We start from the raw sequence: 55,950 nt of genomic DNA, 5'->3' as shown, positions 1-55,950 counted from the left end.
GTGAACAACATTGAACTCTGTGGGAGCTGGCTTGCCAGCGATAGCCGCACCTCGGTCTACAAGACGTAAAACAGAATCGCGACAAAGTGCAGCAAACTCCCGGCAATCACGAACAGATGCCAAATCCCATGCGCATGCCGCAGCCGGTGATCGAGGGCAAAAAAGATAATCCCCACCGTGTACAACACACCGCCCGACGCCAGCCAGGCAAACCCGGTGGTGCCCAGCGCCGCCATCAAAGGCTTGACCGCCACCAACACAATCCAGCCCATCACCGCGTAAATCACGATCGACAGAATCCGCGCCTCTGAACGCGGTTTGATCTCTTGCAGGATGCCGATCAGCGCCAGCCCCCAGACAATCCCGAACAGCGTCCAGCCCCACGGCCCGCGCAGGGTCACCAGACAGAACGGCGTGTAGCTGCCGGCGATCAACAGGTAGATCGAAAAGTGATCGACCTTCTTCATGATCGCTTTCTTGCGCCCGCGCACGCTGTGATACACGGTTGATGCGCTGTAAAGCACCAGCAGGGTAAACGCGTAGATCGCCACACTGACAATCTTCCACGGGCTGCCGTCCAGACAGGCAATCACCAGCATCCAGACCCCGCCGACAAAAGCCGCCACCGCCCCGACCAAATGCGTCCAGGCGTTGAGTTTTTCTCCGTGATACATGTGTCACTTACCTCAATAATTCGTTACCGCAACGCGCAAGGCTCGGGCCTTGAGCGTAAAAGCGCAATGTTTCTGTTCAAAGCCAAGATCAAAAGATCGCAGCCTTCGGCAGCTCTTACAGGTGATCGCGTTCCAATGTAGGAGCTGCCGAAGGCTGCGATCTTTTGATCTTCAAGGCACAATCGACGCATTCCAAAAAGAGTCCGCGCCATGCTGATCGACGAAGAATTGACCCTGAAAAAACTCGAGGTGTTCCTCGCCTTCATGCGCACCGGCAACCTCGCCCGCGCCGCTGCCGAGTTGCAGACCAGCAACGTCAGCGTGCACCGCGCGATTCACTCGCTGGAAAGCGCCCTGCGCTGCCCGCTGTTCAAACACGAAGGCCGCAACCTGACACCGCTGGAAAGTGCTTACGTCCTCGAAGAGCGCGCACAAAAGCTGATCAACGACGTCGTCGAAAGCGTGCGCCTGACCCGCGAAGCAGCCGGATTCTCCGCCGAACGTTTCAAACTCGGTTCGCTGTATTCGCTGACGGTGAAAACCGTGCCGCAGCTGATCATGGGCCTGAAAATCCGCCGCAGCGAACTCAACATCGACCTGATCCTCGGTTCGAACATCGACCTGCTCTACAAGCTGAAGAACATGGAAGTCGACGCGATTCTGGTGTCGCTGGACGACAGCATCAACGACCCGGATTGCGAGCAGATTGCACTGTTTTCCGACGACATCTTTCTCGCCACCCCGGCGGATTCAAAGTTCGCCCAGCGCAGTGAAGTGGATCTGGCGGAAGTGCGCGATGAAACGTTTATCACGCTGACCCAGGGCTTCGCGACGCATCAGGACGGTAACCGGGTGTTCAAGCAGGCGGGGTTCGAGCCGAAGGTCGCGATGCAGGTGAATGACATTTTCACTCTGCTGAGCATGGTCAGCTCGGGGGTCGGATATGCGTTGCTGCCAGGAAGGATTGCGGCGGTGTATGAGAACCGGGTGAAGCTGATTCCGTTGCAGGAGAAGTACCGGTTGCAACAGCACATTGGTGTGGTGTTTCTGAAAGCCAAGGAGCGCGATCCAAACTTGTTGGCGTTGCTGGCGGAGTGTCGGATGTATGCCAATCGGCAGGCCTCCCCATGATCGTTCCCATGCTCCGCGTGGGAATGCCTCAATGGACGCTCTGCGTCCGGCTTTTTGGGACGCGGAGCGTCCCGGGCTGCATTCCCACGCGGAGCGTGGGAACGATCAAGGGCAACTTTTAGCGATTAACCCACCAACCCGCGCATCGCCAAAAACAACAGCGAAGGCCCAAGCAAACAGCCAAGCGCGGTATAGAACGCCGCCGTCAGACACCCATAAGGCACCAGCTTCGGATCCGTCGCCGCCAACCCGCCGGCCACACCACTGGACGTGCCCATCAGCCCGCCGAAAATCACCGCACTGCGTGGATTGTTCAGGCCGATCATCGGCGCCACGAACGGCGTCATGACCATCACCAGAATCGCCTTGATCAGCCCCGCCGCAATCGACAGCGCCATCACCTCGGAACTGGCACCAATCGCCGCGCCGGTCACCGGGCCGACGATGTAAGTCACCGCGCCTGCGCCAATGGTGGTCAGGCTCACCGCATCGGTATAACCGAACGCCATCGCGACACCGACCCCGGCAACAAACGACGTGCCGACACCCACAAACAGCGCCAGCACACCGACGAACCCGGCACGCTTGAGTTCATCGACACTCACGCCAAATGCCGTGGCGACAATGGCAAAGTCACGCAGCATCGCGCCGCCGAGCAGACCGATGCCGGACAGCAACGGAATATCCACCACACCCTTTTGCCCACCGGTCAGCGCGCCGCCGACATACGACAGCACCAGCCCGAGCAGAATGGCGATGGCCGAGCCGTGCAAACGGCCCTTGGTGAAGGTGTTGGACATCCAGTAGGACACCCACATGGTCAGCCCGACAATCAGGAAACCGCTGATCAAACCGTAGCCAGTGATCACTTTCATCATCGATTCGTACATGGCGATTACCCCGCAGTCTTGGCTGGAGCGATCGGGGTCTGCTCCTTGTTGCCCATGCGCGTGAGCACTGGCACCAAGGCGAAAGCGATGACCACGGCCAGCGTCCCGGCGAGGATCGCCATCGGCCCGCCCTTCAGTGCGCCGTAGACGTTTTGCTGGGCCGCCATGGCCACCACGATAGGAATGTAGACCGCGCTCCAGAACTCGACACCCTGCTCGGTCTTGCCCTTGAGCCAGCCGCTTTTATTCAGATAACTGCCCAGGCCAATCAACAGCAGCATCGCAATGCCGACACCGCCGACGTTGGCCGGCACGCCGATCAGCTTGCCGAGCAATTCACCGACCCAGATACCCACCAGCGTACAAAAGGCGAGAAACGCCACACCGTAAATAATCATTGTTGTAGTCCTCAAAGTGCATCGTCGAATGTTGTTTTTGTTGTTCGAAGCTTGAGTCGCGGCGGTTTAGAGTTGGCGGCTTCCCTCCTCACGCAGCAGCGCTTGCAAGGTGTCGAGGCGAGCACTGTCGAAGGCAGTGACCGTGCCCTGCTCGAACACCCGGCGCGCCAGCCCGGTCAGCACCGCACCGGGCGGCAGTTCGATCTGTAAACGTACGCCGCGCTCGTAGGCGCTTTGCACGGTGCCGCGCCAATCCACCACGCGGCACATGTTGAAGGCGAGGTCGTCGCGCAGCGCTTCTACTTTGGTCACAGGGCGTGCGCGACTGCCGCTCAGGTAAGCGACTTTGGGGATTTTCAGTTCAACCTTGGCGAAGGCTTCGGCGAGGGCTTGTGCCGGTGCGTCCAGCAGTGGGCAGTGCGACGGCACGCTCACCGCCAGACGTTTTGCCAGACCTGCGCCACGGCCGCGCGCCAGTTCGGCGACCGCTTGCATGGCCTCGTCACTGCCGGCGATTACCACCTGATTGTCGGCATTGATATTGGCCAGATACACCGGCGAATCCTCACCGTGCACCTGCGCCAATAGCGTTTCGACTGTGGATAATTGCAGGCCGATAATCGCGGTCATGCCGTAGCCCTGTGGATAAGCTTGTTGCATCAGCGCCCCACGCAGGCTGACCAGATGCAGCGCATCGCTGAAGCTCAGCGCCCCGGCGACCACCGCTGCCGGGTACGCACCAATGGACAGGCCGGCAACGTAATCCGCCGTCAGTCCGTCTTGCAAAAGTTGCCGCGATGCAGCGACGCCAGCAATCAGCAGGCAAAGCTGAACTGCCCTTGTCGTGCGCAACGCTTCAGCGGAATCGAGTCGCAAAACATCTTCGCCAAGTACATCGCTGGCCTCGACCACGGTCTCGCGCGGCAAGCGCTGAAGCATGCCCGCCTGTTGCGCACCCTGGCCGGGGAACACCAGCAGACTGCTCACGCTGCTTGCTCCTGCGGGTTCCACGGATCAATCACCAGGCAAGCCTGATGGGCGTTTTTCAGCAACACGCGCGTCGAAGCACTGGCCCACTCACGCAAGGCCACAGCGCCGAACGGCGTCTGCAATTGCATATCGACTCGGCACGCGGCTTGATCGAAAAGCTCAACGAACTTGCTTGCCTGATTACGCGTGATCATCTGCGGTGTCCGCAAAATCAAATCGAGATCGCTGTCCGCGTGCATCGCTTTAAAACCACTGGCCAATTCAAACCCGACACTGCCGCTGACACCCCAGACCCAACCGCAGTCATCGAGCATCGGCCGCAGTTGTTTGAGCGCGTGCACCACCGGCAGATTGCGCTCGCTATCGACCTGACACAGCGCCTCCGGACTGACCCGACAGGCAATCGAATCAACCGCCATCAACGCCGCCAGCCGCTGCTCACGCAACACGCCGCGCACGCCGACCGCGACAAATCCTTGAGAACTCAGCGCCCGCCGCACCACCACCGGTTGCCCGGCGGCCAGCGACTCGACAGCCCACTGCGGCGCATCCGCCGGCAACTGCGCCGGGGTCATGCCCCAGAGCAGATCGTGGGCCAGCGGCGTGTTCACCACTGCGCCCTCAACAGTTCGCGAACCTTGCCGGAGGCCGCACGATTTTTCGCGCCGAGACGATTGCTCAGATCAGTGCTGGCGACATCGCCAATGGCTTGCTTGAGGCACTCGTTAACCCTCGATAGATCCTCCGTCGTCGGCTGTTCGATCTGCTCAACCGACAGGGTTTCCCACAGCAATCCGAGGCTGGCGTAGCTGTCGATGTCATAAGCCATCGGCGGCACACTGGCGGCCAGCGCTTCCAGTTCTTCAACACTGCGCAAGGTCACCCGCGCCGCCGACGCCTTGCCCATCGCATGCACCATCACACCCGGATCACGCAGCGCGATCAAACGATTGGCCTGATAACCATGCGCCAGAAACGCCCCGGACATCGCTTTACCGACCAACAACGCAATCACCGCATGCCCGGCCAGACGTGCGCGGGCGTAACTGTCCGCCGCACCGGCCAGCGCCTGATGAATACCGAGCGCTTCTTCACGGCGACCATAAGCCTGGCTCGGCACATCGACGATGGCGATGATCGGGCGTTTCTGGGATTTATCACGATCAGCAGTGATCGCGTCATCCACAGCCTTGGCCAGACCCCAGCCTTCGAGCAAACCGACTTCGCCATTGCGAGCGCGAGGAAAACGATTGTCTGGGTCAGTTACCACCGCGATAAAACGCCCCAGCTCACCGTCAGCCACCTTCAATGAGGGCGGCAGCCCTTCAACAGCCACAGCGCCCGCGCTCAAGGCGTTGAACCAGTTCAAACCGCGCAGTGAATAACCGCTCATGAGCGCTCTCCTTGATACAGATCGCGAACCACCGACGGTTCGATTTGCGGGTCAGTGTTCAGACTGCTCAGGCGTTGCAGGAACCATTCGGCGCGCTGGCTGCGTGGTTTCGCTGGCAAACCCTGCTGCAGTAATTCACCCACCTGCTGACGAATCTTCGCCACGTCATCGGCGACATAACGATCCACCAGACCACTGGCGAAACGCTGCTCGCCGCCAGTCAGGCTCCAGATGAAGGGCCGGTCGCGGGAGTCGTATTCTTCAATCCCCGCTTCCTGCTCAATCACCTGCGGGCCGTTCAAACCGAGGCGTGCTTCCTGAGTCACCAGCAAATAACTGCACAGCGCAGCGGCAATCGACATGCCGCCGAAGCAACCAACGCTGCCCGCGACCACACCGACCACCGGTTGGTACTGCTGCAAATCGACAATCGCCGCATGAATATCGGCAATCGCCGCCAGCCCGAGGTTGGCTTCCTGCAAGCGCACGCCACCGGTTTCCAGCAGCAACACGGCGCGGGTCGAAATTCCTTTGCGGTTATCTTCAGCCGCCAGTTCCAGCGCGCCGGCAATCTTCGCCCCGCCGACTTCGCCAAGACTACCGCCCTGAAATGCACCTTCAATCGCGGCGATGACCACCGGCAAACCGTCGAGGCTGCCCTTGGCAATCACCACACCGTCATCGGCCTGCGGCACCACCCCTTGGCGTTCAAGCCACGGAGACATGACTCGTTGAAACGGATCGAGCAATTCGCGAAAGCTGCCGGCATCAAGCAAGGCTTTCGCCCGTTGTCGCGCACCGAGTTCGACGAAGCTGTGTTTGTTCAAAAGCGCTGCGCTGTCAGTCATGGCCGATCTCCTCGAAACCTTGTTCCAGCCGCAAGCGCACCACCCCCGGCGTCGCGCCGAAATCGTGGATATCGATGGCCATCGCCGGCGGCGTGGTGCCGTCGAACATCCGCGCAAACAGGTGCTGCCAGCGCAGTTGCGCGCCATTGACCGAGGTCTGCACATTGATCGTCAGCTTGCCGGCCAGGCCCGGTTCGATCAGCACTTCCAGATCACCCGAGCCGACACAACCGACCAGCGCGCGACCACGTGGCGGCTGCCCGGCGGGGAATTCAAACGATAGGGTTTCCATCAAAACGCTCCCTGAAGGATGCCGTCGCGCTCGATACGGTCGAGCAGCAGCGTGGCGGCGAGCAAGTCGGCGGCGCCACCGGGCGAGGCATTCAATGCGATGAGTTGTTGATCCAGTTCGTGCAGCCGGCGGCGACCGCTGAGGCTGGCGCTGCCACCGGCGTCGAGCACCGCTTGCGCGCCGAGTTGCATGGCTTGCAAGCCCTCTTCACCAGCGCGGTAAAGCACGCAGGTGTCCGCCAGATTGGTCATGATCGCGAGCAAAGCGTCGAGCCGGGCGTTCTGTTCGCCGCTGGCGTTGGCGCGGCTGCGTTTGAGTTGCGGCAGGCCGCGTTGCACCACCGACGGGAAGCCGAGTTGCGCTTCTTCACGCGCGCCGCGTGCGCCGTAACGCAGGGCGACTTGGGCGCCGTGGCTCAAGGGTTTGGGGGCATGGCGATCGTCCAGCAAGGCCAGACGTGCGGCGCGTAGGGTCACGGCATTCGCGCTGGAGGATTGCGGTTCCAGCGCAGCGGCCGTCACCAGCAATCCCAGCGCCCAAATGGCGCCGCGATGCGTGTTCACACCACTAGTGGTCGCGAGCATGGCTTGCTCGCCTTCACGACCGATGCGGCCAATCGCTTCGCGCAACGTTGAATCGACTTCGCCGATTGCGCCCGCCGCTTCAGCCATCTCCTTGAACGCCGGCCACAACGACAGCGCCGAAGCGTGCATCAGGCCCAAGTGCAGATCGGTGTGCGCGCCATTGCCGCGACGGTCGACCAGCGCCGGTTTCGGCGACAGATCGGCTTCGTCGATCAGCGCGTCCACCGCCAGGTCGGCCAATCGATCCGCCAGAGAAAGCGGTTTCGCTTGCAGGTTGAATGCGTGCATTACCAGCTCCTGAATTTCGCGGGCGGGTTGTACAAACCGCCGGACCACTCGACCAGATCGGCCACGCTTTTCGCCGCGAGCAACTCACGGGTGGCGTCGGTGCGGCGGATGCCGAGGTCTTCGGGCAAGGCGATCAGGCCTTCGCGGCGCATGCGTTCGGTGTCTTTCGGGTTGTGGCGCAGGCCGATGGCGGTGACGCCGGCGACCGCTGCGATCATTGCCTGACGCTCTTCCAGCGAACGCGCCTTGTACAGGTAGGCGATGCCTTCTTCGGTGAGCAGATGGGTGACGTCGTCGCCGTAAATCATGATCGGCGCCAGCGGCATGCCACTTTTCTTCGCCACTTCCACCGCGTCGAGGGTTTCGACGAAGGTCGGCTTACCGCCCTCCTGGAAGGTCTCGACCATTTGCACCACGAGTTTCTTGCCGCGTTCGAGCATCGGTTGCTGCGCATCGTCGTGGCGCATATCGAGCCACGCCGGAGTGCCGTGACGGCGACCGCGCGGGTCGTGGCCCATGTTCGGCGCACCGCCGAAACCAGCGAGACGGCCACGGGTCACGGTCGAGGAATGGCCGTCGCCATCGACCTGCAACGTCGCGCCGATAAACAGATCCACCGCGTATTGCCCGGCGAGTTGGCAGAACATCCGGTTGGAACGCAGCGAGCCATCGCGACCGGTGAAGAACACGTCGGGGCGTGCGGCGATGTAGTTTTCCATGCCCAGTTCAGTGCCGAAGCAATGCACACTTTCGACCCAACCGCTCTCGATCGCCGGGATCAGCGTCGGGTGCGGGTTGAGCGTCCAGTTGCGGCAGATCTTGCCTTTGAGGCCGAGGGATTCGCCGTAGGTCGGCAGGATCAATTCTATGGCGGCAGTATTGAATCCGATGCCGTGGTTGAGCGACTGCACGTTGTGTTTTTCGTAGATCCCGCGAATCGCCATCATCGCCATCAACACGTGCACAGGTTTGATGTGGCGCGGGTCGCGGGTGAACAGCGGTTCGATGTAGAACGGCTTGTCGGCGACCACGACGAAATCGACCCATGAGGCGGGGATGTCCACACGCGGGAGTTCGCTGACGTCGTCGACCAGTTGGTTGACCTGAACGATGACGATGCCGTCGCTGAACGCCGCCGGCTCGATCAATGCCGGGGTGTCTTCGGTGCTGGGGCCGGTGTAGATATTGCCGGCGCGGTCGGCCATGAAACCGGCCGAGAGCACGACGCTGGGGATCAAGTCCACCACCAGCCGGGCGTAGAGTTCGATGTAGGTGTGAATCGCGCCGATTTCCAGCAGGCCGTCTTCGAGCAACTGGCTGATGCGCAGGCTCTGCGTGCCGGCGAAGGAGAAATCGAGCTTGCGGGCGATGCCGCGTTCGAACAGGTCGAGGTGCTCGGAGCGACCGACGCTGGGCATGATCATGTGCAGGTCGTGGAGCTTTTCCGGGTCGGCCTTGGCCAGCGAGCGCGAGAGGAAATCCGCCTGCTTCTGGTTATTGCCCTCCAGCACCACACGGTCGCCGGGATGAATCAGCGCTTCGAGCGCGGCGACGATCTTGTCGGTGGGCAACACCACACCGTTGGCCAGCCCGCGCACCTTGTCGAGGCGGCGCTGCTTCTCATCGCGCCGCCGCGTCCAGCGCGAGTCGGGGGAAATTGTTGTTGTCATGCTCACTCCACGGGGTTCGCTGTCGTGGAGCTAAGGTAGGCGTGTGGGGTGGGGGCATCAATCAAGCGCAGTGGCGAATCATTACGCTGAGCGTAACGTTCGCCGACGCCTTCGCGAGTAGGAGCTGCCGAGTGAAACGAGGCTGCGATCTTTTGATTTTCAGAATCAACATCAAAAGATCGCAGCGTGCCGCAGCTCCTACAGGGGACGCATTCCAACTGTAGGAGTGAGCCTGCTCGCGATGGCGTCGCATGGCTCGACGCATTAATCAGTCAGTCGGCACCAATCTGTCCAACACACGATTTACAGCCATTTCCGCCACCATCACCACTTGCGCAATACCCTGCAGGGTCTTGCGGTGCGTGCCTTCAACCATGGCTGCGTGATTGTTGAGCATCACCGTGGCCGAGCCGAGGGTTTCGCTGGCGTCGGCCAGCAGGGATTCGGTGTCGGCATTGGGGTTGGCCATGTACAGCGTGTTGGGGGTGTAGGGCGTGGCCATCAAGTCGGCGTTGGTCGGGCCGAGGTAATGGTCGAGGGCGCGTTCGGCGGCTTCGTGGAATTTCTTGGAGTCGGGGGATTCGTAGGGGGATGCCGGGTCGGTGGCCGGCGGGTTAGGCGTTACTTTGAACATGGATGACTTTCCTCTGTTGAGGCTGCGACCATCCCGCTGCTAAACGATAGGGAGGCAGCTGTGCGCAAGTTAGCAGACCGGTAGTCACCCAAACCCGGCGCACCCGAAGGTGCCATGCGCACAGCCACCATCAAGTGCAGGCGAATGCCTGACTGGATGAGACTCGTACGACCGGACAACTAGCCGGGCTGCTAAACCCGATCACTGGGAATCAGTGACCCGATCCACGTTACGCAGCCAGCCCACGGCGCACAAGCCGGCGGATTCTGGTACATGCGTAGGCAGCGGCGCAAGGATTTGTAGGCTAGGAAGCCGTAACACCGGGTGTCTTTAAACAAGTGTGCCGGAAAGTGTTTAAGACATGACAGAGATCAGGGATTTGCCTGTAGGAATTTGGTGATGCTGCTGGCCCCATCGCTGGCAAGCCAGCTCCCACAGTGTCCGAGTTGTATTCAAATTTTGTGCACCACACAAAAACCTGTGGGAGCTGGCTTGCCAGCGATGGGGCCTGTCAGAGCACCACGAAATCTGGATCAATGGATCAGCCCAGCATCCACCAACAACTGCTCCAACCCCAACAAATCCGGCACCTTCGCCACCTGCTCCCCGACCTGCACCGCCGCCTGCTCCAGCGCACACAACGGCACATCGACATAACTCAACTGACTATCAAGCTTGTACGACCGCGGGATCCCCTGCACCAGCAGGGCAATGAACTTCAACTCCGGCAGACCGCCCAGCGCATTCAAAATCACAATCCGCGCTCTCTCGCCAATGACGATTTTCTGCCCACACGCCGATTCAAAACTGAGCAGAGGAATCTGCCGCTCGCGCCACTTCACGCGCCCCAGATACCACGGCGGCGTGTCCAGATCGAAAGCGCTGGCCTGGTAATCGATCAATTCAGCAACAGCGACGTTAGGCAGGATCAAATTGCGATCCGCCAACGGCAGCAGCAGCCCGGTGAGTTGACTGCTGCGCTGATTGTGCCGGCGCTCATGCATGTTTCTTGCTCCACTGGGCAATGCTTTCAAGCAGCACCGACTCTTGATACGGCTTGCCGAGGTAGTCGTTGACGCCAATCGCCATCGCGCGATCGCGGTGTTTCTGCCCGGTGCGGGAGGTAATCATGATGATCGGCAGGTGTTGCAGGCGTTCGTCGTTGCGCACCTGGGTGGCGACTTCGAAGCCGTCCATGCGCGGCATTTCGATGTCGAGCAGCATCAGGTCGGGCATGTGTTCTTCGAGCAGCAGCATGGCGTCGACCCCGTCCTTGGCGGTCAGCACGTTCATGCCGTGGCGTTCGAGCAAACGGCTGGTGACCTTGCGCACGGTGACCGAGTCGTCGACCACCATCACCAGCAGCGGTTTCTGCGGTTCGCTGTCGATCTCCGGCAGCGTTGGCGTCGGCGCAATGCGTGCCTGCATCGCGCGGATCGGTGCGAGCAGATCGAGAATCAGCACCACCCGGCCATCGCCAAGAATCGTCGCCCCGGACACGCCCTGTACCGTCGCGAATTGTGCGCCGAGGCTCTTGACCACGATCTCGCGCGTACCGGCCATGGTGTCGACCTGCACCGCGATGCGCCGGTCGTTGTAGTGCACCAGCAGCACCGGCAACGGCAGACTCTGGCCAAGCAGTTTCGGCCGTGGCGCAGTTTTCAACAGCTCGCCGAGGTAGCACAGTTCATAGGTCTGGCCGCCGTACTGGTAACGCGGCGGATCCTGGCGGAAGTGCCCTTCCAGATCATTCGGCAACACCCGAACAATGCCTTCGATGGTGTTCAGCGGAATCGCGTATTGATCCTCGCCACACTGCACCATCAGCGCACGGTTGACCGACACGGTGAACGGCAGGCGAATGCGGAAATGCACGCCCTGCCCCGGCACCGAATCGATACTCATGCTGCCGCCGAGCTGCCGCACCTCTTCGTGCACCACGTCCATGCCGACGCCACGCCCGGAAATCTGGGTGATCTTTTCCGCTGTGGAAAAGCCCGGCTGCAGAATGAACTGCAACACGTCGCGGTCGCTGATCTCGGCGTCCGGCGCGAGCATGCCGCGTTTGATCGCCTTCTTGCGCACCGCCTCCAGCGGCACCCCGGCGCCGTCGTCGCGAATGTCGAAAACGATGTCGCCGCCCTCGCGCGACAGGTCGAGGCTGATCTGCCCTTGCGCCGGTTTACCCGCCGCCAGCCGCACCTCGGCGGACTCCAGACCATGGTCGACGGCGTTGCGCAGCATGTGCTCCAACGGCGCGGCCATGCGCTCGAGCACATTGCGATCCATCTCGCCTTCAGCGTTGCCGACGACAAAGGCGACGTCTTTGTTCAGCTCTTCGGCAACCTGACGGACGATGCGTTTCAGGCGCGGCAACATGCGCTCGAACGGCACCATGCGCGTACGCATCAGGCCTTCCTGCAATTCGGTGTTGATGCGGCCCTGTTGCTGCAACAGGTTCTCGGCGTCGTGGTTGCGGCGATCGAGGGTTTCCTTGAGGTCGAGCAAGTCGGAGGCCGATTCGAACAGCGCCCGCGACAGTTGCTGCAACTGCGAATGGCGATCCATTTCCAGCGGGTCGAATTCTTCGTAACCGAGGCGTTCGGCATCGACTTGCTGACGGCTGAGAATTCGCCCTTGGGTTTCCGTATCGAGACGGCGCAGCTGATCGCGCATGCGTTCGATGGTGGTTTCCATCTCGTTCAGGGCGATCTGTGCGTCGTTGACCTGCTGTTCGATACGGCCACGGAAGATCGAGGTTTCGCCGGCCAGATTGACCAGCTCATCGAGCAATTCGGCGGAGACCTTGACCATGTCCGCGCCAGCCTCGGCAGCCGGCGGTGCAGGTTCGGTCTTAGCGGGCAGCGGCAACGCTGGCGGTGTTTCGACCGTGACTGGATGACTGAAATTCTGGATCGCATTGATCAGCCGATCTGCAGGCGGACACGGTTGCCCGGCGCGTACACCATCGAGCATTTGCGCCAAACGATCATGCCCACGCTGCACCAGCGCAAACAGTTCCGCCGATGGCTGCAACGCGCCGCTGGAAAGACTTTCGTAAAGATATTCCAGCTCATGGGCGAGGTCGCCAATCGGGCCGATCTCGACCATCCGCGCGCCGCCCTTGAGGGTGTGCAGATCGCGCAGCAGGGTTTCCACTTCCTGGCGATTGCCCGGCTCGGCCTGCCAGCGCAGCAGCGCGGCGCCGGAGTTTTCGATGATGTCGAAACCTTCTTCGAGGAAGATTTCCAGCAGCTCCGGGTCGTGACCGGCGCTGTCGTGTTCGGTTGTTGCTGGCGCCGTTTCGGCAACGACTGGGCCTTGGCGAACCTGACGGATCGCGTCGATCAGATCCAGCGCCGGGGTCAGCGGCTGATGGTTTTGCAACTGATCAAGCAACAGCGCCAAGCGGTCATGGCTCTTGAGCAGCAAGCGCCCCAGGCTTTCGCTGTAGTGATAACGACGATCAACCAGACCTTCGTAAAGGCTTTCCAGCTCCTCGGCCAGATCGCCGATGGCCTCGACTTCGGCCATCCGCGCGCCGCCCTTGAGCGTGTGCAAATCCCGTTGTAACGAGGACAGCGGTGCGCCGTTGTCCGGGTCACTGAGCCAGCGCTGCAGGGCTTGGCCGGAACTGTCGAGAATGTCGACCGCTTCTTCAAGGAAGATCTCGACAATCTCGTCATCGGGTTCAAGCGCCGTTGCCTTTTGCTGCAACTCAGCGGTGGCGCTGCCCAGTTCACGAATGCTCAGGGTGCGGCTGCCATCACTGCGAATCAGGCCCATCGCCGACGGGTCGAGGCTTTCATCGAGCAGGTCATGCAGGGCGCGAATCCGTTCTGGTTGCGGCGTGACTTCCTGCCCGGCCGCCAGTTCGTCGAGCATATTGATCAGCGCTTCGTGAGCGTTTTGCGCTTCCTGGAAAAACCGTTCGCTGACTGCCAGGCTGCTTTCTTCTACTGCGCCATACAGGTCGAGCAAGGCCTCACAGAGCACATCGACCGGCAGCAGATCGGCCATGTGCGCGCCTTCGCCGAGGGTGGTCAGTTCATCCAGCAAGGCGCTGAGTTCCTGACGCTCGCCGGGGTGTTGCTGCCAGCGCTGCAAGAGGTTTTCCGCGTCGAGCAAGATGTCCATGCCCTGGGCGAGGAAGTTGTTGATCAGTTGCGGTTCACGCTTGATTCGCAGGCCGGTGTTCGGCGCATTGAGGATGGTTTCCAGGCGCTCGGCGAGCAGCGCGTCGGTGCGTTTGATCAGCGACTGCGCCCCGACAATCGGCGCCAGCGGATCGTGCTTGAGCTGACGCAAGCCGATACGGAAAAGGCCTTCGGCTTCCAGCAGCAATTCGACTTCGTCGAGGTCCAGCGGCAACTGGTGCGCCTTAAACTCCCGAGCCAATTGATCGAGCGATGCGGCCAGTTCAGCAATCGGCAACACGCCGGCCATCGACGCGCTGCCCTTGAGCGTGTGCAGAGCGCGCTGCAATTCGTCGCTGGCCTGCAACGGCACATGCTCGGCGGCTTGATCGAGAAAGCGATTGAGGCTGGCGAGGTGGGTTTCGGCTTCCTTGCGGAAGATCTCCAGCAACAGCGGATCGAGTGCCGCGACATCGTCGACGTCTTCGGCGGCCAGCGGTTCATCACCCTTGGCCAAGGCGTGAGCGCGGGCGGCGAGTTGATCGACATCGCTGCGCTGACGTTGGCTGTTCGTGGCGAATTCACTGATCAGCTCGGGCAGCAACAGCACGGTGTCGGTCAGCACTTGCTGCACCACCGAGCCCGGTTCGACACTTTGTTCGAGCACGCGGTTGAGCAGGTTTTCCACCGACCACGCCAGCTCGCCAAGGATCAGCGCGCGGACCATGCGCCCGCTGCCCTTGAGGGTGTGGAAGGCGCGGCGCAGTTCAGTCAGCGCATCGCGATCCTGCGGATTGGCGCTCCAACGCGGCAGGTATTCGTGGAGGACTTCGAGGACTTCGTCGGTCTCTTCGAGGAACACTTCGCGCAGTTCATCGTCGACCGGTTCTTCATCGGCTGGCGGCGGCATCAGGCTGCCGGGCGTCATCAATGCAGGTGGATTGACCGCTGACACCGGGCTGGCCAGAACGTCGGCCAGCGACTGCACGATCTCCGGATCGTCGAGCGCCTGCATGTCCTGCATCACCAACGCTTCGCTCGGGCTGAGCACATCGTCGAGCACCGGCACATGCTGTGCACCGGGCTGCTCATCGGGAAAGAAACCCAGACTGGCGAGGGATTTCTGCGCGACATCCAGCAGTTGTTCGCCGGGTGCCTGCGGATCGTCGCTCAAGCGTTCGAGGTAATACTCGAGACTGCTGATGACATCGGCCAGCCGATCCAGTTGCTCCCAACCCGGCTCGTGCGGATCAAGCAGCAAATGCTCGCGAATAAAACCGTTGCACGCTTCGACCAGAGTCGCCGCACGACTGAGCGGAATCATCGCCAGGGCACCGCGCACCTGAGTCAGCAGCGCTGGCAAGGGTTGCAGGTGCTGGCGATCCCAATCGGCGTCGATGTAGTCGACGATCATGTCCTTGGCCTGTTGCAGGCAGATGCGCGTTTCCTTGATCACGATCTGGTGAATCTGCGTCAGGTCGGTGGTCGGCAGTCGCGCATCTTCCGGGCTTTCCGGCTCGACGGTGCCGACCATTCCGGCCAGCGTCGCTTCGACGTAGAGCAGCGCACCGGCAACGTCCATGAGGATCGCGTCGTTTGGTTCGCGCTGGCCCTGGGCAAGGCTGAGCACCACGGCCAACTGATCGATGATGACTTTGCGCGGCTGGCCGAAACCGAGCACGGCGAGGGTGTCGGCGATCTGCCGCAGCGGTGCGAGCAGGCTTTCCAGATCCGAAGTGTGCTGGCGGTCGCTGCGCACGAACAGGTCGAGGCGCTCCTTGACCCGCACCAGTTCCTCACACAGTGCCGCCAGCACCGAGCGCATCGCATCGCGGTCGGGGCCGGCCAGTCGCGCGCGTTCTTCATCGACCATCGCGCTGTCGGGCAACGCGTCGTCCAGGGAGTAGCGATCTTTCATGGTCAGCATCTGCCCGGTGGGATGTTCGGCTTTGGCAATATAGAACAACAGGCTTTTCAGCAGCTCCGCCGGCGCCGGTTGATTAAGGCCAGACAGGCCTTGTTCGAGCAGGCGTTTGAGTTCTTTGTCGGCATCCTTGAACAGGCTGCGCAACGCCGGGCTGTTGGCGATAACGCCTTCACGCATGCCTTCGACCAGCGCCGAGGCGACCTGCCACAAAGGGCTCAGTGGCGCATGACCGCTCAGTGCTTCGAGGCGGGTGAAGACTTTGGCCAGATACTCGAGGTGCGTCTGGTCATCCTGTTCGCGCAGCAAACCGACCAGAGCCATTTGCAGCGTCTGGCGCAATTTGCGCAATACGTTGGGCAGTTCGGCGGGCTCCAGCAGCGCCAGTTCGTCGGCCCGCAGCGGCGGCAGTTCGGGCAGCTGCGGGCTGAACAGACTGGTTTCCGAGAGCAGGCTTTCACCCCGTGCGCTGCGTAGATCATTGATCAGCGGCAGCACCACCAACGGCAGATCACGCCGGGCGCTCTGCACGCGGTCGAGGTAGATCGGTAATTGTCCGAGGGCTTGCAGCAACAGGTGCAGCGCTTCGTCGCGATGGCTGACGCGCTCGTGTTGCAGGGCTTCGACCAGATGCTCCATTTCTTCGGCGAGCAAGGCTGCACCGTAGAACTCGACCATCTGCAGGCTGCCGTGGACCTGATGGATGTAATCGTGGCACTCGTCCAGCCCGGGAAAGGCCTGCGGATCTTCGAGCACGGCTTCAATCGCCTGATGCGCCTGTCTCAGCGTTTCGGCAATTTCGCCTTTGACCCATTCGAGGGCCACGTAGTCGTGGCGATCACCCATAACCGCTCCGATCACACTTTATCCGTCGCCGGCGCGGACGCTGCCGGCAAGGTGAATCCGGACACCGAGCGCCGCAGCTGACTGGCCATTTTCGCCAGGTTGCCGATGCTTTCGGCGGTGGCCGTGGAGCCGGACGAGGTCTGCGAGGTGATCTGCTGGATCACGTTCATCGTCAGCGAGATCTGCCCGGCGGAAGACGTCTGCTGCTGCGCCGCGTTGGAGATGCTTTGAATCAGCGCCGCGAGGGTCTTCGACACGCCTTCGATTTCTTCCAGGGCCACCCCGGCATCCTGCGCCAGTCGCGCACCGCGCACCACTTCGGTGGTGGTTTGCTCCATCGAGATTACGGCTTCGTTGGTGTCGGTCTGGATCGCCCGCACCAGGGTTTCGATCTGCCGGGTGGCGGCAGACGAGCGCTCGGCGAGGCGCTGCACTTCGTCGGCGACCACGGCAAAACCGCGCCCGGCGTCACCGGCCATCGACGCCTGAATCGCCGCGTTGAGGGCGAGGATGTTGGTTTGGTCGGCGATGTCGTCGATCAGGCTGACGATGTCGCCGATTTCCTGCGACGACTCGCCGAGACGCTTGATGCGTTTGGCGGTGTCTTGAATCTGCTCGCGAATGTTGTCCATGCCGTGGATGGTGTTGTGCACCACCTCGTTGCCCTTGTTGGCGATTTCCACGGAACGCTCGGCCACCGCAGAAGACTCGGCGGCGTTGGCTGAAACCTGATCGATGGACTGCGCCATATCGCTGATCGCGGTCGAGGCTTCGGAAATCTGCTGGGCTTGATGCTCCGAGGCCTGGGCCAAGTGCATGGCGGTGGCCTGGGTTTCCTGCACCGCAGCGGCAACTTGGCCGGCGGTGAGGTTGATCGTCGCGACCAGATCACGCAGTTGGTCGACGGAATAGTTGATCGAGTCGGCGATGGTGCCGGTGAAGTCTTCGGTCACCGAGGCGGTCACCGTGAGGTCGCCGTCGGCGAGGTCTTCGATCTCGTCGAGCAGACGCATGATCGCGTTCTGGTTACGCTCGTTCTTCTCGGCGGTTTCGCGCAGTTGCCGGTTGGTTTCACGGACCATGACCAGACCGATGAGGATGATCGAGGCCAGCGCCAGCAAGCCAAGGACGTAGCCGCCGATGGTGTCGGTGTTGCGCCCGCCAGCAAGGTTCTCGAAACCGGTGGCCAGGTGCGAGGCTTCGTCGAGCAGGGTTTGCGAGAGGCTGAAGATGTTGCTCGCCGATTCGCGAACCTTGAACAGCTCTGGGGAGGTTTCGAGGATTTCATCGACGGAGCCGGAGACGAACTGGAACAGCTCGGAGATTTCACTCAAACGCGCACGGGCGTCGCGGTCTTCGACCTGGCTGATTTTCAGCGCCGGGTTGCCTTGCAGCATGCCGTTGAGCACTTGGCCGAAACGCGTGGCGTCGCGGCCAAAGGCGTCGGCGGCTTGTTGGGAGTTTTCGTCACCGGCGAGCACAGTGTTGACCGCACCGAGGATACGTTCGGCCAGCAGCGACTGACGCTGGGCCATCGCCACTTGGGCGGCCGGGGCACCACGCTGGAGGAGGATTTCGACGACTTTTTCGTATTCGATCTGCAACTGCGGCACGGTTTCGGCCAGGGTCGCGGCCACCTGATGCAGCGACAGCACAGTCTGTTCGCTGGAGAGAATGGCGTCGGTGTTTTTCAGCAGGCGTTCCCAGTCGAGCTGCACGGCGCGCATTTCCGGGCGCACGGTGGCGGGTGCCGGTGGCAGGCCGGTGACCGGATCGCCCTTTTTCAGGTAACCCCAGCGCTGGGCGAAATCGTTGCGTGCATCGCTGAGCAACTTGAACGCGGCGGCCTTGCCGGCGGCGGCTTCGGTGGCGTTCTTGGCGATGCGTTGCGAGAGCACACGCAGCTCACCGGCGTGGCCGATGTACTGTTTGTCGTAGTTCGCCTGGGTGTTGAGGTAAGCGAAGTTGGCGAACAGCAGCATGATGAACACGATCAGTGCGATGAACAGCACGATGATCTGCGAGCGACTGCGCGATCCTTCCGCCGGCTTGCCTGTTTTTGCTTTTATCATCGGTCCTCGCCCTTAACCCACACCTTTGAGGCCTGCTGCAATCCCTGTGGGAGCGAGCTTGCTCGCGAAAGCGCTGGGTCAGCCAATATTTATCTCGCCTGACACGCCCTCTTCGCGAGCAAGCTCGCTCCCACAGGGGACGGTGTTGAATCTGTTATATCGCCACGCTCATGAACACCGGGGACTTGGCCAGCGCAAACAGGCTGAACACCCGCCAGTTCTGCTCGCGCCGAAAATAGCCTTTGACGAACTCGGCCTTCGAGCCCTGGCGTTTGCTGATCGACAGCGGTTCAAAGCTGTTCTGCTCAAAGTGCTGCAAGCCAATAACCTCATCGACCATCAACCCGGCAAACACATCCCCATGCTCGACCACCAACACCCGCCGCTGTTTACGCAGCGGCGACAGTTCATGGCCGAAGAAGCCGCACAGATCCATGATCGGCAGCAGCCGTCCGCGCAGATTAGCCACGCCCTTGACCCACGGCTTGACCCCTGGCAACTGGGTGAAGCGCGGTTCGTGCAGCACTTCGCTGACTTCACCCATCGGCGCCACATACCAGTGCTCGCCGAGGCGAAAGCCGATGCCGCTCCAGCGATCCTGACGTGCCGGTTGCGATGGCAAGTCCGCCGCCAGCAAGCGGCAGCGCTGGTCGATTTGCCAGAGCAGTTCGAACGCGGTCAGCGATTCGCTCATGGTCGCGCGATCAGCCTTTGAGCACGTTGTTCAGGGTCTTGATCAGGGTGTCTTCGTCGACCGGTTTGGTCAGGTAGTCCTTGGCGCCCTGACGGGTGCCCCAGACCTTGTCGGTTTCCTGATCCTTGGTGGTGATGATGATCACCGGGATGTGGCTGGTGTCGGCGTCCTTGGTCAACTGGCGAGTGGCCTGAAAACCGTTGAGGCCGGGCATGACGATGTCCATCAGTACCGCGTCGGGTTTTTCCTGACGGGCCAGGGCCACACCATCGGCGCCGTTTTCGGCCTTGAGCACTTCATGGCCGTGCTTTTCGAGCATGCCGGTGAGTTTGTACATTTCAGTCGGCGAATCATCGACGATCAGGATACGTGCCATGGTTTTCCCCATTTTTCTTGTCGACGCCCGGCCCGCTGGCCGAGCGTCACTGTACGTGTCTTACTGCGGCAAAACGGCGGCGAAGCCCGGAACATGGGCCTGGATCGCGTTGAGCAGTTCTTCCTTGCTGAAAGGCTTGGTCAAAAATTGATCGGAACCGACAATCCGCCCCTTGGCCTTGTCGAACAACCCGTCGCGCGACGACAGCATGATCACCGGCGTGGCCTTGAACGCACTGTTGTTCTTGATTAAAGCGCAGGTCTGATAACCATCCAGACGCGGCATCATGATGTCGACAAAAATGATCCCTGGGTGGTTGTCGGCGATCTTCGCCAGGGCGTCGAAACCGTCGATCGCCGTGATCACTTCGCAACCGACATTCTTCAACAATGTTTCGGCGGTGCGACGAATCGTTTTCGAGTCGTCGATCACCATGACCTTCAAGGCGCTGGACTGCTGTTCCATAAGAGGGCTCTACCGTCGCCTTTGCGAATCAATTTGTCCGTTTTGCGGTTATGAATGGCTCGAAACCCTTGATGTTCAAGGGCCAGCACGCTACGCCAGCCTTTTTAGCACAGTCTCCAGATGCAATCTATCGACGGGTTTTTCCTTGACCGAAAACCCGCCCGGCGCCACTCTGGCGGCACTTTTTCAATACCGATCCGGTAGCCAATTTTCGAGGAAAACCCAATGAGCGTTCGCGTCGGGATTGTCATGGACCCTATCGCCAGCATCTCCTATAAAAAGGATAGCTCGCTGGCCATGCTGCTGGCCGCGCAGAAGCGTGGTTGGGAACTGTTTTACATGGAGCAGAGCGACCTGTACCAGGCCGAAGGCCAGGCACGGGGGCGCATGAAGCCGCTGAAAGTCTTCGCCAACCCGGAAAAATGGTTCGAGCTGGACGCCGAGCAGGACAACCTGCTGAGCGATCTGGACGTGATCCTGATGCGCAAGGATCCGCCGTTCGACATGGAGTTCGTCTACTCCACCTACCTGCTCGAGCAGGCCGAAACCGCTGGCGTGCTGGTGGTGAACAAGCCGCAGAGCCTGCGCGACTGCAATGAAAAGCTGTTCGCGACCCTGTTCCCGCAGTGCACGCCGCCAACCATCGTCAGCCGTCGCCCGGACGTGCTGCGTGAATTCGCCGACCATCACGGCGACGTGATCCTCAAGCCGCTGGACGGCATGGGCGGTTCGTCGATCTTCCGTCACACCGCCGGCCACCCGAACCTCTCGGTGATCCTCGAAACCCTGACCTTGCACGGCAAGCAGCAGATCATGATTCAGGGCTACCTGCCGGCTATCGTCGATGGCGACAAGCGCATCCTGATGATCGACGGCGAGCCAGTGGATTACTGCCTGGCGCGGATTCCGGCACTCGGCGAAACCCGTGGCAACCTCGCCGCCGGTGGCCGTGGTGAGGCGCGCCCGCTGACTGACAAGGATCGCTGGATCGCCGCACAAGTCGGCCCGACCCTGCGTGAGAAAGGCCTGCTGTTCGTTGGCCTCGATGTGATCGGCGAAAGCCTCACCGAAATCAACGTGACCAGCCCGACCTGCATCCGTGAAATCGACAATGCCTTCGGCACTGACATTGGCGGCATGCTGATGGATGCCATCGCCAAGAAGCTGCAAGCCGCCGGCAAATTGCCACAAGCTTGATGCACGTCACATGCAGTCTGTCGCTTGAAGCGTGAAGCCCAAGGCGTGAAACCAACATTGCGTTATCATGCGCAGCCTCTGAAAAGCGCGATGTTGGTTTTCTTGTCATGACCCTCCCGTCCGATCTGCCCGCAGAACTCGCCCATCGTGGCGTGCGCCCGGCCGATCGCCTCGGTTTTACCCTGTTCCTCGCGGCGCTGATTCACTTGGCGCTGCTGCTCGGCATCGGCTTCACGATGGTCGAGCCCAAGCAGATCAGCAAAACCCTGGAAATCACCCTCGCCACCTTCAAGAGCGAAAAGAAGCCGGAGAAGGCTGATTTCCTCGCGCAAGAGCATCAAGAAGGCAGCGGCACGCTGGACAAGAAGGCGATTCCGAAGACCACCGAGGTCGCGCCATTCCAGGACAATCAGGTCAAGAAAGTCACCCCGCCACCGGCCGCCAAGCCGGAAGTGCAGGAGGCCGCGCCCAAGGCTGCGGTGACCACCGTCGCGCCGAAGCCAAAAAAGGCGCCAACCAAGAAAGAAGAAACCAAGACCGAGGTCAAACCGACGGTCGATGCGCCGGAATTCGACAGCTCGCAGCTGTCCAGCGACATCGCCAGCCTCGAAGCCGAACTGGCCAAGGAACAACAGCTTTACGCCAAGCGCCCTCGCATCCATCGCTTGAGCGCCGCCTCGACCATGCGCGACAAGGGTGCCTGGTACAAGGACGACTGGCGCAAGAAGGTCGAGCGTATCGGCAACCTCAATTACCCGGAAGAAGCCCGGCGCAAGCAAATCTACGGCAATTTGCGCCTGATGGTCTCGATCAACCGCGACGGCTCGCTGTATGAAGTGCTGGTGCTGGAATCTTCCGGCCAGCCGCTACTGGATCAGGCAGCACAGCGCATCGTCCGACTGGCGGCACCGTTTGCGCCGTTTACCGGGGACTTGTCGGATATCGACCGTCTGGAAATCATTCGTACCTGGAAATTTGCCCGGGGCGACAAGCTCTCAAGCAATTAAGGGCAAGATCAAAAGATCGCAGCCTTCGGCAGCTCCTACATTGGCCTGCATTCACATGTAGGAGCTGCCGAAGGCTGCGATCTTTTGGCGGCTTCAGCTTGTCAGTTCGCCCCCCGAACGCCACACTAGCGCACATGAAAAACGTCAGCCCCAGCTACCTCAAGCATCAATTCCTGATCGCCATGCCACACATGGCCGACCCGAACTTTGCCCACACCTTGACCTACATCGTCGAGCATACGGCCAATGGCGCTATGGGGATTGTGGTCAACCGGCCGCAAGAGCTGAATCTGGCCGACATTCTTGAGCAACTGCGCCCCGACATCGACCCGCCAGCACTGTGCCAGCACGTGCCGATCTTCATCGGCGGCCCGGTACAGACCGATCGCGGTTTTGTGCTGCACCCGGCGGGAAAAACCTTCCAGGCCACCGCGCAGCTGGATGGCGATCTGGCCCTGTCGACCTCGCAGGACGTACTGTTCGCCATCGCTGACGGCGTCGGCCCGGCAAAAAGCCTGATTGCCCTCGGTTATGCCGGTTGGGAAGCCGGGCAACTGGAAGCGGAACTCGCCGACAACGCTTGGCTGACCTGCCCGTACGACGCCGACATCCTCTTCAACACCAGCAGCGAACTGCGCCTCGAAGCGGCGGCCAAGCACCTGGGGATCAACCTCAGCCTGCTGACCAGCCAGGCAGGACACGCCTGATGGCCCTGCGCCTGATTCTCGGCTTCGACTACGGCACCAAACAGATCGGCGTTGCCGTCGGTCAGGTGATCACTGGCCAGGCCCGCGAGCTGTGCACCTTGAAGGCACAGAACGGCGTGCCGGACTGGAACCAGGTCGAAGCCCTTATAAAAGAATGGAAACCCGACGCCGTGGTCGTCGGCCTGCCGCTGAACATGGACGGCACGCCGAGCGACATGTGCGTGCGCGCGGAGAAATTCGCCCGGCGCCTCAATGGCCGCTTCAACCTGCCCTTCTATACCCACGACGAGCGCCTGACCACGTTTGAAGCCAAAGGCGAGCGCCTGGCCCGTGGCGGTCAGAAAGGCAGCTACCGCGACAACCCGGTGGACGCCATCGCCGCCGCTCTGCTGTTGCAGGGCTGGCTCGATGAAAACACTGCATTGTTTGAATCCTGACAAGCGCTTCGGCGCTTTTCTTTTGAGTAAAAAACCGAGTCGCGTCCAAGGACCCGACTCGCCCCCAACAAGGAGCAACCATGAGCCTGCCAAATCCCGCCGATCTGATCAGCCAGATGGCGACCCGCCTCAAGGCGCACCTTGCCCAGCGTGACATCACTGAACCGCGTTACATCGGCATTCGCACCGGCGGCATCTGGGTCGCGCAGGCTCTGCTCAAGGAATTGGGCAGCGACGCGCCTCTGGGCACGCTCGACGTGTCCTTCTACCGCGATGACTTCAGCCAGAACGGCTTGCACCCGCAAGTGCGCCCGTCGGCCCTGCCCTTCGAGATCGAAGGCCAGCATCTGGTGCTGATCGACGACGTATTGATGAGCGGTCGCACTATCCGCGCCGCACTGAACGAATTGTTCGACTACGGCCGCCCGGCCAGCGTGACCCTGGTCTGCCTGTTGGACCTGGACGCCGGCGAGCTGCCGATCCGCCCGAACGTGGTCGGCGCGACCTTGGCGCTGGCCGCTCACGAACGGGTGAAGCTGTCCGGCCCCGAGCCGCTGACGCTCGAACTACAAGACATGTCCCTTTAATCGCCCTATTGAGAGTCCCCTTCGCGATGACGCCTCTAGATACCAAGCGCCCGCTGCAGCTCAATGATCAGGGCCAGCTGCGCCACTTCCTCTCGCTCGACGGCTTGCGCCGCGAGTTGCTGACGGAAATCCTCGACACTGCCGACTCGTTCCTCGAAGTCGGTGCCCGGGCGGTGAAGAAAGTCCCGTTGCTGCGCGGCAAGACCGTGTGCAACGTGTTCTTCGAGAACTCCACGCGCACCCGCACCACCTTCGAACTGGCCGCCCAGCGGCTGTCGGCGGACGTGATCACCCTGAACGTGTCGACCTCGTCGGCGAGCAAGGGTGAAACCCTGCTCGACACCCTGCGCAACCTTGAAGCCATGGCCGCCGACATGTTCGTCGTGCGCCACGGTGATTCCGGCGCCGCGCACTTCATCGCCGAACATGTGTGCCCGCAAGTGGCGATCATCAACGGCGGCGACGGCCGTCACGCGCACCCGACGCAGGGCATGCTCGACATGCTCACCATCCGTCGGCACAAGGGCGGTTTTGAAAACCTCTCGGTGGCCATCGTCGGCGACATCCTGCACTCGCGGGTTGCGCGCTCGAACATGCTCGCGCTGAAGACCCTCGGTTGCCCGGACATCCGCGTGATTGCGCCGAAAACCCTGCTGCCGATCGGCATCGAGCAATACGGCGTGAAGGTCTACACCGACATGACCGAAGGCCTGAAAGACGTCGACGTGGTGATCATGCTGCGCCTGCAACGTGAACGCATGACCGGCGGCCTGCTGCCGAGCGAAGGCGAGTTCTACCGCTTGTTCGGCCTGACCACCGCGCGTCTGGCCGGGGCCAAACCGGATTGCATCGTCATGCACCCGGGGCCGATCAACCGTGGCGTGGAAATCGAGTCCGCAGTGGCCGACGGCCCGCACTCGGTGATCCTCAATCAAGTGACTTATGGCATCGCAATTCGTATGGCCGTGCTGTCCATGGCCATGAGCGGGCAGACTGCCCAGCGCCAATTCGAGCAGGAGAACGCCCAGTGAAGCTCAGCATTCTCGGCGCACGCGTCATCGATCCAAGCAGCGGCCTGGATCAAGTCACTGACATTCACGTTGAAGCCTGCAAGATCGTCGCCCTCGGCGCCGCTCCAGCGGGTTTCACGGCAGTAGAAACCATCGACGCCCAAGGCCTCGTCGCCGCTCCGGGCCTCGTCGATCTGAACGTTGCCCTGCGCGAGCCGGGTTACAGCCGCAAAGGCTCGATCATCAGCGAAACCCGCGCAGCCGCTGCTGGCGGCGTGACCAGCCTGTGCTGCCCGCCGAAAACCAAACCGGTGCTCGACACCTCCGCCGTGGCCGAACTGATCCTCGACCGCGCCCGCGAAGCCGGCAACACCAAAGTCTTTCCGATCGGCGCGCTGAGCAAAGGTCTGGACGGCGAGCAACTGGCTGAACTGGTGGCGCTGCGCGACGCTGGTTGCGTGGCGTTCGGCAACGGACTGGAGAGTTTCCGCAATACCCGCACTCTGTGCCGGGCGCTGGAGTACGCAGCGACCTTCGACCTGACGGTGATTTTCAATTCGCAGGATCACGACTTGGCTGAAGGTGGCTTGGCCCATGAAGGCGCAGTTGCCAGTTTCCTCGGCTTGCCAGGGATTCCGGAAACTGCTGAAACCGTGGCATTGGCCCGTGATCTGCTGCTGGTCGAGCAGACCGGCGTGCGTGCGCATTTCAGCCAGTTGACCAGCGCTCGCGGCGTTGCCCTGATCGCTCAGGCTCAGGCCCGTGGTTTGAAGGTGACGGCGGATGTCGCGCTGTATCAGCTGATTCTGACTGACGAAGCGCTGATCGACTTCAGCAGCCTCTATCACGTGCAACCGCCGCTACGCACCCGTGCGGATCGCGATGGTCTGCGCGAAGCAGTGAAGTCCGGCGTGATCTCGGCGATCTCCAGCCATCACCAGCCGCACGAGCGTGACGCCAAACTGGCACCGTTCGGCGCGACCGAGCCGGGCATCAGCAGTGTTGAACTGTTGCTGCCATTGGCGATGACGTTGGTGGAGGATGGGTTGCTGGATCTGCCGACGTTGCTGGCACGCCTGAGTGCAGGCCCGGCTGAAGCCTTGCGCCTGCCGGCGGGCAAACTGGCGGTCGGTGGCGCAGCAGATATCGTGCTGTTCGATCCGAAGGCGTCGACAGTGGCCGGTGAGAACTGGTTGTCGAAGGGCGAGAACTGCCCGTTCCTTGGGCACAGTCTGCCGGGTGTGGTTCGCTATACGCTAGTGGATGGGCGGATCAGCCACCAGGCTTGATACCGGGTTGCCCCCATTCGCTGGCAAGCCAGCTCCCACAAGGTCATGCGCTATCTTTGGGTCAGCGCAAAAACCTGTGGGAGCTGGCTTGCCAGCGATGGCTTACTGGAAGGCACCTCTGCCCTCGGCGTTGCGTACGGACACCTGATCATTCAGCGTCCAAAAGTCATACAGCACGCCAAGAAAGAACAACCCACCCGTCAGCAGATAGATCAATCCGCTGATCCATTTCCCCTGATACATCCGGTGCACACCCAGTGCGCCAAGGAACGTCAGCAGAATCCACGCCACGTTGTATTCGATCGGCCCTGCGGTAAAACGCAGATCCGCCTCACGATCCATTGCCGGGATCAGGAACAGGTCGATCAACCAGCCAATCCCCAGCAGACCGAAGGTGAAAAACCAGATCGTCCCGGTCACCGGTTTGCCGTAATAGAAGCGATGAGCGCCGGTAAATCCGAAGATCCACAGCAGATAACCGATGATTTTGCTGTGTGTATCTTGCGGCTGAGCAATTTGTTGATAGCGGTTCATGAAGACCTCGATTCACACGATAGATAAATATTCTTGAATTCTTTGTGACTTTTTTACAGGTTGCCGACGTACGGCAAATGTTACCGTTGCTACCGTCAAAGCCTTATAGCACCTGACTTCTGTCCGACAATTGCGTCCATTTCCCGCTTATTTGGTTCCGTTGACGGCCAACTGAATCGACCAACGGACTCGGAATGAAAAAAAACTCTGTTATAAAGTTGCGCGCTATCACTGAAGAGCCACGCCTAATGCGACCATTTTTCAAGACATGGCTGACCATCTGCCTATTAATGCCACTGGCCGCCCACGCCACCAATCGTGAGCAACGTCTTCCTAACGTTAACGGCTTCACCCCTAAATCCCATGCTTCGGCTCCCTCGAGCAAAAGCAGCAAAAGCAAAACCACCACGCTGAGCAGCAAGAGTCACAGCAAGCTGGTGCCACCGATGGCGAGCAAGGAAAGCAGCAACGTGCTGAGCCGTGCGGTAAACGTCCTCGGTACGCCTTATCGTTGGGGCGGCAGCAGCCCAAGTAAAGGCTTCGATTGCAGCGGTCTGGTGAAATACGCGTTCAACGACGCCACGTTCGACCTGCCACGCACCTCGAACGCCATGGCCAGCGGCCACGGCGAGAAAGTCGAGCGCAAGGATCTGAAACCGGGCGACCTGATTTTCTTCAACATCAAGAGCCGTCGGGTCAACCACGTTGCCATCTACCTGGGCAACGACCGCTTCATCCACGCCCCGCGTCGTGGCAAAGCGGTGAGCATCGACACGCTGAACAAGCCGTATTGGCAGCAGCATTACGTGGTTGCCAAGCGGGTGTTGCCGAAAGAACAGAGCCAAATGCGCGTGGTTCAGCGCTAACACCATACCGATCGTTCCCACGCTCCGCGTGGGAATGCCTCAATGGACGCTCCGCGTCCGCTTCGGCAGGGACGCAGAGCGTCCCGGGCTGCATTCCCACGCAGAGCGTGGGAACGATCACCCCCTCAGAAATTATCCGGCGTACGCGCCTTCTCCCGCGCATGCTCGCGGCTGATCAAGCCCTTGGTCACCAGATCCTTCAGGCACATGTCCAGCGTCTGCATCCCCAACGACCCACCCGTTTGAATCGCCGAATACATCTGCGCGACCTTGTCCTCACGGATCAGGTTACGGATCGCCGACGTGCCCAGCATGATCTCGTGCGCCGCCACCCGTCCGCCGCCGATCTTCTTGATCAGCGTTTGCGAAACCACCGCCAGCAACGACTCCGACAGCATTGAGCGGACCATCGACTTCTCGTCACCGGGAAACACGTCCACCACACGGTCGATGGTTTTCGCCGCCGAGGTCGTGTGCAACGTGCCGAATACCAAGTGCCCGGTTTCGGCAGCAGTCAGCGCCAAGCGGATGGTTTCCAGATCGCGCATTTCACCCACCAGAATTACATCAGGGTCTTCGCGCAGCGCCGAACGCAAAGCGGTGGCGAAACTGCGGGTATCACGATGAACTTCGCGTTGATTGATCAGGCATTTGCGCGATTCGTGAACGAATTCGATCGGATCTTCAATGGTCAGGATGTGGTGATGGCGATGGGTATTGAGGTAATCGATCATCGCCGCCAGCGTGGTCGACTTGCCCGAACCGGTCGGCCCGGTGACCAGCACCAGCCCGCGCGGGGCGTCGGTGATCTTGCGAAAGACATCGCCCATGCCGAGGTCGTCCATGCTCAGCACTTTAGACGGAATGGTCCGAAATACGGCGCCGGCACCACGGTTCTGGTTGAACGCGTTAACCCGAAAGCGCGCCACGCCGGGGACTTCGAAAGAAAAGTCGGTTTCCAGATGTTTCTCGAAGTCGACCCGCTGGGTGTCGTTCATGATGTCGTAGATCAATTCGTGCACTTGCTTGTGATCCAGCGGCGGCAGATTGATCCGCCGCACATCGCCATCGACACGGATCATCGGCGGCAGACCGGCCGACAGATGCAGGTCGGAAGCGCCTTGTTTGGCGCTGAAGGCCAGCAGTTCAGTGATATCCATAGCGCTCCTCAATTCCAGTAGAATGCCGCGAACCTTCAGACCGCCGGCGCCTCTTGATGTCCACGATAGCAGACAACATTCTCCACGTTGGTTCGCGCATCCAGACCGCGACCCAAGCCGCACACCGTCCTGAAAACAGTGTCCAGTTGCTCGCCGTGAGCAAGACCAAACCCGCCGAAGCGTTGCGCGAAGCGTATGCCGCCGGCCTGCGCGACTTTGGCGAGAATTACTTGCAGGAAGCCTTGGGCAAACAGCTCGAACTGGCCGACCTGCCCTTGATCTGGCACTTCATCGGCCCCATTCAATCGAACAAGACTCGTGCGATTGCCGAGCATTTCGACTGGGTGCACTCCGTGGATCGCCTGAAAATCGCTCAACGTCTGTCTGAACAGCGCCCGGCCGAACTGCCGCCGCTGAACATCTGCATTCAGGTCAATGTCAGCGGTGAAGCCAGTAAATCCGGCTGCACCCCTGACGATCTGCCGGCGCTGGCCGCTGCGATCAGCGCTTTGCCGCGTTTGAAATTGCGCGGGCTGATGGCGATTCCCGAGCCGACCGAAGATCGCGCCGAACAAGACGCGGCGTTCGCCGCTGTGCAGAAATTGCAGGCGAGTCTCGATCTGCCGCTCGACACACTTTCCATGGGCATGAGCCACGATCTCGAGTCGGCCATTGCCCAAGGCGCCACCTGGGTGCGTATCGGTACGGCCCTGTTCGGCGCCCGCGACTATTCCCAATCTTGAACGTTTCCAGATAAGGACCACACATGAGCAACACACGTATTGCGTTTATCGGTGCGGGCAACATGGCGGCCAGCCTGATCGGCGGCCTGCGCGCTAAAGGTCTGGAAGCGGAGAAGATCCGCGCCAGTGATCCGGGCGAAGAAACCCGCGCCAAGGTCAGCGCCGAGCACGGCATCGAAACCTTCGCTGACAACGCCCAGGCCATCGACGGCGTCGATGTGATCGTCCTGGCGGTCAAGCCACAGGCAATGAAAGCCGTGTGCGAAGCGATTCGCCCGAGCCTGAAACCGAATCAACTGGTGGTCTCCATCGCGGCCGGCATCACTTGCGCGAGCATGACCGCATGGCTCGGCGAGCAGCCGATCGTGCGCTGCATGCCGAACACCCCGGCACTGCTGCGTCAGGGCGTCAGCGGCTTGTACGCGACCAGCGAAGTGACCGCCGAGCAGCGGCAGCAGGCTGAAGAGTTGCTGTCCGCCGTCGGTATCGCGCTGTGGCTGAACGAAGAACAACAACTGGATGCGGTGACGGCAGTGTCCGGTTCCGGCCCTGCCTACTTCTTCCTGCTGATCGAAGCCATGACCGCTGCCGGGGTCAAACTCGGTCTGCCGAAGGACATCGCCGAGCAACTGACCCTGCAGACCGCGCTGGGCGCCGCACACATGGCCGTCTCCAGCGATGTCGATGCTGCCGAACTGCGTCGTCGCGTGACGTCGCCAAACGGCACCACCGAAGCCGCGATCAAATCATTCCAGGCCAATGGCTTCGAAGCCCTGGTCGAAACTGCACTCGGCGCCGCCGCGCACCGCTCGGCCGAAATGGCCGAACAACTGGGCAAATAAGGAGCCTTACATGATTGGATTGAACACTGCAGCGGTTTACGTGCTGCAAACCCTCGGCAGTCTGTACCTGCTGATCGTGCTGCTGCGCTTCGTCCTGCAACTGGTGCGGGCGAACTTCTACAACCCGCTGTGCCAGTTCATCGTCAAAGCCACCCAGCCGCTGCTCAAGCCATTGCGCCGGATCATCCCAAGCCTGTTCGGCCTCGACATGTCGTCGCTGGTGCTGGCGATTCTGGTGCAACTGGCGCTGATGGCGCTGACTCTGCTGCTGACTTACGGCACCACCGGCAACCCGTTGCAATTGTTTATCTGGTCGCTGATCGGCGTGACCGCGCTGTTCCTGAAGATCTTCTTCTTCGCCCTGATCATCAGCGTGATTCTGTCGTGGGTCGCGCCAGGCAGCCACAATCCGGGCGCTGAACTGGTCAACCAGATCTGTGAGCCGGCACTGGCGCCGTTCCGCAAAATCCTGCCAAACCTCGGTGGTCTGGATCTGTCGCCGATCTTTGCCTTCCTCGCGCTGAAGCTGATCGACATGCTGGTGATCAACAATCTGGCCGCGATGACGATGATGCCGGAAATCCTCCGTCTGCTGATGTGAGCTGGTTTCGATGGGACGGTGATGACTTGATCCTCGAGTGTCACCTGCAACCGGCAGCCCGCAGCGATGACTTCGCCGGGCTGCACGGCGATCGCCTGAAGATCCGCCTGACCGCGCCGCCGGTTGAAGGCAAGGCCAATGCGTATCTGATGGGCTTTCTGGCCAAAGCGTTTGGAGTTTCCAAGAGCCAGGTCAGTTTGCTCAGTGGCGAGTTGAACCGGCAGAAGCGGGTGAAGATCTGCTCGCCGAAGAAGTTGCCGGATTTGCCTGATCTGACGCGCTGATCGTTCCCACGCTCTGCGTGGGAATGCATCCCGGGACGCTCCGCGTCCCTCGCCGAAGCGGACGCGGAGCGTCCAATGAGGCATTCCCACGCGGAGCGTGGGAACGAGCGCAGGTAGTTGCTTGCCGCTAACCCCCCCGGTCTTTAGACTTACGCCTCATTTCAACGAGAGCAGGGTCGATGCCAACTGCCTTTCCCCCCGATTCTGTTGGTCTGGTGACGCCGCAAACCGCGCACTTCAGCGAACCGCTGGCGCTGGCCTGTGGCCGTTCGCTGGCCGCCTATGACCTGATCTACGAAACCTACGGCACGCTGAACGCACAAGCGAGCAACGCTGTGCTGATTTGCCACGCCTTGTCCGGCCACCACCACGCTGCCGGCTACCACAGCGTCGACGACCGCAAGCCCGGTTGGTGGGACAGCTGCATCGGCCCCGGCAAACCGATCGACACCAACAAGTTCTTCGTGGTCAGCCTGAATAATCTGGGCGGCTGCAACGGCTCCACCGGCCCGAGCAGCATCAATTCGGAGACCGGCAAACCGTTCGGTGCCGACTTCCCGGTGCTCACCGTGGAAGACTGGGTACACAGCCAGGCACACCTCGCTGACCTGCTCGGCATCGGCCAGTGGGCGGCGGTGATCGGCGGCAGCCTCGGCGGCATGCAGGCGCTGCAATGGACCATCACTTACCCGGATCGCGTACGTCACTGCCTGGCCATCGCTTCGGCACCGAAGTTGTCGGCGCAGAACATCGCCTTCAACGAGGTCGCGCGTCAGGCGATCCTCACGGACCCGGAATTCCACGGCGGTTCGTTCCAGGAAGCGGGCGTGATTCCCAAGCGCGGCTTGATGCTGGCGCGCATGGTCGGCCACATCACTTACCTGTCCGACGATTCGATGGGCGAGAAATTCGGCCGTGGCCTGAAGAGCGAAAAGCTCAACTATGACTTCCACAGTGTCGAGTTCCAGGTCGAAAGCTACCTGCGTTATCAGGGCGAAGAGTTCTCCGGACGCTTCGACGCCAACACTTATCTGTTGATGACCAAGGCGCTGGATTACTTCGATCCGGCAGCGAACTTCGACGATGATCTGGCAAAAACCTTCGAAAACGCCACGGCCAAGTTCTGCGTGATGTCGTTCACCACCGACTGGCGCTTCTCCCCGGCCCGTTCGCGGGAGCTGGTGGATGCGCTGATGGCGGCGCGCAAAGACGTCAGCTATCTGGAAATCGATGCGCCGCAGGGCCACGACGCCTTCCTGATTCCGATCCCGCGCTACTTGCAGGCGTTCGGCAATTACATGAACCGCATCACGTTGTGAGAAAGCCATGAGAGCTGATCTGGAAATCATCCAGGAATGGATCCCCGCCGGCAGCCGCGTCCTCGACCTCGGTTGCGGTGACGGCGAACTGCTGACCTGGCTGCGCGACAACAAGAACGTCACCGGTTATGGCCTGGAAAACGACGCCGACAACATCGCCGAGTGCGTGGCCAAAGGCGTCAACGTTATCGAGCAGGATCTGGACAAGGGGCTGGGCAACTTCGCCAGCAACAGTTTCGACATCGTCGTCATGACCCAGGCCCTGCAAGCCGTGCACTACCCGGACAAGATCCTCGACGAAATGCTCCGGGTCGGTCGTCAGTGCATCATCACCTTCCCGAATTTCGGTCACTGGCGCTGCCGCTGGTACCTGGCGAGCAAGGGCCGGATGCCGGTCTCCGAGTTTCTGCCGTACACCTGGTACAACACGCCGAACATCCACTTCTGCACCTTCGAAGACTTTGAAGAACTGTGTCGCGAACGTCATGCGAAGGTCATTGATCGGCTTGCCGTGGATCAACAGCACCGTCACGGGTGGGCCAGTAAGCTATGGCCTAATCTGTTAGGTGAGATCGGCATCTACCGCGTCAGCAGCCCACAGCTCGCAGACCACAAGGTCGCGGTCTGAGCCACGTCATTTCGAGGAGACGATCATGGGTCGTTTAGCGTTGTTGTTATTGACTGCCTGCCTGAGCGCCAGCGCGCTGGCGGCCGACGTCATCAAGGGTGAGCGTCAGGAAACCTTTGGCGACGTGACGGTGCACTACAACACTTTCAACTCGACGTACCTGCAACCGGACATCGCCAAGGCTGCCGAACTCATTCGCAGCAAGCATCAGGGCGTGATCAATGTCTCGGTGATCAAGGACGGCAAACCGCTGATCGCCGGCGTCACTGGCACGGTCAAAGACCTGACCAGCCAGAGCGTGCCGCTGAATTTCCGTCAGATTACCGAACAGGGCGCGATCTACTACATCGCCCAATACCCGGTGGAACAGCAGGAAACCCGCACCTTTGAAATCAAGGTGCAGAACGGCGACAAGATCAACACTATCAATTTCAACCAAGAACTCTTTCCCGGCGAATGATGAACATCAAGCAGCTCGTACTGGCCAGCCATAACGCCGGCAAACTCAAAGAACTCCAGGCCATGCTCGGCGAATCGGTGCAACTGCGCTCGATTGGTGAGTGGAGCAAGGTCGAGCCGGAAGAAACCGGTCTGTCGTTCGTCGAAAACGCCATTCTCAAGGCACGCAACGCCGCCCGCATTTCCGGGTTGCCGGCGCTGGCGGATGACTCCGGTCTGGCGGTGGATTTCCTCGGTGGCGCGCCGGGCATCTACTCGGCGCGCTATGCCGATGGCAAAGGCGATGCAGCCAACAACGCGAAACTGCTCGACGCCTTGAAAGACGTCCCGGAAGCAGAGCGCGGCGCGCAATTCGTTTGCGTGCTGGCGCTGGTGCGTCATGCCGACGATCCGTTGCCGATCCTCTGCGAAGGCCTGTGGCACGGACGCATCCTGACCGCCGCCAGCGGCGAGCACGGGTTCGGTTACGACCCGCTGTTCTGGGTGCCGGAGCGCGACGTGTCCAGCGCCGAACTGAGCCCGGCCGACAAGAACCAGATCAGCCACCGCGCCCGTGCAATGGATCTGCTGCGCCAGCGTCTGGGCTTGAAATGACCCGTGATTCTTCTGCGTCGTCGCTGATCGTCGGCGGCGCCGCTTCTTCGCCTCGGGCGCCGCTGCCAACGCTGCCACCCCTGGCGCTGTACATCCACATCCCGTGGTGTGTACGCAAATGCCCGTATTGCGACTTTAACTCGCACACCGCCAGCCCGGTTTTGCCGGAGCAGGAATACGTCGACGCGCTGCTGGCCGATCTCGATCAGGATCTGCACGCGGTTTACGGGCGTGAAATCAGCTCGATCTTCTTCGGTGGCGGTACGCCAAGCCTGTTCAGCGCCGAGGCCCTTGGGCGTTTGCTCGAAGGCGTCGAGCAGCGCATTCCGTTTGCCGATGACATCGAAATTACTCTGGAAGCCAATCCGGGTACGTTCGAACAAGAGAAGTTCGTCGCCTACCGCAAGCTGGGGATCAATCGCCTGTCGATCGGCATCCAGAGCTTCCAGCAGGAAAAACTCCAGGCCCTCGGGCGGATTCACAACGGTGACGAAGCGGTGCGCGCGGCCGGGATGGCGCGGCAGGCCGGGTTCGATAACTTCAACCTCGACTTGATGCACGGCTTGCCGGATCAGTCGTTGGAAGATGCCTTGAGCGATCTGCGCCAGGCCATCGCGCTGAATCCTACGCACATCTCCTGGTATCAACTGACGCTGGAGCCGAACACGGTGTTCTGGAATCAGCCGCCAGTACTGCCTGAAGACGACACGCTGTGGGACATTCAAGAGGCGGGGCAAGCGCTGCTGGCCGAGCACGGTTACGCGCAATACGAAGTCTCGGCGTATGCCCAGGCCGGGCGTCCGGCGCGGCATAACCTCAATTACTGGAGTTTTGGCGACTTCATCGGGATCGGCGCCGGTGCGCATGGCAAGCTCAGCCATCCCGACGGGCGCATCGTGCGTACCTGGAAGACACGTCTGCCAAAGGACTATCTCAACCCGGCAAAAAGCTTTCAGGCCGGCGAAAAAGCCCTGACCAATGACGAGATGCCGTTCGAGTTTCTGATGAACGCATTGCGCCTGACTGCCGGAGTCGAATCGCGCCTGTATCCGGAGCGCACTGGCCTGTCGCTGGAAAGCCTCGCCGAAGGCCGGGCAGCGGCAGAACAAAGCGGTCTGTTGCAGGTCGAACCGTCACGTCTGGCGGCCACCGAGCGTGGACAGCTGTTCCTCAACGACTTGCTGCAACAATTTCTGAACTGAGCCCAACCCTCAACTTCAGCTCCAAGGAAAAACGCATGGATTTGATACTCGACCTGCTCGCCACCGTCTCCCGCTGGAGCCGCAGCAACCTCTCGGAAATCGCCTTGGCGCTGGTCGGCTGCCTGCTGGTGCTGTTCGGCGCTGACTTCAAAGGCTGGGTCGAGCAACGCCTGGGCAGCATCGCCGGCGCCTTGCGCGTACCGCTGATGTCGCTGCTTTGCGTGATCGGCAGCGGCGCGGCGCTGATCTATGCCACGCCTTGGGTGGTCAAGGGTTTGAGCCAGTTCAACAACTACAGTTTGGCGCCGGTGTTGTTGGTGGTACTGGTGCTGATCGGCGTAGTCGCCGACCGCCGCTGATCTTTCGGCCGCGTTTGATCGTTCCCATGCTCCGCGTGGGAATGCCTCAATGGACGCTCTGCGTCCGCTGTGGGACGCAGAGCGTCCCGGGCAGCATTCCCACGCAGAGCGTGGGAACGATCATTGCGTGATGCTTAAGCGAGTTTTTCGAACTTCAGATCCCACACGCCATGGCCAAGACGTTCGCCGCGGCGCTCGAACTTGGTGATCGGGCGTTCGGCCGGGCGCGGTACGCACTTGCCGTCTTCGGCGAGGTTGCGGTAGCCCGGGGCGACGTTCATCACTTCCAGCATGTATTCGGCGTACGGTTCCCAGTCGGTGGCCATGTGCAGAATGCCGCCGACCTTCAACTTGCTACGCACCAGCTCAGCGAACGACGCCTGAACGATGCGACGCTTGTGGTGACGGCTCTTGTGCCACGGATCCGGGAAGAACAGCATCAGGCGATCGAGGCTGTTGTCGGCGATGCAACGGTTGAGCACTTCAATCGCGTCGCAATCGTAGACCCGCAGGTTGGTCAGGCCCTGCGTCAGCACGCCATTGAGCAGCGCGCCGACACCCGGACGGTGTACTTCCACGCCGATGAAGTCCTGATCCGGCGCGGCTGCGGCCATTTCCAGCAGCGAGTGGCCCATGCCGAAACCGATCTCCAGCGAGCGCGGTGCCGAACGGCCGAACACTTGATCGTAATCCACCGGCGCGTCAGCCAAGGGCAGCACGTACAGCGGCGCGCCCTGATCCAGACCGCGTTGCTGGCCTTCGGTCATGCGCCCGGCGCGCATCACGAAACTCTTGATGCGGCGGTGTTGGCGCTCGTCGCCTTCTTCCGCCTGGATAGGCGTGTCGTTCGATTCAGTCATCAATGGCTCTTACTTGATCAGACCATCCAGCGGCGAAGAGGCGCTGGCATAGAGTTTTTTCGGCATACGGCCAGCGAGGTAAGCCAGACGGCCTGCAACGATGGCGTGTTTCATGGCTTCAGCCATCATCACCGGTTGCTGGGCGTGGGCGATCGCCGAGTTCATCAGCACCGCATCGCAACCCAGTTCCATGGCGATGGTCGCATCGGACGCAGTGCCGACACCGGCATCGACCAACACAGGAATCTTGGCTTCTTCGAGAATGATCTGCAGGTTGTACGGGTTGCAGATCCCCAGACCGGAACCGATCAGACCGGCCAGCGGCATCACCGCGATGCAGCCGATTTCCGCCAATTGACGGGCGATGATCGGGTCATCACTGGTGTAAACCATCACGTCGAAACCTTCTTTGACCAGCGTTTCGGCGGCCTTGAGGGTTTCGATGACGTTAGGGAACAGGGTTTTCTGGTCGGCCAGTACTTCCAGCTTCACCAGGTTGTGGCCATCGAGCAGCTCACGGGCCAGGCGGCAGGTGCGCACAGCTTCGATGGCGTCGTAGCAACCGGCGGTGTTCGGCAGGAAGGTGTAGCGCTCTGGCGACAGCACGTCGAGCAGGTTCGGCTCGCCTTCGATCTGGCCCAGGTTGGTGCGGCGCACGGCGAAGGTGACGATCTCGGCACCCGAGGCTTCGATGGCCTGACGGGTTTCTTCCATGTCACGGTACTTGCCGGTACCGACCAGCAAACGCGACTGGTAAGTACGACCGGCCAGTACAAAAGGCTTGTCGCTACGAACGATGCTCATGGGGAATCCTCTTTAGGGGTGAGGGTCTTGCAGAATTCTGTGCCCGTACGGGCCGCCCGGTCAGCCGCCGCCGATGGCGTGCACGACTTCGACGTTGTCGCCGTCGTTGAGCGTGGTGTCGGCATGCTGGCTGCGCGGGACGATATCCAGATTGAGTTCGACTGCCACTCGACGTCCGGTCAGTTCCAGACGAGTGATCAGGGCCGCAACGGTCTCGCCGTCGGGCAGTTCAAGGGATTCACCGTTCAACTGAATGCGCATGCGCAACGCCGCCATCATTTTTAGGGGCTGGCATTCTAGCCCGATCATGACCTAAAGGTCAGCACCAAGCGTCAAGCGGTTGGTTGCAAGCGCCAGGCGGCGAGCCCCAAGCACACCCAGCCGGCCAGAAACGCCAGGCCACCGAACGGGGTGATGATGCCGAGCTTGCTGATGCCCGTGGTGGTCAGCACGTAGAGGCTGCCGGAGAACAACACAATGCCGACCACGAAAGAGACGCCAGCCCAAGCAACCAGTCGGCCTTGGATCTGCGTGGCCAGCAGGGCGACACCGAACAATGCCAAGGTGTGCACCAGTTGATAGGTGACGCCCGTGTGGAAAATCGCCAGATACTCCGGCGTTAGACGGCTTTTCAAGCCATGGGCGGCGAATGCGCCCAGCGCGACACCGGTGAAACCGAAAAAAGCGGCCAGCATCAAAAAGCCACGCAGCATGGGGAACTCCAGTCAGACTCGATCGGCAGGGTCTGTATAATGGCCCGCTCCACGGGTTCGGCCAAGCCATCTCTATGCTGCGTACTATTTTCCGTCGTCTCACGAAGGCCCTGCTCTGGTTCGCGGGCGGCAGCGTATTGCTGGTGCTGGTGTTTCGCTTCGTGCCGCCGCCGGGCACGGCGCTGATGGTCGAGCGCAAGGTCGAATCCTGGGTCGATGGCGAGCCGATTGATCTGCAGCGCACCTGGAAGCCGTGGGACGAGATCTCCGACGACCTCAAAGTGGCGGTCATGGCTGGCGAGGATCAGAAGTTTCCCGAGCATTGGGGTTTTGACTTCAGTGCGATTCAGGCCGCACTGGCGCACAACGAGCTCGGCGGCTCGATTCGCGGCGCCAGCACCTTGAGTCAGCAGGTTTCGAAAAACCTGTTTCTGTGGGCCGGGCGCAGCTATCTGCGTAAAGGTCTGGAAGCCTGGTTTACTGCCTTGATCGAAGTGTTCTGGCCGAAGCAGCGAATTCTTGAGGTGTACCTGAACAGCGTCGAGTGGGATGACGGGGTGTTTGGTGCCGAGGCTGCGGCCCGCCATCACTTTGGCGTGAGCGCTAAGTCGCTGTCCCGGCAGCAGGCGAGTTATCTGGCTGCCGTACTGCCAAACCCACGCGTCTGGAGTGCCAGCCATCCAACCGCTTATGTGTCGCGCCGGGCTGGGTGGATTCGCCAGCAGATGAGTCAGTTGGGTGGGGATAGTTATTTGCTTGGGCTTAATGATTCGCGTCGGGCGCCTTGGTCTCGATAGTCAGTCAGTGTTCTTGGAGACACTGAACATCCCTGTGGGAGCGGGCTTGCCCGCGATAGCGATGGCTCAGCCAACATCTACATGACTGACCCGACGCTATCGCTGGCAAGCCAGCTCCCACAGGATTGATGCTGCCCTGCCATACGCGCATAAAAAAACGCCCCGATCATCGCTGATTGGGGCGTTTTTTATTGCCTGCTCGCCGGTTATGCGGCGATCGACAACTTGAGCTTGTTCATCGCGCTCTTCTCGAGCTGACGGATCCGCTCGGCCGACACGTTGTACTTCTGCGCCAGATCGTGCAGCGTGGCTTTCTCTTCTGCCAGCCAGCGCTGGTAGAGGATGTCGCGACTGCGCTCGTCCAGCACTTCAAGTGCTTCGTGCAGGTTGTTGTTGGAGTTGTCGCTCCAGTCGGCATCTTCCAGTTGACGCGCCGGGTCGTACCGGTGGTCTTCCAGATAGTTGGCCGGCGACTGGAAAGCGCTGTCATCGTCGGCTTCAGCAGCCGGGTCGAAAGCCATGTCATGGCCGGTCAGGCGACTTTCCATCTCGCGCACCTCACGCGGTTCAACGCCGAGGCTTTCCGCCACACGGTGGACTTCCTCGTTGTTCAGCCACGCCAGACGTTTCTTCTGGCTGCGCAGGTTGAAGAACAGCTTGCGCTGGGCCTTGGTGGTCGCGACTTTCACAATGCGCCAGTTGCGCAGGATGAACTCGTGAATTTCCGCCTTGATCCAGTGCACGGCGAACGACACCAGACGCACACCCATTTCCGGGTTGAAGCGTTTCACAGCCTTCATCAGGCCGACGTTACCTTCCTGGATCAGGTCAGCCTGAGCCAGACCGTAGCCACTGTAGCTACGGGCAATGTGTACGACAAAACGCAGGTGGGCGAGCACCATCTGCCGAGCCGCCCCCAAATCCTGCTCATAGTAGAGACTCTCGGCCAGTTCACGCTCCTGCTCCGGCGTCAGCAATGGAATGCTGTTGACGGTGTGCACATAGGCTTCCAGGTTCGCACCCGGAACCAACGCATACGCAGGTTGCAAAGAATTGGTCATACGAAAAAACCTCCGACTTACATACTCGTGCTTCTCAGCACTGCGAAAAATTGACCGGGAACTCAAATACAAGTTCCCAAAAAACCGCGAGGTCAATCACGCGCAAAAAAGATTCTACTTCGGCGCCAGCTCCCTGAGATGGCGTGCGACTGCAATCCATGCACCGATATAACCCAACAGCACCGCGCCAAGCAAGAGCGACAGACCGTCGGCAACTGGCACTCCGGCCAGCGCGAAATCACTGCCGTACAAGCCGGCCAGCCCAACCACCGCGTCGTTCAGCCAGTTCAGGCCAAACGCCAATACGCCCCAGGACAATAGCCCCGCACCGAAGCCATACAACGCACCCATATAAAGGAAAGGACGACGTACATAGCTGTCAGTGCCGCCGACGAGTTTAATCACTTCTATCTCGGTGCGGCGGTTTTCAATATGAAGACGAATGGTATTGCCTATCACCAAAAGTAATGCAGAAACCAAAAGCACCGTCAGACCGAAGACAAAACGATCGCCAAGCTTGAGGATGGCGGCCAGACGCTCGACCCAGACTAGATCAAGTTGCGCCTGTTGTACCTTGGGCAGCTCGGAAAGTTTTTGTCTTAATGCTTCCAGGGTTGGCTTGTCGACTTCGTTCGGCGTCACCAACACCACGCCCGGCAAGGGGTTCTCAGGCAGCTCGCGCAGGGCTTCGCCCAACCCGGACTGCTGCTGGAACTCTTCCAGCGCCTGATCGCGGCCGACATATTCAGCATCAGCTACGCCGGGCATGCCTTTGATCTGCTCGCGCAACGATTCGCCCTGCTCTGGGCTGGCATCGAGTTGCAGGTACAGCGAGATCTGCGCCGCACGTTGCCACGAACCGCCGAGACGTTCGACGTTGTTGAGCAACAGCGAAAGCCCCATCGGCAGACTCAGCGCCACGGCCATCACCATGCAGGTGAAGAAGCTACCGATTGGCTGCTTGCCGAGACGACGCAGGCTGTCGAGCAGGCTGGCGCGATGGCTTTCGACCCACGCACGAAACAGCGTGGCGAAATCCGGGCCATCATCATCGTCGTGTTTTTTCTTCTTTGGTGGCTGCGGATCGGCGGCCTTCGGCGCCACGCGCTCGGAAACCTTCGGACTGCGTGTCGCACTCATACCCCGGCCTCCCCGTCGCCGATCAATCGGCCACGTTGCAGGGTCAGCATGCGGTGGCGCATGCGCGCGATCAGCGCCAGGTCGTGACTGGCGATCAGGACGCTGGTGCCCAACCGGTTGATGTCTTCGAACACACCCATGATCTCGGCCGCCAGACGCGGGTCGAGGTTACCGGTGGGTTCGTCCGCCAGCAGCAAGGCCGGGCGGTGAACGATGGCGCGGGCAATGCCGACGCGCTGTTGCTGACCGGTGGACAGGTCGCCAGGGTACAGATCGGTTTTGTCCGACAGCGCCACGCGTTCCAGCGCCGAATCGACACGCTTGGCGATTTCGGCCTTGGACAACCCGAGAATCTGCAGTGGCAAGGCGACGTTGTTGAACACCGTGCGATCGAACAGCAACTGGTGATTCTGGAACACTACGCCGATCTGCCGGCGCAGGAACGGTATCTGCGCGTTGCTGATGGTGCTCAGGTCTTGCCCGGCCAGCAGCAGTTTGCCGCTGGTCGGACGCTCCATCGCCAGCAACAGGCGCAACAGAGTGGATTTACCGGCACCGGAGTGGCCGGTGACAAACAAGAACTCGCCACGACGGACTCGAAAGCTCAGCTCATGCAAGCCGACGTGACCGTTCGGGTAGCGTTTACCGACCTGTTCGAAACGAATCATGAACGCTCCCGCTCGGCAAACAGTGCCTGGACAAAGGGTTCGGCTTCAAAGGTACGCAAGTCGTCGATGCCTTCACCGACGCCGATATAGCGGATCGGCAGGCCAAACTGCTTGGCCAGGGCGAAGATCACCCCGCCCTTGGCGGTACCGTCGAGCTTGGTCAGCGCCAGACCGGTCAGTTCGACGGTCTGGTTGAATTGCTTGGCCTGATTGATGGCGTTCTGGCCAGTACCGGCGTCGAGCACCAGCAGCACTTCGTGCGGCGCGTCGGCGTCGAGCTTGCCGATCACCCGGCGAACCTTTTTCAGTTCTTCCATCAGGTTGTCCTTGGTGTGCAGACGACCGGCGGTGTCGGCGATCAGGACGTCAATGCCACGGGCCTTGGCGGCCTGCACGGCGTCAAAAATCACCGAAGCCGAGTCGGCGCCGGTGTGCTGAGCGATGACCGGAATCTTGTTGCGCTCACCCCACACCTGCAATTGCTCCACGGCAGCGGCACGGAAGGTGTCGCCGGCGGCGAGCATGACTTTCTTGCCTTCCAGTTGCAGCTTCTTCGCCAGCTTACCGATGGTGGTGGTTTTGCCGGCGCCGTTGACGCCAACCACCAGAATCACGAATGGCTTGTTCTGCGAAGCGATTTTCAGCGGTTGTTCAACCGGTTTGAGCATCGCGGCCAGTTCGGCCTGCAGGGATTTGTACAACGCATCGGCGTCGGCCAATTCCTTACGAGCAACCTTCTGGGTCAGGCGCTGGATGATCTGCGTGGTGGCTTCGACACCAACGTCGGCGGTGAGCAGACGGGTTTCGAGGTCATCGAGCAGATCGTCGTCAATGGTTTTGCGGCCGAGGAACAGGCTGGCCATGCCCTCGCCGATGCTGGCGCTGGTTTTCGACAGGCCTTGCTTGAGGCGGGCGAAGAAACCGGCTTTGGTTTCTTCGGTGCGCGGGGCTTCGACCGGAGCTTCAGCGACCACTTCAACGGGTGCCACAGCGGGAGCAGCGACGACCGGGGCCGGTTCAGGCTCTGGCTGTTGAACGACTGGCGCGACTGGAGCAACCATCACCGGGGCAATCGGCTCGACCGCAACAGGTTCAGCCACTACAGGCTCAGCAACAATCGGCGCAGGCTCGGCAATCGGCTCGACCAGCGGCGCCGGAGCCGGAGCCGGAGCCATCTCAGGCACAAACTCAGCAGGCGAAGGAATCACTGGCGTAATGTGCGGCGCAGCCTCTTCGACCAGTGCCACCGGCTCTTCCGCCACCGGCAAGGTCAGCCACGGCTCGGCGGCCGGGGTCAGCGGCAGTTCAGCCGCCACCGGCGCTTCAGGCTCTGGCTCAACCGGTTGCAGCACCGGCTCGGCAATCGGCAGAACAATCGGGGCCGGCTCTTCTTCTATAACCGGAGCAGGTTCCGGCGCAGGTTCAGGAATCGCGGGCGGCTGTTCGACGACGGGTTCCTGCGGTTTCTTACGCAGCCATCCGAACAGGCTTTTCTTCTCGCCAGCCGCAGCTGGGGTCTTCTTGTCGTCGTTGGAACCAAACATGGAGGACGGCTATCTCACGGTAGCGACGCGCCATAAGGGCGCCCCGGCAAATAAATATTCGATGCAGAACAGACTGTGTTTCATCCAGCTTGTTCACGCGCAACATTTTGTCGAGGCACCAACGGCACCTCAAAGATCGTTTTAACGAAGGTCTAAACCGGTAAAAATCGGCGAAAACGCGAAGTTTAGTAGGGAAAACTCTGCTTTGCGCCGCGAACCCATTCAGCCTGATCAAGTCTCGAAACCTGATAGGCGTGGTCGCCGGTAAAACGGATCAGTATCCTAGCACCCTCTCGCCCGCCGACGCTAAGACCAAGCGGGCAGCCCAACAGGTTAAAAAACGAATGAATGCTCTAGCCCGCCGCGCTGCAGGCCTGCTGCTCAGCACAGTCTGCCTGCCCCTTTCGGCCCTGGCGGCCGACCCTCAACCGACCCACGAATTCACCCTCGACAACGGCCTCAAGGTCGTCGTGCGCGAAGACCATCGTGCGCCAGTGGTGGTCTCGCAGGTCTGGTACAAGGTCGGCTCCAGCTACGAAACCCCGGGCCAGACCGGTCTGTCCCACGCGCTTGAGCACATGATGTTCAAGGGCAGCGAGAAAGTCGGCCCCGGCGAAGCCTCGCTGATCCTTCGCGATCTGGGCGCCGAGGAGAACGCTTTCACCAGCGACGACTTCACTGCTTATTATCAGGTTCTGGCTCGCGACCGCTTGGGCGTAGCTTTCGAACTGGAAGCCGACCGCATGGCCAATCTGCGCCTGCCGGCCGACGAGTTCGCCAAGGAAATCGAAGTCATCAAGGAAGAGCGCCGCTTGCGCACTGATGACAAGCCGATGTCCAAAGCTTACGAGCGCTACAAGGCCATGGCCTACCCCGCCAGCGGCTACCACACGCCGACCATCGGCTGGATGGCTGACCTCGACCGCATGAAGGTCGAAGAGCTGCGCCACTGGTATCAATCCTGGTATGTGCCGAACAACGCCACATTGGTAGTCGTCGGCGACGTCACCCCGGACGAAGTGAAAACCCTCGCCCAGCGCTACTTCGGCCCGATCGCCAAGCGCGACGTGCCACCGGCGAAAAAACCACTGGAACTGGCTGAACCTGGCGAACGCCAGATCACCCTGCATGTGCAGACCCAGTTGCCTAGCCTGATGCTCGGTTTCAACGTGCCAAGCATTGCCACCGCTGAAGACAAGCGCTCGGTCAATGCCTTGCGCCTGATCTCGGCGCTGCTCGACGGCGGTTACAGCGGTCGCATCCCGACGCAACTGGAGCGCGGCGAAGAGCTGGTCTCCGGCGGTTCGTCGAATTACGACGCCTACACCCGTGGCGACAGCCTGTTCACCCTGTCGGCAACCCCAAACACGCAGAAGAAAAAGACCATGGCGCAGGCTGAGGCCGGTCTGTGGAAACTGCTGGAACAGTTGAAAACCACCGCACCATCCGCCGAAGAACTGGAGCGCGTGCGTGCGCAAGTGATTGCCGGACTGGTCTTCGAACGTGATTCGATCACCAGCCAAGCCACGGCGATTGGTCAACTGGAAACCGTCGGCCTGTCGTGGAAACTGATGGACACCGAACTCGCCGATCTGGAAAGCGTGACCCCGCAAGACATCCAGAACGCCGCCAAGCTGTATTTCACCCGCGAACGTCTCAGCGTCGCCCACGTCCTGCCACTGGAGACGACCCATGAGTGAGCGCAAAACCCCACGCCTGATGCTGCTCGGCCTGATCGCCATTGCGGTGATCGGCTCGACGGCTTTCTATCTGTCGCCAAGTGCTGACAGCAAAGCCAGTGAAGCCCTGGACAACGCCAAAACCAGTCAGAAGCTGCAATCGCTGGCTGAACTCGACGGCAAGGCCCCGGCCAGTCGCAAACTCGATGTACAGACCTGGAACACCGCTGAAGGCGCGAAAGTGCTGTTCGTCGAAGCCCACGAACTGCCGATGTTCGACATGCGCCTGATTTTCGCCGCCGGCAGCAGCCAGGACGGCAACGCTTCGGGTCTGGCGGTGCTGACCAACGCGATGCTCAACGAAGGTGTTGCTGGCAAAGACGTCGGCGCCATCGCTCAAGGCTTTGAAGGTTTGGGGGCGGATTTCGGCAACGGTGCTTTCAAGGACATGGCGCTGGCTTCGCTGCGCAGCCTGAGTGCTGCCGACAAGCGCGAGCCGGCACTGAAGCTGTTCTCGGAAGTGGTCGGCAAACCGACCTTCCCGGCCGATTCGTTCGCACGCATCAAGAACCAGCTGCTTGCCGGTTTCGAATACCAGAAACAGAACCCCGGCAAACTCGCCAGCCTCGAGTTGATGAAGCGTCTGTACGGCGATCACCCGTACGCGCATTCGAGCGACGGCAATCCGCAAAGCGTACCGAAGATTACCCTCGCGCAATTGCGTGAGTTCCACGCCAAGGCTTACGCGGCGGGCAACGCGGTGATCGCGCTGGTCGGCGATCTGTCGCGCGCCGAAGCCGAGGCAATTGCCAATCAGGTCTCTTCTGCGCTGCCGAAAGGCCCGGCGCTGGCGAAGATCGCTCAGCCGCAGGAGCCGAAAGCCAGCACCAACCACATCGAGTTCCCGTCGAAGCAGACCAACCTGATGCTCGCGCAACTGGGCATCGACCGTGACGACCCGGATTACGCGGCGCTGTCGATGGGCAACCAGATCCTCGGTGGCGGCGGTTTCGGCACCCGCCTGATGAGCGAAGTGCGCGAGAAACGCGGCCTGACCTACGGCGTGTATTCGGCCTTCAGCCCGATGCAGGCCCGTGGCCCGTTCATGATCAACCTGCAGACCCGCGCGGAGATGAGCGAAGGCACCCTGAAACTGGTGCAGGACGTGCTCGCCGACTACCTGAAAACCGGGCCGACGCAGAAAGAACTCGACGATGCCAAACGCGAACTGGCCGGCAGCTTCCCGCTGTCCACCGCGAGCAATGCCGACATCGTTGGCCAACTCGGCGCGATGGGCTTCTATAATCTGCCATTGAGCTATCTGGATGATTTCATGCGTCAGTCGCAGAGCCTGACCGTGGAGCAAGTCCGCGATGCCCTGAACAAACACCTGAGCACGGACAAAATGGTCATCGTCACCGCTGGCCCGACCGTGCCGCAAAAGCCGTTACCGGCCCCATCTGATAAACCTGCCGAGCAACCGCTCGGGGTTCCGGAGCATTAATGGCTACCCGATCGCCTAAAAAACCCGCGCAGAACGTCCATAACGGCGTAAACCAGTTGCGCATCATTGGCGGCCAATGGCGCAGTCGCAAGCTGAGCTTCCCCGACGCGCCAGGCCTGCGCCCGACGCCGGATCGTGTGCGTGAAACCCTGTTCAACTGGCTCGCGCCGTACGTTGAAGGGGCCAAGGTGCTCGACCCGTTCGCCGGCAGCGGCGCGCTGTTTCTCGAAGCGCTGTCCCGTGGCGCGGCCATGGGCCAGGCGCTGGACGCCAGCAACATTGCGGTGTCCAGCCTGAAAGAACACCTCGGCACCCTGCGCTGCACCAACGGTCAGGTGCAGACCGCCGACGCCCTGCGTTATCTGGAAACCCAGACCGCAACGCCGTTTGATCTGGTGTTCCTCGACCCACCGTTCAACCAGAACCTGCTGCCGGCCGTGTGCACCTTGCTTGAAGAGCGGCAGTGGCTGGCACCGGACTCGTGGATCTACACTGAAAGCGAAACGGCACCCTCAATCCTCGGCCTGCCGGGCAACTGGCGCCTGCACCGCGAGCAGAAATCCGGGCGAGTGCACTACGCGTTGTGGCAACGTATGGCAGAGATCGCCGGTTAACCGACCGGCCTGAACAAGCGGCGCGCTTCACAAGAGGCGTCGCCGCGCTGCATCGAGAATCATCGTGCCCCCTCCTTCAGAATGCTTCATTCCCGCCCTCGGCCTCGGCAATCCACACCTGCAAACCTTGTGGGGGCCGCTGTGGCGCAAAACCGTGCATATCGAACGCGAGCGCGAACGCTTGTGGCTTGAGGACGGCGACTTCCTCGACCTCGACTGGCATGGTCCGCACTCGGCTGACGCGCCGCTGGTTCTGGTGCTGCATGGCCTCACCGGCTCTTCCATTCGCCCTATGTGGCGGGCGTGCAGAAGGCGTTGGCCGACCAAGGCTGGGCCAGTGTCGCGCTGAACTGGCGTGGCTGTTCGGGCGAGCCGAATCTGCTGCCACGCAGCTATCACTCCGGCGCCAGCGAAGACCTCGCCGAAGCCATCAAACACCTGCGTGCGAAACGACCCTTGGCGCCGCTGTATGCCGTCGGTTATTCCTTGGGCGGCAATGTGTTGCTCAAGCATTTGGGCGAAACCGGCAGCGCCAGTGGTGTGCTCGGCGCGGTGGCGGTGTCGGTGCCGTTCCGCCTCGATCAATGCGCCGACCGGATCGGCCAGGGTTTTTCCAAGGTCTATCAGGCGCACTTCATGCGCGAAATGGTCGCCTACATCAAGAACAAGCAACGGCAGTTTCAGCATGACGGTCGCGAGGATGGGCTAGCGGCTTTGGCAGCGCTCGGTTCGCTGGAGAACATGCGCACGTTCTGGGATTTCGATGGCCGGGTTACCGCTCCGTTGCACGGTTTTACCGATGCCGAGGATTATTACCGGCGGGCGTCGAGCCGCTACTTCCTCGGCGAGATCCGCACACCGACGTTGATCATTCAGGCAGCGGACGATCCATTTGTGTTTCCGCACAGCCTGCCTTCGGAAAGCGAGCTGTCGGCCTCGACTGCTTTTGAACTACAGGCGCGCGGCGGGCACGTTGGATTCGTCGACGGCTCAGTGCGCCAGCCCAGTTATTACCTCGAACGGCGCATCCCGCAATGGCTGGCCAGCGTGCCCGCATGAGCGATCAGGGCGAGTCGATCCGTTTCTGGCAATCGGCGCCGTTGCCCGGTGTCGAACTGTTGTCGGCGCGCTACATCGAACAGCGCTTCGCCCCGCATGTACACGATGGCTTTGTGATCGGCATGATCATGGCCGGCGCTCAGCGCTACCGCTATCGCGGCGCTGAACACTTGGCGGGCAGCGGCACGCTGGTGCTGATCAACCCGGATGAGCTGCACACGGGGCACAAGGGCACCGAGGACGGCTGGCTGTATCGAGCGTTCTACCCGGATACCGGCAAGATCGTTTCGCTGCTGGATGAACTCGAACTGTCCACAACGAGTTTGCCGGCGTTCGGCGCCACGCTGTATCGCGACCCGGATCTGGTCAGCGGTTTTGCACAATTGCACCGGTTGCTCGAAAGCCCTGCTACTGCGCTGCAACAGCAAACGGTATGGCGCGAGATGATGCTGCTGCTGTTGCAGCGCCACGCGGCGGTGCGAGAAATCGGCAACCCCGGCAAGGAGCACCGCGCGGTGCTGATTGCCAAGGATCTGCTGCATACGCACCTGGCGGCGCCGCCGTCGCTGGAGGAGCTGGCCGCAGCGGTCAATCTGTCGCCGTTCCATTTCGCCCGGGTGTTCCGCCGTGCGACCGGCATGCCACCGCACACCTGGCTGATGCAGCAACGCATCGCTCGAGCGCGGGCCTTGTTGCAGAACGGCTGCTTGCCGCTGGAGGTCGCTACGCAATTGGGTTTTGCCGATCAGAGCCATTTGAGTCGGCAGTTCAAACAGGCTTATGGCGTCGGGCCCGCCGCGTATCGCAGTGCCCGCCTGAAAAGCTAAAAGATCGCAGCCTGCGGCAGCTCCTACATTGGAATGCACTTCCCTGTAGGAGCTGCCGCAGGCTGCGATCCTTTGATCTTATTCGCCGGTGGCTATGCCGCGCGCCGGCTCGTTGATCCACTCGCTCCACGACCCGGCATACAACGAACCCAACGGATACCCCGCCAGGCACAGCGCAAACAGGTTATGGCACGCGGTCACTCCAGAGCCGCAATAAGCCACCAGATCCGACGGCGAACGCTCACCGAGCTTCTCGGCAAAACGCTGCTTGAGCTGATCGGCCGGGAGGAATCGTCCATCGCTGCCAAGGTTGTCAGTGAACGCCACGCACTGTGCACCCGGAATATGCCCAGCCACTGGATCGATCGGTTCCACTTCACCCTTGAATCGCGGCAAGGCCCGAGCATCGATCAACGTCAGCGCCGGCTGACCGAGGCGCTTTTGCAATTTCTCGGCGCTGATCAACAAACTCATGTCCGGCTGACCGCTGAAGTTGCCAGGGCTCACCTTCGGCGCATCCAGACTCAGCGGCAAACCCGCCGCGTGCCAGGCCTTGAGTCCACCATCGAGAATGAACACGCCATCGCGCTTGCCCAGCCACGTCAGTAACCACCACGCCCGCGCCGCGTAGGCACCGGGGCCGTCGTCATACAGAACCACGTCACTGTCGTTGTTGATGCCCCAGGCTTGAAGACGCTCAATCAACGCCGCCGGCTCGGGCAACGGATGCCGCCCGGTCACGCCCTTGAGCACTGTGCCGCTGAGATCGCGCTCAAGATCGGCGAAGCTCGCCCCGGCGATGTGCCCTTCGGCGTAGCTGCGCTGCCCGTAATCCGGATCTTCGAGGGCGAAACGACAATCGAGAATCACCAGCCCCGGCTGTTCCTTGCGGGCATCCAGCGTTTGCGGGCTGATCAGTTGCGCAATCGGCATAACGGGCTCCTGTGGAGTTTCAACAGAACGGTTTATTTCACGTCTTCGAGGGCCTGGGCCAACGGCACGTAGAACTCATCAAACAACGCGTTGACCTGTTCACGCGCCTCGTCAGTGACGAACCCGGCCTCAAGGACCAACACCTGATACACGCCACGTTTAACAGCTTGCTCGCTGAGGTGATTGGAGTTTTCGCGGGTGGTGCACAGAAAGCGTACCCAAGAGGTCAGGATGATCCACGCGTTGAGGGTCAGGGATTCGATCTGCACGCGATCCATCTTGAGGATTCCTGCAGCGACAAAGCCTTCGTAGATGGCCGCGCCTTGAATCACGCAGCGCTGGGAAAAGCGCCGGTAACGCGCGGCCAGTTCCGGATCGCTGTCGAGCAGATGCTCGAGGTCGCGATGCAGAAATCGGTAGCCCCACATCGCCGACAGCAGTTCCTTGAGATAGAAACGTTTGTCTTCGACCGTCGCGGCACGCCCCTGTGGCGGGCGCAGAAAGCTGTCCACCAAGGCTTCGTACTCACTGAACAGCACAGCGATGATCGCCTGCTTGTTAGGGAAGTGGTAGTACAGATTGCCCGGAGAAATCTCCATATGGGCGGCAATGTGGTTGGTGCTGATGCTGCGCTCGCCCTGTTGATTGAACAGCTCGAGGCTGTTCTGCACGATGCGCTCGCTGGTTTTTATTCGTGGGGCCATGGCTTGAGCTTTAATTCAGAGTGCGGTGAGGGGCATCTTACGACCTATCCGGAAATGGATAAAACAAAGCTGCACACGGAAGTCATTTGACTTTATAGAGCATAGACTCTAAAAAGTTCACCACTACAATAAATCCGGAGCCTACGATGACTGCCGACATTGCCTACCTGCAAACACTGCAACAGCCACTCGAAGAGCTCAGCCAACTGTTCGATGCGCAACGCGCAGCGTATGCCGCCAACCCGATGCCAGCCGCCGCGCAGCGCCAGCAATGGTTGAAGGCATTGCGCGATTTGTTGAGCAGTGAGCGTCAGGCGTTGATCGAGGCGATCAGTAAGGATTTCAGCAACCGCAGCGCCGATGAGACCCTGCTCGCCGAGCTGATGCCCAGCCTGCACGGCATTCATTACGCCAGCCGTCACCTCAAAGGCTGGATGAAACCCTCGCGACGCAAGGTCGGTATGGCGTTCCAGCCCGCTGCAGCGAAAGTGATTTACCAGCCGCTGGGCGTCGTTGGCGTCATCGTGCCGTGGAATTACCCGCTGTATCTGGCCATCGGGCCGTTGGTTGGCGCCCTTGCGGCGGGCAATCGAGTGATGCTCAAACTCAGCGAGTCGACCCCGGCCACCGGGCTGTTGCTCAAGGCATTGCTGGCGCGAATCTTCCCCGAAGATCTGGTGGGCGTAGTTCTCGGCGAGGCCGACGTTGGCGTGGCGTTCTCCCGCCTGCCGTTTGATCACCTGTTGTTCACGGGTTCGACCAGCGTCGGCAAGCACGTGATGCGCGCGGCGGCCGAAAACCTCACGCCGGTGACCCTGGAACTGGGCGGCAAATCCCCCGCCATCGTTTCCCGAGACGTGCCGTTGAAGGACGCCGCCGAACGCATTGCTTTCGGTAAAACCCTGAACGCCGGGCAAACCTGCGTCGCTCCCGATTACGTGCTGGTGCCGGAAGACCGCGTCGGCGGTTTCGTCGAAGCCTATCGCCAGGCAGTGCAGAGCTTTTATCCGACCCTCAGCGATAACCCGGATTACACCGCGATCATCAATGACCGCCAACTAACCCGCCTGAATGGTTACGTCAGCGACGCCACCAGCAAGGGCGCGCTGCTGATTCCGCTGTTCGAGCAGGGTCAGGGCCGACGCATGCCGCACAGTGTGCTGTTGAATGTCAGCGACGACATGACCGTGATGCAGGACGAAATCTTCGGTCCGCTGCTGCCCATCGTGCCGTATCGCGATCTGGAGCAGGCATTTGCTTACATCAATCAGCGCCCACGACCTCTGGCTCTTTACTACTTCGGCTACGACAAAGGTGAGCAGACCCGCGTGCTGCACGAAACCCACTCCGGTGGCGTGTGCCTGAATGACACGCTGCTGCACGTGGCGCAGGACGACATGCCGTTCGGCGGCATCGGCCCATCCGGCATGGGCCATTACCACGGTCACGAAGGTTTTCTGACCTTCAGCAAGGCCAAAGGCGTGTTGGTTAAACAGCGCTTCAACGCGGCCAGGCTGATTTACCCGCCGTACGGCACGTCGATCCAGAAACTGATCCAGAAGCTGTTCATTCGCTAAACATTTGTCATTGCCGGGTAATAACAATAATGCACCCAAGCCTGACCGAAACACCTGCGCTGTCACGCCGTGGCCTGCTGAAATTCAGCCTCGGCGCCACGGCGTTCCTCGCCACCGCTGGTCTTGGCGCCAGCCTCAGCGGTTGTTCTTCCAACGTCGCAGCCCACGGCTTCATCACCTTGCGCGACGGCGATCTGCTGTTTTTGCGCGCACTGATTCCGGTGATGCTCGAAGGCGCCGTGGCCACCGAGAAAATGCCCAGTGCCGTCGACGGGACGCTCAAGTCGCTGGATTACAGCCTCGATCACCTGTCGCCGGAAATGCTCAAACTCACCCGGCAACTGTTCGACGTGCTGGGCATGGCCGTCACGCGCGGACCGCTCACCGGGATCTGGGGCAGTTGGGAAAACGCCAGCCCCGAGGCGATGCGCAATTTCCTCGATCGCTGGGAGAACAGTTCGTTGAGCCTGTTGCGCATGGGGCATAGCTCGTTGCAGCAGATGGTGCTGATGGCGTGGTACGCCCGCGCCGAGTCATGGGCGCATTGCGGTTATCCCGGCCCGCCCACCGTTTGAGATCGGCACCGCTCCGTTCGCGAGCAAGCTCGCTCCCACAGGGCCAGCCACCCTACCTTGCATCCAGAATAATAAAGAGAACCTGACCGATGCCCGTACCCGACCCGTTCCGCGAAGGCCTTGCCCGAGGCTGGAAAACCTACAACGGCGCACAACTGAGTGATGACCTGAGCCTCGAGGCCGATGTGGCGATTATCGGCAGCGGCGCCGGTGGCGGCACCACCGCGGAAATCCTCAGCGCCGCCGGCTACAAAGTGCTGCTGATCGAAGAAGGCCCGCTCAAGACCAGCTCCGACTTCAAGATGCTCGAAGACCAGGCCTACAGCAGCCTCTATCAGGAAGGCATCGGGCGCATGAGCAAGGACGGTGCGATCACCATCCTCCAAGGCCGAGCGGTCGGCGGCACGACGCTGATCAACTGGACATCGAGCTTTCGCACCCCCGAGCCGACCCTCGATCACTGGGCCAAAGAACACAACGTCGAAGGTCACAGCCCAGCCGAAATGGCGCCATGGTTCGAGAAAATGGAACAGCGCCTCGGCGTCGCGCCGTGGATGGTGCCGCCCAACGCCAACAACGACGTGATCCGCAAGGGCTGCGAGCAACTCGGCTACAGCTGGCACGTGATCCCGCGCAACGTGCGCGGCTGCTGGAATCTGGGCTACTGCGGCATGGGCTGCCCGACCAACGCCAAGCAATCGATGATGGTCACCACCATTCCCGCGACCCTGGAAAAGGATGGCGAGCTGCTCTATCTGGCCCGCGCAGAGAAATTGCTGATCAGCGGCGACAAGGTCACTGGCCTGCAATGCTTGGCGATGGACGAGCGCTGCGTCGCACCGACCGGGCGCACCATCACGGTCAAAGCGCGGCATTACGTACTGGCCGGCGGCGGCATCAACAGCCCGGCGCTGCTGCTGCGTTCAGAGGCGCCAGATCCGCATAAAAATCTCGGCAAGCGCACCTTTCTGCACCCGGTGAACATGTCTGCCGCGCGCTTCGATGAAGTGGTCAATCCGTTTTACGGGGCGCCGCAATCGATCTATTCCGATCACTTCCAATGGAAGGACGGCACCACCGGGCCGATGGCGTTCAAACTCGAAGTGCCGCCGCTGCATCCCGCGCTGGCGGCGACGCTGCTCGGCGGTTTTGGCCAGGAGAGCGCGCAACACATGGCTGATCTGCCGCACACCCACGCCATGCTCGCGCTGCTGCGTGACGGTTTTCACCCGGACAGCACGGGCGGCGCGGTCGAGTTGCGTGGCGATGGCTCACCGGTGCTCGATTACCAGGTTTCGCCGTACGCCTGGGAGGGTTTGCGCAAGGCCTTCCACGTCATGGCTGAAATCCAGTTCGCCGGTGGCGCGAAATCGGTGATGCCGATGCACGCCGACGCGCGTTACGTGAACACCCTGGCCGAAGCCCGCACGCTGATCGATGGCCTGAGCCTCGAGTTGTATCGCACACGCTTGGGCAGCGCCCACGTCATGGGCGGCTGCGCGATGGGTGAAGACGCGAAAAGCGCCGTCACCGACAGCCTCGGTCGCCATCATCAACTGAGCAACCTGTCGATTCATGACGGCTCGCTGTTCCCCACCAGCATCGGCGCCAACCCGCAGTTGTCGGTGTACGGCCTGACCGCGCAACTGGCGAGTGCACTGGCCGATCGGCTGAAAAACCCGTGAATATCCGGATTATTGCCATCGTCTATAGTGCTTTCTTACCCAACAGGCGACTTGGCCGACCGGGACGGCTGCGATACCATCCGACTCCCCAACGGACTCCCGCCAGGACGACGCGATGAACCGAGTGTTGTACCCAGGTACCTTCGACCCTATTACCAAGGGCCATGGCGATCTGGTCGAACGCGCCTCGCGCCTGTTCGATCACGTGATCATTGCGGTCGCTGCCAGCCCGAAAAAGAACCCGCTGTTCCCGCTGGAACAACGGGTTGAACTGGCTCGCGAGGTCACCAAACACCTGCCGAACGTGGAAGTGGTCGGTTTCTCGACGCTGCTCGCGCATTTCGCCAAAGAGCAGAACGCCAACGTGTTCCTGCGTGGTTTGCGTGCGGTGTCGGACTTCGAATACGAATTCCAGCTGGCCAACATGAACCGCCAATTGGCGCCGGATGTGGAGAGCCTGTTTCTCACCCCGTCCGAGCGTTATTCGTTCATTTCTTCGACGTTGGTGCGGGAAATCGCCGCGCTGGGCGGCGATATCAGCAAGTTCGTTCATCCGGCCGTGGCCGATGCGCTGACCCTGCGCTTCAAAAAGTAGGCGCTGGCGAAGGCTGCGATCTTTTGATCTTGATCGCAGCCACGCACAGCAGTTGATCGCAGCAACGTGCACTACGGGCGCCAATGCGGCACAATTGCGCGCATTGGTTTATAGCGCCCGGGCCTGCCGCCCCGGCTGGAGTTAGCATGTCCCTGATCATCACCGACGATTGCATCAACTGCGACGTCTGCGAACCCGAGTGCCCGAACGCCGCCATCTCCCAAGGCGAAGAGATCTACGTGATCGACCCGAACCTGTGCACCCAATGCGTCGGTCACTACGACGAACCGCAGTGCCAACAGGTCTGCCCGGTGGATTGCATTCCGCTGGACGAAGCGCATCCGGAGACTGAAGAACAGTTGATGGACAAGTACCGCAAGATTACCGGCAAGGCCTGATCTGACAGTTGTATAGCGCTCTTTCGGGCCTATTCGCGAGCAAGCTCGCTCCCACATTGAAATGCGTTCCAATGTGGGAGCGA

At 61.0% G+C, this 55,950-nt stretch carries 58 protein-coding genes and 1 pseudogene; 30 read left to right on the top strand and 29 right to left on the bottom strand.

Annotation, left to right across the window (positions count from 1 at the left end):
* Positions 1-56 precede the first annotated feature (56 nt).
* Complete coding sequence (locus tag EJA71_RS00715) at positions 57-674, bottom strand: hemolysin III family protein (RefSeq protein ID WP_158953414.1); 618 nt, start codon at positions 672-674, stop codon at positions 57-59.
* 210 nt (positions 675-884) lie between these two features.
* Between EJA71_RS00715 and EJA71_RS00710 the strand changes: the two genes are divergently transcribed.
* The gene (locus EJA71_RS00710) at positions 885-1,805 is read left to right on the top strand and encodes a LysR substrate-binding domain-containing protein (RefSeq protein WP_158953412.1); all 921 of its coding nucleotides are present in this window, start codon (positions 885-887) and stop codon (positions 1,803-1,805) included.
* Positions 1,806-1,930: 125 nt separating this feature from the next.
* On the opposite strand, the gene madM is transcribed toward EJA71_RS00710, so the two are convergent.
* The 16 genes from madM to pilG all read right to left on the bottom strand — a co-directional run bounded on the left by madM (position 1,931) and on the right by pilG (position 20,305).
* The gene (gene madM, locus EJA71_RS00705; RefSeq protein ID WP_016984761.1) at positions 1,931-2,695 is read right to left on the bottom strand and encodes a malonate transporter subunit MadM; all 765 of its coding nucleotides are present in this window, start codon (positions 2,693-2,695) and stop codon (positions 1,931-1,933) included.
* A 5-nt stretch (positions 2,696-2,700) separates the two neighbouring features.
* Positions 2,701-3,093, bottom strand: coding sequence for a malonate transporter subunit MadL (gene madL, locus EJA71_RS00700; RefSeq protein WP_129395884.1), 393 nt, complete (start codon positions 3,091-3,093; stop codon positions 2,701-2,703).
* 66 nt (positions 3,094-3,159) lie between these two features.
* On the bottom strand, positions 3,160-4,080 hold the full coding sequence (gene mdcH, locus EJA71_RS00695; RefSeq protein ID WP_158953410.1) for a malonate decarboxylase subunit epsilon: 921 nt from the start codon (positions 4,078-4,080) through the stop codon (positions 3,160-3,162).
* Positions 4,077-4,697: a malonate decarboxylase holo-ACP synthase gene (locus EJA71_RS00690; protein ID WP_158953408.1), complete on the bottom strand. Its 621-nt coding sequence runs from the start codon at positions 4,695-4,697 to the stop codon at positions 4,077-4,079. The genes mdcH and EJA71_RS00690 overlap by 4 nt, the downstream gene beginning before the upstream one ends.
* Positions 4,691-5,476 (bottom strand): biotin-independent malonate decarboxylase subunit gamma, encoded by a 786-nt coding sequence (mdcE, locus tag EJA71_RS00685; protein ID WP_158953406.1) that lies wholly within the window; start codon positions 5,474-5,476, stop codon positions 4,691-4,693. The genes EJA71_RS00690 and mdcE overlap by 7 nt, the downstream gene beginning before the upstream one ends.
* On the bottom strand, positions 5,473-6,324 hold the full coding sequence (locus EJA71_RS00680) for a biotin-independent malonate decarboxylase subunit beta (RefSeq protein WP_158953404.1): 852 nt from the start codon (positions 6,322-6,324) through the stop codon (positions 5,473-5,475). The genes mdcE and EJA71_RS00680 overlap by 4 nt, the downstream gene beginning before the upstream one ends.
* The gene (locus EJA71_RS00675) at positions 6,317-6,616 is read right to left on the bottom strand and encodes a malonate decarboxylase subunit delta (RefSeq protein ID WP_007913697.1); all 300 of its coding nucleotides are present in this window, start codon (positions 6,614-6,616) and stop codon (positions 6,317-6,319) included. Before EJA71_RS00675 ends, EJA71_RS00680 begins: the two co-directional genes overlap by 8 nt.
* Positions 6,616-7,488, bottom strand: a complete 873-nt coding sequence (locus EJA71_RS00670) for a triphosphoribosyl-dephospho-CoA synthase (RefSeq protein ID WP_158953402.1) — start codon at positions 7,486-7,488, stop codon at positions 6,616-6,618. The genes EJA71_RS00675 and EJA71_RS00670 overlap by 1 nt, the downstream gene beginning before the upstream one ends.
* A complete protein-coding gene (gene mdcA, locus EJA71_RS00665; protein ID WP_158953400.1) occupies positions 7,488-9,158 on the bottom strand; it encodes a malonate decarboxylase subunit alpha in 1,671 nt (556 codons plus the stop codon). Before mdcA ends, EJA71_RS00670 begins: the two co-directional genes overlap by 1 nt.
* A gap of 268 nt (positions 9,159-9,426) precedes the next feature.
* Positions 9,427-9,792: a DUF6124 family protein gene (locus tag EJA71_RS00660; RefSeq protein WP_158953398.1), complete on the bottom strand. Its 366-nt coding sequence runs from the start codon at positions 9,790-9,792 to the stop codon at positions 9,427-9,429.
* A 533-nt stretch (positions 9,793-10,325) separates the two neighbouring features.
* Positions 10,326-10,796, bottom strand: a complete 471-nt coding sequence (locus EJA71_RS00655; RefSeq protein WP_158953396.1) for a chemotaxis protein CheW — start codon at positions 10,794-10,796, stop codon at positions 10,326-10,328.
* Positions 10,789-16,698 (bottom strand): Hpt domain-containing protein, encoded by a 5,910-nt coding sequence (locus EJA71_RS00650; protein WP_158953394.1) that lies wholly within the window; start codon positions 16,696-16,698, stop codon positions 10,789-10,791. The genes EJA71_RS00655 and EJA71_RS00650 overlap by 8 nt, the downstream gene beginning before the upstream one ends.
* Positions 16,699-16,709: 11 nt before the next feature.
* On the bottom strand, positions 16,710-18,770 hold the full coding sequence (locus tag EJA71_RS00645; protein ID WP_158953392.1) for a methyl-accepting chemotaxis protein: 2,061 nt from the start codon (positions 18,768-18,770) through the stop codon (positions 16,710-16,712).
* Between the two features lie 154 nt (positions 18,771-18,924).
* Entirely contained in the window at positions 18,925-19,464 is a 540-nt protein-coding gene (locus EJA71_RS00640; protein ID WP_095049470.1) for a chemotaxis protein CheW, read from the bottom strand.
* 10 nt (positions 19,465-19,474) lie between these two features.
* Positions 19,475-19,840, bottom strand: coding sequence for a twitching motility response regulator PilH (gene pilH / locus EJA71_RS00635; protein WP_007913674.1), 366 nt, complete (start codon positions 19,838-19,840; stop codon positions 19,475-19,477).
* A 60-nt stretch (positions 19,841-19,900) separates the two neighbouring features.
* The gene (gene pilG, locus EJA71_RS00630) at positions 19,901-20,305 is read right to left on the bottom strand and encodes a twitching motility response regulator PilG (protein ID WP_007913673.1); all 405 of its coding nucleotides are present in this window, start codon (positions 20,303-20,305) and stop codon (positions 19,901-19,903) included.
* A 225-nt stretch (positions 20,306-20,530) separates the two neighbouring features.
* Between pilG and gshB the strand changes: the two genes are divergently transcribed.
* The 7 genes from gshB to EJA71_RS00595 all read left to right on the top strand — a co-directional run bounded on the left by gshB (position 20,531) and on the right by EJA71_RS00595 (position 26,539).
* Positions 20,531-21,502, top strand: coding sequence for a glutathione synthase (gshB, locus tag EJA71_RS00625; RefSeq protein WP_158953390.1), 972 nt, complete (start codon positions 20,531-20,533; stop codon positions 21,500-21,502).
* A gap of 107 nt (positions 21,503-21,609) precedes the next feature.
* Positions 21,610-22,509 (top strand): energy transducer TonB, encoded by a 900-nt coding sequence (locus tag EJA71_RS00620; protein ID WP_158953388.1) that lies wholly within the window; start codon positions 21,610-21,612, stop codon positions 22,507-22,509.
* Between the two features lie 134 nt (positions 22,510-22,643).
* Positions 22,644-23,216, top strand: a complete 573-nt coding sequence (locus EJA71_RS00615; RefSeq protein ID WP_158953386.1) for a YqgE/AlgH family protein — start codon at positions 22,644-22,646, stop codon at positions 23,214-23,216.
* Positions 23,216-23,653 (top strand): Holliday junction resolvase RuvX, encoded by a 438-nt coding sequence (gene ruvX / locus EJA71_RS00610; protein WP_064589634.1) that lies wholly within the window; start codon positions 23,216-23,218, stop codon positions 23,651-23,653. Before EJA71_RS00615 ends, ruvX begins: the two co-directional genes overlap by 1 nt.
* 80 nt (positions 23,654-23,733) lie before the next feature.
* The gene (pyrR, locus tag EJA71_RS00605; RefSeq protein ID WP_053124709.1) at positions 23,734-24,240 is read left to right on the top strand and encodes a bifunctional pyr operon transcriptional regulator/uracil phosphoribosyltransferase PyrR; all 507 of its coding nucleotides are present in this window, start codon (positions 23,734-23,736) and stop codon (positions 24,238-24,240) included.
* Between the two features lie 26 nt (positions 24,241-24,266).
* Positions 24,267-25,271 (top strand): aspartate carbamoyltransferase catalytic subunit, encoded by a 1,005-nt coding sequence (locus EJA71_RS00600; RefSeq protein ID WP_007913665.1) that lies wholly within the window; start codon positions 24,267-24,269, stop codon positions 25,269-25,271.
* A complete protein-coding gene (locus tag EJA71_RS00595; protein ID WP_158953384.1) occupies positions 25,268-26,539 on the top strand; it encodes a dihydroorotase in 1,272 nt (423 codons plus the stop codon). Before EJA71_RS00600 ends, EJA71_RS00595 begins: the two co-directional genes overlap by 4 nt.
* Positions 26,540-26,641: 102 nt before the next feature.
* Here the strand turns inward: EJA71_RS00595 and EJA71_RS00590 are convergent, their stop codons facing one another.
* Positions 26,642-27,055, bottom strand: coding sequence for a TM2 domain-containing protein (locus tag EJA71_RS00590; protein WP_178113635.1), 414 nt, complete (start codon positions 27,053-27,055; stop codon positions 26,642-26,644).
* Positions 27,056-27,321: 266 nt separating this feature from the next.
* On the opposite strand from EJA71_RS00590, the gene EJA71_RS00585 reads away from it, so the two are divergent.
* A complete protein-coding gene (locus EJA71_RS00585; protein ID WP_016985978.1) occupies positions 27,322-27,939 on the top strand; it encodes a C40 family peptidase in 618 nt (205 codons plus the stop codon).
* A gap of 125 nt (positions 27,940-28,064) precedes the next feature.
* On the opposite strand, the gene EJA71_RS00575 is transcribed toward EJA71_RS00585, so the two are convergent.
* On the bottom strand, positions 28,065-29,099 hold the full coding sequence (locus EJA71_RS00575; protein ID WP_158953380.1) for a type IV pilus twitching motility protein PilT: 1,035 nt from the start codon (positions 29,097-29,099) through the stop codon (positions 28,065-28,067).
* Positions 29,100-29,155: 56 nt separating this feature from the next.
* Between EJA71_RS00575 and EJA71_RS00570 the strand changes: the two genes are divergently transcribed.
* The 10 genes from EJA71_RS00570 to EJA71_RS00525 all read left to right on the top strand — a co-directional run bounded on the left by EJA71_RS00570 (position 29,156) and on the right by EJA71_RS00525 (position 36,130).
* Complete coding sequence (locus EJA71_RS00570; protein ID WP_158953378.1) at positions 29,156-29,842, top strand: YggS family pyridoxal phosphate-dependent enzyme; 687 nt, start codon at positions 29,156-29,158, stop codon at positions 29,840-29,842.
* Between the two features lie 23 nt (positions 29,843-29,865).
* Positions 29,866-30,684: a pyrroline-5-carboxylate reductase gene (proC, locus tag EJA71_RS00565; protein WP_158953376.1), complete on the top strand. Its 819-nt coding sequence runs from the start codon at positions 29,866-29,868 to the stop codon at positions 30,682-30,684.
* A gap of 10 nt (positions 30,685-30,694) precedes the next feature.
* Positions 30,695-31,285 carry a YggT family protein gene (locus EJA71_RS00560; protein ID WP_095049462.1) on the top strand — a complete coding sequence of 197 codons (591 nt, stop codon included), beginning with the start codon at positions 30,695-30,697 and terminating at the stop codon, positions 31,283-31,285.
* Positions 31,282-31,569 (top strand): DUF167 domain-containing protein, encoded by a 288-nt coding sequence (locus tag EJA71_RS00555; protein WP_158953374.1) that lies wholly within the window; start codon positions 31,282-31,284, stop codon positions 31,567-31,569. Before EJA71_RS00560 ends, EJA71_RS00555 begins: the two co-directional genes overlap by 4 nt.
* Before the next feature lie 179 nt (positions 31,570-31,748).
* Positions 31,749-32,888 carry a homoserine O-acetyltransferase gene (locus tag EJA71_RS00550; protein WP_158953372.1) on the top strand — a complete coding sequence of 380 codons (1,140 nt, stop codon included), beginning with the start codon at positions 31,749-31,751 and terminating at the stop codon, positions 32,886-32,888.
* A 7-nt stretch (positions 32,889-32,895) separates the two neighbouring features.
* Complete coding sequence (gene metW / locus EJA71_RS00545; RefSeq protein ID WP_158953370.1) at positions 32,896-33,516, top strand: methionine biosynthesis protein MetW; 621 nt, start codon at positions 32,896-32,898, stop codon at positions 33,514-33,516.
* Between the two features lie 25 nt (positions 33,517-33,541).
* Positions 33,542-33,976: a DUF4426 domain-containing protein gene (locus EJA71_RS00540; RefSeq protein WP_158953368.1), complete on the top strand. Its 435-nt coding sequence runs from the start codon at positions 33,542-33,544 to the stop codon at positions 33,974-33,976.
* Positions 33,973-34,569 (top strand): RdgB/HAM1 family non-canonical purine NTP pyrophosphatase, encoded by a 597-nt coding sequence (gene rdgB / locus EJA71_RS00535; RefSeq protein ID WP_008083802.1) that lies wholly within the window; start codon positions 33,973-33,975, stop codon positions 34,567-34,569. The genes EJA71_RS00540 and rdgB overlap by 4 nt, the downstream gene beginning before the upstream one ends.
* Positions 34,566-35,771, top strand: coding sequence for a radical SAM family heme chaperone HemW (hemW, locus tag EJA71_RS00530; protein ID WP_158953366.1), 1,206 nt, complete (start codon positions 34,566-34,568; stop codon positions 35,769-35,771). The genes rdgB and hemW overlap by 4 nt, the downstream gene beginning before the upstream one ends.
* Positions 35,772-35,806: 35 nt before the next feature.
* Positions 35,807-36,130: a DUF3392 domain-containing protein gene (locus EJA71_RS00525; RefSeq protein WP_064116274.1), complete on the top strand. Its 324-nt coding sequence runs from the start codon at positions 35,807-35,809 to the stop codon at positions 36,128-36,130.
* A gap of 134 nt (positions 36,131-36,264) precedes the next feature.
* Here EJA71_RS00525 and trmB read toward each other — a convergent pair whose 3' ends face one another.
* From trmB to EJA71_RS00505, 4 genes are all read right to left on the bottom strand, one after another.
* Positions 36,265-36,990: a tRNA (guanosine(46)-N7)-methyltransferase TrmB gene (trmB, locus tag EJA71_RS00520; RefSeq protein WP_158953364.1), complete on the bottom strand. Its 726-nt coding sequence runs from the start codon at positions 36,988-36,990 to the stop codon at positions 36,265-36,267.
* A 9-nt stretch (positions 36,991-36,999) separates the two neighbouring features.
* Positions 37,000-37,794 carry a thiazole synthase gene (locus EJA71_RS00515; protein ID WP_007913621.1) on the bottom strand — a complete coding sequence of 265 codons (795 nt, stop codon included), beginning with the start codon at positions 37,792-37,794 and terminating at the stop codon, positions 37,000-37,002.
* A gap of 60 nt (positions 37,795-37,854) precedes the next feature.
* On the bottom strand, positions 37,855-38,055 hold the full coding sequence (gene thiS / locus EJA71_RS00510; protein WP_122604433.1) for a sulfur carrier protein ThiS: 201 nt from the start codon (positions 38,053-38,055) through the stop codon (positions 37,855-37,857).
* Positions 38,056-38,126: 71 nt separating this feature from the next.
* Complete coding sequence (locus EJA71_RS00505) at positions 38,127-38,507, bottom strand: DUF423 domain-containing protein (protein ID WP_158953362.1); 381 nt, start codon at positions 38,505-38,507, stop codon at positions 38,127-38,129.
* Positions 38,508-38,581: 74 nt separating this feature from the next.
* On the opposite strand from EJA71_RS00505, the gene mtgA reads away from it, so the two are divergent.
* Entirely contained in the window at positions 38,582-39,304 is a 723-nt protein-coding gene (gene mtgA, locus EJA71_RS00500; RefSeq protein ID WP_007913618.1) for a monofunctional biosynthetic peptidoglycan transglycosylase, read from the top strand.
* 206 nt (positions 39,305-39,510) lie between these two features.
* Here mtgA and rpoH read toward each other — a convergent pair whose 3' ends face one another.
* The 4 genes from rpoH to ftsY form a co-directional block, all read right to left on the bottom strand.
* Positions 39,511-40,365 (bottom strand): RNA polymerase sigma factor RpoH, encoded by an 855-nt coding sequence (rpoH, locus tag EJA71_RS00495; RefSeq protein ID WP_042561557.1) that lies wholly within the window; start codon positions 40,363-40,365, stop codon positions 39,511-39,513.
* A gap of 114 nt (positions 40,366-40,479) precedes the next feature.
* Positions 40,480-41,505, bottom strand: coding sequence for a permease-like cell division protein FtsX (gene ftsX, locus EJA71_RS00490; protein WP_034153670.1), 1,026 nt, complete (start codon positions 41,503-41,505; stop codon positions 40,480-40,482).
* A complete protein-coding gene (gene ftsE / locus EJA71_RS00485) occupies positions 41,502-42,173 on the bottom strand; it encodes a cell division ATP-binding protein FtsE (RefSeq protein WP_003229148.1) in 672 nt (223 codons plus the stop codon). The genes ftsX and ftsE overlap by 4 nt, the downstream gene beginning before the upstream one ends.
* Positions 42,170-43,717 carry a signal recognition particle-docking protein FtsY gene (gene ftsY / locus EJA71_RS00480; RefSeq protein WP_158953360.1) on the bottom strand — a complete coding sequence of 516 codons (1,548 nt, stop codon included), beginning with the start codon at positions 43,715-43,717 and terminating at the stop codon, positions 42,170-42,172. Before ftsY ends, ftsE begins: the two co-directional genes overlap by 4 nt.
* Positions 43,718-44,061: 344 nt before the next feature.
* On the opposite strand from ftsY, the gene EJA71_RS00475 reads away from it, so the two are divergent.
* The 5 genes and pseudogenes from EJA71_RS00475 to EJA71_RS00455 all read left to right on the top strand — a co-directional run bounded on the left by EJA71_RS00475 (position 44,062) and on the right by EJA71_RS00455 (position 49,400).
* Positions 44,062-45,417: a pitrilysin family protein gene (locus EJA71_RS00475; RefSeq protein WP_008077830.1), complete on the top strand. Its 1,356-nt coding sequence runs from the start codon at positions 44,062-44,064 to the stop codon at positions 45,415-45,417.
* Positions 45,410-46,900: a pitrilysin family protein gene (locus tag EJA71_RS00470; RefSeq protein WP_158953358.1), complete on the top strand. Its 1,491-nt coding sequence runs from the start codon at positions 45,410-45,412 to the stop codon at positions 46,898-46,900. Before EJA71_RS00475 ends, EJA71_RS00470 begins: the two co-directional genes overlap by 8 nt.
* On the top strand, positions 46,900-47,514 hold the full coding sequence (gene rsmD / locus EJA71_RS00465; RefSeq protein ID WP_158953356.1) for a 16S rRNA (guanine(966)-N(2))-methyltransferase RsmD: 615 nt from the start codon (positions 46,900-46,902) through the stop codon (positions 47,512-47,514). Before EJA71_RS00470 ends, rsmD begins: the two co-directional genes overlap by 1 nt.
* Before the next feature lie 64 nt (positions 47,515-47,578).
* Positions 47,579-48,573, top strand: a pseudogene (locus tag EJA71_RS00460) (hydrolase).
* The gene (locus EJA71_RS00455) at positions 48,570-49,400 is read left to right on the top strand and encodes an AraC family transcriptional regulator (RefSeq protein ID WP_158953424.1); all 831 of its coding nucleotides are present in this window, start codon (positions 48,570-48,572) and stop codon (positions 49,398-49,400) included. The pseudogene EJA71_RS00460 and the gene EJA71_RS00455 overlap by 4 nt, the downstream one beginning before the upstream one ends.
* Positions 49,401-49,478: 78 nt before the next feature.
* Here the strand turns inward: EJA71_RS00455 and EJA71_RS00450 are convergent, their stop codons facing one another.
* Entirely contained in the window at positions 49,479-50,333 is an 855-nt protein-coding gene (locus tag EJA71_RS00450; RefSeq protein WP_158953354.1) for a sulfurtransferase, read from the bottom strand.
* A gap of 32 nt (positions 50,334-50,365) precedes the next feature.
* Entirely contained in the window at positions 50,366-51,037 is a 672-nt protein-coding gene (locus tag EJA71_RS00445) for a TetR/AcrR family transcriptional regulator (protein WP_064388061.1), read from the bottom strand.
* Positions 51,038-51,183: 146 nt separating this feature from the next.
* On the opposite strand from EJA71_RS00445, the gene EJA71_RS00440 reads away from it, so the two are divergent.
* From EJA71_RS00440 to EJA71_RS00420, 5 genes are all read left to right on the top strand, one after another.
* Positions 51,184-52,614, top strand: coding sequence for a coniferyl aldehyde dehydrogenase (locus EJA71_RS00440; RefSeq protein WP_158953352.1), 1,431 nt, complete (start codon positions 51,184-51,186; stop codon positions 52,612-52,614).
* Between the two features lie 29 nt (positions 52,615-52,643).
* Positions 52,644-53,189 (top strand): twin-arginine translocation pathway signal protein, encoded by a 546-nt coding sequence (locus tag EJA71_RS00435; RefSeq protein WP_158953350.1) that lies wholly within the window; start codon positions 52,644-52,646, stop codon positions 53,187-53,189.
* An 89-nt stretch (positions 53,190-53,278) separates the two neighbouring features.
* Positions 53,279-54,874, top strand: coding sequence for a GMC family oxidoreductase (locus tag EJA71_RS00430; RefSeq protein WP_158953348.1), 1,596 nt, complete (start codon positions 53,279-53,281; stop codon positions 54,872-54,874).
* Between the two features lie 115 nt (positions 54,875-54,989).
* Positions 54,990-55,469, top strand: coding sequence for a pantetheine-phosphate adenylyltransferase (gene coaD, locus EJA71_RS00425; protein ID WP_003229157.1), 480 nt, complete (start codon positions 54,990-54,992; stop codon positions 55,467-55,469).
* Positions 55,470-55,615: 146 nt separating this feature from the next.
* Positions 55,616-55,867, top strand: coding sequence for a YfhL family 4Fe-4S dicluster ferredoxin (locus EJA71_RS00420; RefSeq protein ID WP_017734768.1), 252 nt, complete (start codon positions 55,616-55,618; stop codon positions 55,865-55,867).
* Positions 55,868-55,950: the final 83 nt, after the last annotated feature.

It is taken from the genome of Pseudomonas sp. PB106 (genome assembly GCF_009764645.1).
Taxonomy (GTDB): domain Bacteria; phylum Pseudomonadota; class Gammaproteobacteria; order Pseudomonadales; family Pseudomonadaceae; genus Aquipseudomonas.
This window is presented reverse-complemented; position numbering and strand designations above follow the sequence as displayed.

Coding starts and splice junctions, on each gene's coding strand:
- EJA71_RS00715 (WP_158953414.1), bottom strand. CDS start 674: ATGTATCACGGAGAAAAACTCAACGCCTGGACGCATTTGGTCGGGGCG.
- EJA71_RS00710 (WP_158953412.1), top strand. CDS start 885: ATGCTGATCGACGAAGAATTGACCCTGAAAAAACTCGAGGTGTTCCTC.
- madM (WP_016984761.1), bottom strand. CDS start 2,695: ATGTACGAATCGATGATGAAAGTGATCACTGGCTACGGTTTGATCAGC.
- madL (WP_129395884.1), bottom strand. CDS start 3,093: ATGATTATTTACGGTGTGGCGTTTCTCGCCTTTTGTACGCTGGTGGGT.
- mdcE (WP_158953406.1), bottom strand. CDS start 5,476: ATGAGCGGTTATTCACTGCGCGGTTTGAACTGGTTCAACGCCTTGAGC.
- EJA71_RS00680 (WP_158953404.1), bottom strand. CDS start 6,324: ATGACTGACAGCGCAGCGCTTTTGAACAAACACAGCTTCGTCGAACTC.
- EJA71_RS00675 (WP_007913697.1), bottom strand. CDS start 6,616: ATGGAAACCCTATCGTTTGAATTCCCCGCCGGGCAGCCGCCACGTGGT.
- EJA71_RS00670 (WP_158953402.1), bottom strand. CDS start 7,488: ATGCACGCATTCAACCTGCAAGCGAAACCGCTTTCTCTGGCGGATCGA.
- mdcA (WP_158953400.1), bottom strand. CDS start 9,158: ATGACAACAACAATTTCCCCCGACTCGCGCTGGACGCGGCGGCGCGAT.
- EJA71_RS00660 (WP_158953398.1), bottom strand. CDS start 9,792: ATGTTCAAAGTAACGCCTAACCCGCCGGCCACCGACCCGGCATCCCCC.
- EJA71_RS00655 (WP_158953396.1), bottom strand. CDS start 10,796: ATGCATGAGCGCCGGCACAATCAGCGCAGCAGTCAACTCACCGGGCTG.
- EJA71_RS00650 (WP_158953394.1), bottom strand. CDS start 16,698: ATGGGTGATCGCCACGACTACGTGGCCCTCGAATGGGTCAAAGGCGAA.
- EJA71_RS00645 (WP_158953392.1), bottom strand. CDS start 18,770: ATGATAAAAGCAAAAACAGGCAAGCCGGCGGAAGGATCGCGCAGTCGC.
- EJA71_RS00640 (WP_095049470.1), bottom strand. CDS start 19,464: ATGAGCGAATCGCTGACCGCGTTCGAACTGCTCTGGCAAATCGACCAG.
- pilH (WP_007913674.1), bottom strand. CDS start 19,840: ATGGCACGTATCCTGATCGTCGATGATTCGCCGACTGAAATGTACAAA.
- pilG (WP_007913673.1), bottom strand. CDS start 20,305: ATGGAACAGCAGTCCAGCGCCTTGAAGGTCATGGTGATCGACGACTCG.
- gshB (WP_158953390.1), top strand. CDS start 20,531: ATGAGCGTTCGCGTCGGGATTGTCATGGACCCTATCGCCAGCATCTCC.
- EJA71_RS00620 (WP_158953388.1), top strand. CDS start 21,610: ATGACCCTCCCGTCCGATCTGCCCGCAGAACTCGCCCATCGTGGCGTG.
- EJA71_RS00615 (WP_158953386.1), top strand. CDS start 22,644: ATGAAAAACGTCAGCCCCAGCTACCTCAAGCATCAATTCCTGATCGCC.
- ruvX (WP_064589634.1), top strand. CDS start 23,216: ATGGCCCTGCGCCTGATTCTCGGCTTCGACTACGGCACCAAACAGATC.
- pyrR (WP_053124709.1), top strand. CDS start 23,734: ATGAGCCTGCCAAATCCCGCCGATCTGATCAGCCAGATGGCGACCCGC.
- EJA71_RS00600 (WP_007913665.1), top strand. CDS start 24,267: ATGACGCCTCTAGATACCAAGCGCCCGCTGCAGCTCAATGATCAGGGC.
- EJA71_RS00585 (WP_016985978.1), top strand. CDS start 27,322: ATGCGACCATTTTTCAAGACATGGCTGACCATCTGCCTATTAATGCCA.
- EJA71_RS00575 (WP_158953380.1), bottom strand. CDS start 29,099: ATGGATATCACTGAACTGCTGGCCTTCAGCGCCAAACAAGGCGCTTCC.
- EJA71_RS00570 (WP_158953378.1), top strand. CDS start 29,156: ATGTCCACGATAGCAGACAACATTCTCCACGTTGGTTCGCGCATCCAG.
- proC (WP_158953376.1), top strand. CDS start 29,866: ATGAGCAACACACGTATTGCGTTTATCGGTGCGGGCAACATGGCGGCC.
- EJA71_RS00560 (WP_095049462.1), top strand. CDS start 30,695: ATGATTGGATTGAACACTGCAGCGGTTTACGTGCTGCAAACCCTCGGC.
- EJA71_RS00550 (WP_158953372.1), top strand. CDS start 31,749: ATGCCAACTGCCTTTCCCCCCGATTCTGTTGGTCTGGTGACGCCGCAA.
- metW (WP_158953370.1), top strand. CDS start 32,896: ATGAGAGCTGATCTGGAAATCATCCAGGAATGGATCCCCGCCGGCAGC.
- EJA71_RS00540 (WP_158953368.1), top strand. CDS start 33,542: ATGGGTCGTTTAGCGTTGTTGTTATTGACTGCCTGCCTGAGCGCCAGC.
- rdgB (WP_008083802.1), top strand. CDS start 33,973: ATGATGAACATCAAGCAGCTCGTACTGGCCAGCCATAACGCCGGCAAA.
- hemW (WP_158953366.1), top strand. CDS start 34,566: ATGACCCGTGATTCTTCTGCGTCGTCGCTGATCGTCGGCGGCGCCGCT.
- EJA71_RS00525 (WP_064116274.1), top strand. CDS start 35,807: ATGGATTTGATACTCGACCTGCTCGCCACCGTCTCCCGCTGGAGCCGC.
- trmB (WP_158953364.1), bottom strand. CDS start 36,990: ATGACTGAATCGAACGACACGCCTATCCAGGCGGAAGAAGGCGACGAG.
- EJA71_RS00515 (WP_007913621.1), bottom strand. CDS start 37,794: ATGAGCATCGTTCGTAGCGACAAGCCTTTTGTACTGGCCGGTCGTACT.
- thiS (WP_122604433.1), bottom strand. CDS start 38,055: ATGCGCATTCAGTTGAACGGTGAATCCCTTGAACTGCCCGACGGCGAG.
- EJA71_RS00505 (WP_158953362.1), bottom strand. CDS start 38,507: ATGCTGCGTGGCTTTTTGATGCTGGCCGCTTTTTTCGGTTTCACCGGT.
- mtgA (WP_007913618.1), top strand. CDS start 38,582: ATGCTGCGTACTATTTTCCGTCGTCTCACGAAGGCCCTGCTCTGGTTC.
- rpoH (WP_042561557.1), bottom strand. CDS start 40,365: ATGACCAATTCTTTGCAACCTGCGTATGCGTTGGTTCCGGGTGCGAAC.
- ftsX (WP_034153670.1), bottom strand. CDS start 41,505: ATGAGTGCGACACGCAGTCCGAAGGTTTCCGAGCGCGTGGCGCCGAAG.
- ftsE (WP_003229148.1), bottom strand. CDS start 42,173: ATGATTCGTTTCGAACAGGTCGGTAAACGCTACCCGAACGGTCACGTC.
- ftsY (WP_158953360.1), bottom strand. CDS start 43,717: ATGTTTGGTTCCAACGACGACAAGAAGACCCCAGCTGCGGCTGGCGAG.
- EJA71_RS00475 (WP_008077830.1), top strand. CDS start 44,062: ATGAATGCTCTAGCCCGCCGCGCTGCAGGCCTGCTGCTCAGCACAGTC.
- EJA71_RS00470 (WP_158953358.1), top strand. CDS start 45,410: ATGAGTGAGCGCAAAACCCCACGCCTGATGCTGCTCGGCCTGATCGCC.
- rsmD (WP_158953356.1), top strand. CDS start 46,900: ATGGCTACCCGATCGCCTAAAAAACCCGCGCAGAACGTCCATAACGGC.
- EJA71_RS00455 (WP_158953424.1), top strand. CDS start 48,570: ATGAGCGATCAGGGCGAGTCGATCCGTTTCTGGCAATCGGCGCCGTTG.
- EJA71_RS00450 (WP_158953354.1), bottom strand. CDS start 50,333: ATGCCGATTGCGCAACTGATCAGCCCGCAAACGCTGGATGCCCGCAAG.
- EJA71_RS00445 (WP_064388061.1), bottom strand. CDS start 51,037: ATGGCCCCACGAATAAAAACCAGCGAGCGCATCGTGCAGAACAGCCTC.
- EJA71_RS00440 (WP_158953352.1), top strand. CDS start 51,184: ATGACTGCCGACATTGCCTACCTGCAAACACTGCAACAGCCACTCGAA.
- EJA71_RS00435 (WP_158953350.1), top strand. CDS start 52,644: ATGCACCCAAGCCTGACCGAAACACCTGCGCTGTCACGCCGTGGCCTG.
- EJA71_RS00430 (WP_158953348.1), top strand. CDS start 53,279: ATGCCCGTACCCGACCCGTTCCGCGAAGGCCTTGCCCGAGGCTGGAAA.
- coaD (WP_003229157.1), top strand. CDS start 54,990: ATGAACCGAGTGTTGTACCCAGGTACCTTCGACCCTATTACCAAGGGC.
- EJA71_RS00420 (WP_017734768.1), top strand. CDS start 55,616: ATGTCCCTGATCATCACCGACGATTGCATCAACTGCGACGTCTGCGAA.